50 protein-coding genes, 1 tRNA gene and 3 pseudogenes (2 of these 54 running past the window's edge) are annotated in these 57,671 nt (G+C 67.8%); 36 read left to right on the forward strand and 18 right to left on the reverse strand.

Features of this window, described 5'->3' with window-relative positions; all coding sequences use genetic code 11:
• The 4 genes and pseudogenes from aceA to GAA2_RS02870 form a co-directional block, all read left to right on the forward strand.
• A protein-coding gene (gene aceA / locus GAA2_RS02855) for an isocitrate lyase (protein WP_006436807.1) crosses the window boundary here: on the forward strand, positions 1-620 show its final stretch. Its footprint begins 676 nt before the window's first position; 620 of the gene's 1,296 nt are visible here — the last part of the coding sequence; its start codon lies off the left edge, out of view; its stop codon occupies positions 618-620.
• A 162-nt stretch (positions 621-782) separates the two neighbouring features.
• A complete protein-coding gene (locus tag GAA2_RS02860) occupies positions 783-1,670 on the forward strand; it encodes a 3-hydroxybutyryl-CoA dehydrogenase (protein ID WP_006436806.1) in 888 nt (295 codons plus the stop codon).
• Positions 1,671-1,923: 253 nt separating this feature from the next.
• Positions 1,924-2,706 (forward strand): hypothetical protein, encoded by a 783-nt coding sequence (locus tag GAA2_RS02865; RefSeq protein ID WP_006436805.1) that lies wholly within the window; start codon positions 1,924-1,926, stop codon positions 2,704-2,706.
• 217 nt (positions 2,707-2,923) lie between these two features.
• A pseudogene (locus tag GAA2_RS02870) lies at positions 2,924-3,724 on the forward strand (hypothetical protein).
• A 116-nt stretch (positions 3,725-3,840) separates the two neighbouring features.
• Here GAA2_RS02870 and GAA2_RS02875 read toward each other — a convergent pair.
• The 3 genes and pseudogenes from GAA2_RS02875 to GAA2_RS02885 form a co-directional block, all read right to left on the reverse strand.
• Positions 3,841-4,692 carry a polyphosphate kinase 2 family protein gene (locus GAA2_RS02875; RefSeq protein WP_006436803.1) on the reverse strand — a complete coding sequence of 284 codons (852 nt, stop codon included), beginning with the start codon at positions 4,690-4,692 and terminating at the stop codon, positions 3,841-3,843.
• A pseudogene (locus tag GAA2_RS02880) lies at positions 4,689-5,520 on the reverse strand (SDR family NAD(P)-dependent oxidoreductase). Before GAA2_RS02880 ends, GAA2_RS02875 begins: the two are co-directional and overlap by 4 nt.
• Positions 5,517-6,317, reverse strand: a complete 801-nt coding sequence (locus tag GAA2_RS02885; protein ID WP_174324733.1) for a TetR/AcrR family transcriptional regulator — start codon at positions 6,315-6,317, stop codon at positions 5,517-5,519. Before GAA2_RS02885 ends, GAA2_RS02880 begins: the two are co-directional and overlap by 4 nt.
• A 41-nt stretch (positions 6,318-6,358) precedes the next feature.
• On the opposite strand from GAA2_RS02885, the gene GAA2_RS02890 reads away from it, so the two are divergent.
• The 6 genes from GAA2_RS02890 (at position 6,359) to GAA2_RS02915 (ending at position 11,918) form a co-directional block, all read left to right on the forward strand.
• Entirely contained in the window at positions 6,359-7,699 is a 1,341-nt protein-coding gene (locus GAA2_RS02890; RefSeq protein ID WP_006436800.1) for a DUF445 domain-containing protein, read from the forward strand.
• Between the two features lie 127 nt (positions 7,700-7,826).
• The gene (locus tag GAA2_RS02895) at positions 7,827-8,333 is read left to right on the forward strand and encodes a helix-turn-helix domain-containing protein (RefSeq protein WP_096273010.1); all 507 of its coding nucleotides are present in this window, start codon (positions 7,827-7,829) and stop codon (positions 8,331-8,333) included.
• 85 nt (positions 8,334-8,418) lie between these two features.
• Positions 8,419-9,534, forward strand: a complete 1,116-nt coding sequence (locus tag GAA2_RS02900; protein ID WP_096273012.1) for a heparin-binding hemagglutinin — start codon at positions 8,419-8,421, stop codon at positions 9,532-9,534.
• Between the two features lie 71 nt (positions 9,535-9,605).
• Positions 9,606-9,929, forward strand: coding sequence for a DUF2516 family protein (locus tag GAA2_RS02905; protein WP_006438739.1), 324 nt, complete (start codon positions 9,606-9,608; stop codon positions 9,927-9,929).
• Positions 9,930-9,935: 6 nt separating this feature from the next.
• Positions 9,936-10,817, forward strand: a complete 882-nt coding sequence (locus tag GAA2_RS02910) for a MerR family transcriptional regulator (RefSeq protein ID WP_006438738.1) — start codon at positions 9,936-9,938, stop codon at positions 10,815-10,817.
• A gap of 9 nt (positions 10,818-10,826) precedes the next feature.
• The gene (locus GAA2_RS02915; RefSeq protein WP_024500206.1) at positions 10,827-11,918 is read left to right on the forward strand and encodes an alpha/beta fold hydrolase; all 1,092 of its coding nucleotides are present in this window, start codon (positions 10,827-10,829) and stop codon (positions 11,916-11,918) included.
• Between the two features lie 21 nt (positions 11,919-11,939).
• On the opposite strand, the gene GAA2_RS02920 is transcribed toward GAA2_RS02915, so the two are convergent.
• Complete coding sequence (locus GAA2_RS02920) at positions 11,940-13,049, reverse strand: UDP-N-acetylmuramate dehydrogenase (protein ID WP_006438736.1); 1,110 nt, start codon at positions 13,047-13,049, stop codon at positions 11,940-11,942.
• 38 nt (positions 13,050-13,087) lie between these two features.
• Here GAA2_RS02920 and GAA2_RS02925 point away from each other — a divergent pair, with 38 nt between their 5' ends.
• From GAA2_RS02925 to GAA2_RS02945, 5 genes are read left to right on the forward strand one after another with little or no spacing between them, the layout of a single operon-like run.
• On the forward strand, positions 13,088-13,594 hold the full coding sequence (locus GAA2_RS02925; protein ID WP_006438735.1) for a DUF2505 domain-containing protein: 507 nt from the start codon (positions 13,088-13,090) through the stop codon (positions 13,592-13,594).
• 10 nt (positions 13,595-13,604) lie between these two features.
• Positions 13,605-14,114, forward strand: coding sequence for a DUF2505 domain-containing protein (locus tag GAA2_RS02930; protein ID WP_006438734.1), 510 nt, complete (start codon positions 13,605-13,607; stop codon positions 14,112-14,114).
• A 27-nt stretch (positions 14,115-14,141) separates the two neighbouring features.
• Complete coding sequence (locus GAA2_RS02935; protein WP_006438733.1) at positions 14,142-14,891, forward strand: hypothetical protein; 750 nt, start codon at positions 14,142-14,144, stop codon at positions 14,889-14,891.
• A gap of 51 nt (positions 14,892-14,942) precedes the next feature.
• Complete coding sequence (locus GAA2_RS02940; protein WP_006438732.1) at positions 14,943-15,818, forward strand: carbon-nitrogen hydrolase family protein; 876 nt, start codon at positions 14,943-14,945, stop codon at positions 15,816-15,818.
• The gene (locus GAA2_RS02945) at positions 15,815-16,957 is read left to right on the forward strand and encodes an LmeA family phospholipid-binding protein (RefSeq protein WP_006438731.1); all 1,143 of its coding nucleotides are present in this window, start codon (positions 15,815-15,817) and stop codon (positions 16,955-16,957) included. Before GAA2_RS02940 ends, GAA2_RS02945 begins: the two co-directional genes overlap by 4 nt.
• 12 nt (positions 16,958-16,969) lie before the next feature.
• Here GAA2_RS02945 and GAA2_RS02950 read toward each other — a convergent pair whose 3' ends face one another.
• A complete protein-coding gene (locus tag GAA2_RS02950) occupies positions 16,970-17,563 on the reverse strand; it encodes a GNAT family N-acetyltransferase (RefSeq protein ID WP_006438730.1) in 594 nt (197 codons plus the stop codon).
• A 231-nt stretch (positions 17,564-17,794) separates the two neighbouring features.
• Here GAA2_RS02950 and GAA2_RS02955 point away from each other — a divergent pair, with 231 nt between their 5' ends.
• The 3 genes from GAA2_RS02955 (at position 17,795) to GAA2_RS02965 (ending at position 23,119) form a co-directional block, all read left to right on the forward strand.
• Positions 17,795-19,558 carry an ABC transporter ATP-binding protein gene (locus GAA2_RS02955; protein WP_006438729.1) on the forward strand — a complete coding sequence of 588 codons (1,764 nt, stop codon included), beginning with the start codon at positions 17,795-17,797 and terminating at the stop codon, positions 19,556-19,558.
• Positions 19,551-21,329 carry an ABC transporter ATP-binding protein gene (locus GAA2_RS02960; protein WP_006438728.1) on the forward strand — a complete coding sequence of 593 codons (1,779 nt, stop codon included), beginning with the start codon at positions 19,551-19,553 and terminating at the stop codon, positions 21,327-21,329. The genes GAA2_RS02955 and GAA2_RS02960 overlap by 8 nt, the downstream gene beginning before the upstream one ends.
• Positions 21,330-22,126: 797 nt before the next feature.
• Complete coding sequence (locus GAA2_RS02965) at positions 22,127-23,119, forward strand: alpha/beta hydrolase (protein ID WP_006438726.1); 993 nt, start codon at positions 22,127-22,129, stop codon at positions 23,117-23,119.
• A 40-nt stretch (positions 23,120-23,159) separates the two neighbouring features.
• On the opposite strand, the gene purU is transcribed toward GAA2_RS02965, so the two are convergent.
• Entirely contained in the window at positions 23,160-24,056 is an 897-nt protein-coding gene (gene purU / locus GAA2_RS02970; protein ID WP_006438725.1) for a formyltetrahydrofolate deformylase, read from the reverse strand.
• 27 nt (positions 24,057-24,083) lie between these two features.
• On the opposite strand from purU, the gene deoC reads away from it, so the two are divergent.
• Positions 24,084-24,761 (forward strand): deoxyribose-phosphate aldolase, encoded by a 678-nt coding sequence (gene deoC / locus GAA2_RS02975; protein WP_174324766.1) that lies wholly within the window; start codon positions 24,084-24,086, stop codon positions 24,759-24,761.
• 15 nt (positions 24,762-24,776) lie between these two features.
• Here deoC and GAA2_RS02980 read toward each other — a convergent pair whose 3' ends face one another.
• Entirely contained in the window at positions 24,777-25,778 is a 1,002-nt protein-coding gene (locus tag GAA2_RS02980) for an NAD(P)/FAD-dependent oxidoreductase (protein ID WP_006438723.1), read from the reverse strand.
• Between the two features lie 43 nt (positions 25,779-25,821).
• The gene (locus GAA2_RS02985) at positions 25,822-26,634 is read right to left on the reverse strand and encodes a class I SAM-dependent methyltransferase (protein WP_006438722.1); all 813 of its coding nucleotides are present in this window, start codon (positions 26,632-26,634) and stop codon (positions 25,822-25,824) included.
• Between the two features lie 48 nt (positions 26,635-26,682).
• Between GAA2_RS02985 and GAA2_RS02990 the strand changes: the two genes are divergently transcribed.
• From GAA2_RS02990 to GAA2_RS03000, 3 genes and pseudogenes are all read left to right on the forward strand, one after another.
• Positions 26,683-27,267 carry a helix-turn-helix domain-containing protein gene (locus tag GAA2_RS02990; RefSeq protein ID WP_006438721.1) on the forward strand — a complete coding sequence of 195 codons (585 nt, stop codon included), beginning with the start codon at positions 26,683-26,685 and terminating at the stop codon, positions 27,265-27,267.
• Between the two features lie 52 nt (positions 27,268-27,319).
• On the forward strand, positions 27,320-28,576 hold the full coding sequence (locus GAA2_RS02995; protein ID WP_040005093.1) for an Ig-like domain-containing protein: 1,257 nt from the start codon (positions 27,320-27,322) through the stop codon (positions 28,574-28,576).
• 105 nt (positions 28,577-28,681) lie between these two features.
• A pseudogene (locus GAA2_RS03000) lies at positions 28,682-29,660 on the forward strand (IS481 family transposase).
• A gap of 16 nt (positions 29,661-29,676) precedes the next feature.
• Here GAA2_RS03000 and GAA2_RS03005 read toward each other — a convergent pair.
• Positions 29,677-30,441: an SDR family NAD(P)-dependent oxidoreductase gene (locus GAA2_RS03005; protein WP_191834711.1), complete on the reverse strand. Its 765-nt coding sequence runs from the start codon at positions 30,439-30,441 to the stop codon at positions 29,677-29,679.
• A 75-nt stretch (positions 30,442-30,516) separates the two neighbouring features.
• Here GAA2_RS03005 and GAA2_RS03010 point away from each other — a divergent pair, with 75 nt between their 5' ends.
• On the forward strand, positions 30,517-31,644 hold the full coding sequence (locus tag GAA2_RS03010) for an ROK family transcriptional regulator (protein WP_006435850.1): 1,128 nt from the start codon (positions 30,517-30,519) through the stop codon (positions 31,642-31,644).
• Between the two features lie 70 nt (positions 31,645-31,714).
• Entirely contained in the window at positions 31,715-32,524 is an 810-nt protein-coding gene (locus GAA2_RS03015) for a transglutaminase-like domain-containing protein (RefSeq protein WP_096273018.1), read from the forward strand.
• A 6-nt stretch (positions 32,525-32,530) separates the two neighbouring features.
• Here the strand turns inward: GAA2_RS03015 and otsB are convergent, their stop codons facing one another.
• The 4 genes from otsB to GAA2_RS03035 all read right to left on the reverse strand — a co-directional run bounded on the left by otsB (position 32,531) and on the right by GAA2_RS03035 (position 36,663).
• The gene (gene otsB, locus GAA2_RS03020; RefSeq protein WP_096273020.1) at positions 32,531-33,316 is read right to left on the reverse strand and encodes a trehalose-phosphatase; all 786 of its coding nucleotides are present in this window, start codon (positions 33,314-33,316) and stop codon (positions 32,531-32,533) included.
• On the reverse strand, positions 33,313-34,902 hold the full coding sequence (locus GAA2_RS03025; protein ID WP_006435847.1) for a trehalose-6-phosphate synthase: 1,590 nt from the start codon (positions 34,900-34,902) through the stop codon (positions 33,313-33,315). Before GAA2_RS03025 ends, otsB begins: the two co-directional genes overlap by 4 nt.
• 4 nt (positions 34,903-34,906) lie before the next feature.
• On the reverse strand, positions 34,907-35,068 hold the full coding sequence (locus GAA2_RS03030; RefSeq protein ID WP_005200235.1) for a hypothetical protein: 162 nt from the start codon (positions 35,066-35,068) through the stop codon (positions 34,907-34,909).
• 113 nt (positions 35,069-35,181) lie between these two features.
• Positions 35,182-36,663: a threonine/serine exporter ThrE family protein gene (locus GAA2_RS03035; protein WP_159404513.1), complete on the reverse strand. Its 1,482-nt coding sequence runs from the start codon at positions 36,661-36,663 to the stop codon at positions 35,182-35,184.
• A gap of 196 nt (positions 36,664-36,859) precedes the next feature.
• On the opposite strand from GAA2_RS03035, the gene GAA2_RS03040 reads away from it, so the two are divergent.
• Both GAA2_RS03040 and GAA2_RS03045 read left to right on the forward strand, forming a co-directional pair.
• On the forward strand, positions 36,860-37,246 hold the full coding sequence (locus GAA2_RS03040; protein WP_159404512.1) for a RidA family protein: 387 nt from the start codon (positions 36,860-36,862) through the stop codon (positions 37,244-37,246).
• Positions 37,247-37,297: 51 nt separating this feature from the next.
• Positions 37,298-37,372: transfer RNA gene (locus GAA2_RS03045), tRNA-Thr, on the forward strand.
• 36 nt (positions 37,373-37,408) lie between these two features.
• Here GAA2_RS03045 and GAA2_RS03050 read toward each other — a convergent pair.
• Complete coding sequence (locus GAA2_RS03050; protein WP_159404511.1) at positions 37,409-37,762, reverse strand: Fe-S protein; 354 nt, start codon at positions 37,760-37,762, stop codon at positions 37,409-37,411.
• 72 nt (positions 37,763-37,834) lie between these two features.
• Between GAA2_RS03050 and GAA2_RS03055 the strand changes: the two genes are divergently transcribed.
• Positions 37,835-39,460, forward strand: coding sequence for a carboxylesterase/lipase family protein (locus GAA2_RS03055; RefSeq protein WP_159404510.1), 1,626 nt, complete (start codon positions 37,835-37,837; stop codon positions 39,458-39,460).
• Between the two features lie 5 nt (positions 39,461-39,465).
• On the opposite strand, the gene GAA2_RS03060 is transcribed toward GAA2_RS03055, so the two are convergent.
• Positions 39,466-43,218: a WD40 repeat domain-containing protein gene (locus GAA2_RS03060; protein WP_159404509.1), complete on the reverse strand. Its 3,753-nt coding sequence runs from the start codon at positions 43,216-43,218 to the stop codon at positions 39,466-39,468.
• A 490-nt stretch (positions 43,219-43,708) separates the two neighbouring features.
• On the opposite strand from GAA2_RS03060, the gene GAA2_RS03065 reads away from it, so the two are divergent.
• The 4 genes from GAA2_RS03065 (at position 43,709) to GAA2_RS03080 (ending at position 47,936) form a co-directional block, all read left to right on the forward strand.
• Positions 43,709-44,917, forward strand: coding sequence for a winged helix DNA-binding domain-containing protein (locus tag GAA2_RS03065; RefSeq protein ID WP_159404508.1), 1,209 nt, complete (start codon positions 43,709-43,711; stop codon positions 44,915-44,917).
• 63 nt (positions 44,918-44,980) lie between these two features.
• Positions 44,981-45,667, forward strand: coding sequence for a DUF899 domain-containing protein (locus GAA2_RS03070; protein WP_159404507.1), 687 nt, complete (start codon positions 44,981-44,983; stop codon positions 45,665-45,667).
• A gap of 89 nt (positions 45,668-45,756) precedes the next feature.
• A complete protein-coding gene (locus tag GAA2_RS03075; RefSeq protein ID WP_159404506.1) occupies positions 45,757-46,479 on the forward strand; it encodes a response regulator transcription factor in 723 nt (240 codons plus the stop codon).
• A complete protein-coding gene (locus tag GAA2_RS03080; protein ID WP_191834712.1) occupies positions 46,479-47,936 on the forward strand; it encodes a sensor histidine kinase in 1,458 nt (485 codons plus the stop codon). The genes GAA2_RS03075 and GAA2_RS03080 overlap by 1 nt, the downstream gene beginning before the upstream one ends.
• A gap of 48 nt (positions 47,937-47,984) precedes the next feature.
• Here GAA2_RS03080 and GAA2_RS03085 read toward each other — a convergent pair whose 3' ends face one another.
• Positions 47,985-48,824 carry a hypothetical protein gene (locus tag GAA2_RS03085; protein WP_006435831.1) on the reverse strand — a complete coding sequence of 280 codons (840 nt, stop codon included), beginning with the start codon at positions 48,822-48,824 and terminating at the stop codon, positions 47,985-47,987.
• A gap of 10 nt (positions 48,825-48,834) precedes the next feature.
• A complete protein-coding gene (locus GAA2_RS03090; protein ID WP_159404504.1) occupies positions 48,835-49,833 on the reverse strand; it encodes a DNA adenine methylase in 999 nt (332 codons plus the stop codon).
• Between the two features lie 194 nt (positions 49,834-50,027).
• Here GAA2_RS03090 and GAA2_RS03095 point away from each other — a divergent pair, with 194 nt between their 5' ends.
• Together GAA2_RS03095 and GAA2_RS03100 are read left to right on the forward strand one after the other, a co-directional pair.
• Positions 50,028-50,453, forward strand: a complete 426-nt coding sequence (locus tag GAA2_RS03095; RefSeq protein ID WP_006435829.1) for an HIT family protein — start codon at positions 50,028-50,030, stop codon at positions 50,451-50,453.
• Positions 50,454-50,575: 122 nt separating this feature from the next.
• Positions 50,576-51,946, forward strand: coding sequence for a wax ester/triacylglycerol synthase domain-containing protein (locus GAA2_RS03100; protein WP_024500186.1), 1,371 nt, complete (start codon positions 50,576-50,578; stop codon positions 51,944-51,946).
• A 24-nt stretch (positions 51,947-51,970) separates the two neighbouring features.
• Here GAA2_RS03100 and GAA2_RS03105 read toward each other — a convergent pair whose 3' ends face one another.
• Positions 51,971-54,082: a RecQ family ATP-dependent DNA helicase gene (locus tag GAA2_RS03105; protein WP_024500185.1), complete on the reverse strand. Its 2,112-nt coding sequence runs from the start codon at positions 54,080-54,082 to the stop codon at positions 51,971-51,973.
• Between the two features lie 105 nt (positions 54,083-54,187).
• Between GAA2_RS03105 and GAA2_RS03110 the strand changes: the two genes are divergently transcribed.
• The 3 genes in view from GAA2_RS03110 to purD are tightly spaced (at most 55 nt apart) and all read left to right on the forward strand, a layout consistent with a single transcriptional unit that may run on beyond the window.
• Complete coding sequence (locus GAA2_RS03110) at positions 54,188-55,453, forward strand: glycosyltransferase (RefSeq protein ID WP_024500184.1); 1,266 nt, start codon at positions 54,188-54,190, stop codon at positions 55,451-55,453.
• On the forward strand, positions 55,450-57,498 hold the full coding sequence (locus tag GAA2_RS03115) for an ArnT family glycosyltransferase (protein WP_096273028.1): 2,049 nt from the start codon (positions 55,450-55,452) through the stop codon (positions 57,496-57,498). Before GAA2_RS03110 ends, GAA2_RS03115 begins: the two co-directional genes overlap by 4 nt.
• 55 nt (positions 57,499-57,553) lie before the next feature.
• Positions 57,554-57,671 carry the 5' portion of a phosphoribosylamine--glycine ligase gene (gene purD / locus GAA2_RS03120; protein ID WP_191834713.1) on the forward strand. The gene runs 1,136 nt beyond the window's last position, so 118 of the gene's 1,254 nt are visible here — the first part of the coding sequence; it begins with the start codon at positions 57,554-57,556; its stop codon lies beyond the right edge, outside the window.

The following is a 57,671-nucleotide window of genomic DNA, read 5'->3' on the forward strand; positions in this document are numbered from 1 at the left end:
TCGTCATCGCGCGTACCGACGCCGAGGCCGCGACCCTCATCACCTCCGATGTGGACGACCGCGACAAGCAGTTCGTCACCGGTGAGCGCACCGCCGAGGGCTACTACCACGTGAAGAACGGCATCGAGCCGTGCATCGAGCGTGCGAAGTCCTACGCTCCCTATGCCGACATGATCTGGATGGAGACCGGTACCCCCGATCTCGAGCTGGCCCGCAAGTTCGCCGAGGCAGTCAAGTCGGAGTTCCCCGACCAGCTGCTCTCCTACAACTGCAGCCCGTCGTTCAACTGGAGCAAGCACCTCGACGACAGCACCATCGCCAAGTTCCAGAACGAGCTGGGCGCCATGGGCTTCACCTTCCAGTTCATCACGCTGGCCGGCTTCCACTCGCTCAACTACGGCATGTTCGACCTGGCCTACGGTTACGCCCGCGAGCAGATGACCGCCTTCGTCGACCTGCAGAACCGTGAGTTCAAGGCAGCCGACGAGCGTGGATTCACCGCCGTCAAGCACCAGCGTGAGGTCGGCGCCGGCTACTTCGACAGCATCGCCACCACCGTCGACCCGAACACCTCGACCGCAGCTCTCAAGGGCTCGACCGAAGAGGGCCAGTTCCACTAGGAGCCATTCCGCCTCCCCGGAATCTCGGCGAACCAGTCAGGCGGTCCGCGGCTTTCGCTGCGGACCGCCTGTTGGTCTATCCAGGGCTTGGTTCGTACCCCGGGAGTTACCCATGTTCGTGCGAGATCAGTTGTTACCAGAACTTTCCCGTGAGGATTCGACATGACAAGCGAGAAGGTCTGCCGAGTCGGCGTCGTCGGCGCCGGACAGATGGGTGCGGGTATCGCCGAGGTGTGTGCCCGGGCCCAGGCCGACGTGCTGGTGTACGAATCGACTCGCGACCTCGTCGCGGCGGGCCGTGCCCGCATCCTGAGTTCGCTCGATCGGGGAGTGTCGAGCGGCAAACTGACCGAACGCGAACGCGACCAGGCGGTGGACCGCCTCACGTTCACCTCGGACCTGGGCGATTTCGCCGACCGGCAGCTCGTCTGTGAGGCCGTCGTCGAGGACGAGGCGGTCAAGACCGCGATCTTCACCCAGCTCGACAAGATCGTCGTCGACCCGCATGCGGTGCTCGCGTCGAACACCTCCTCGATCGCGATCATGAAACTGGGCATGGCAACTCAGAACGCCGCCCGCGTGATCGGTCTCCACTTCTTCAATCCCGTACCCGTGCTCCCTCTGGTCGAGCTCGTCACCACGCTGATGACAGCTCCCGAGGTGACCGCACGGGCCGAATCCTTCGCACACGACGTACTCGGCAAACAGGTGATCCGTTCCGCCGATCGGTCGGGCTTCGTCGTCAACGCGCTGCTCGTTCCCTATCTGCTCTCCGCGATCCGCATGGTGGAGAGCGGTTTCTCGACGGTCGAGGCCATCGACAAGGCGATGGTGCTCGGCTGCGCTCATCCGATGGGGCCGCTGAAGCTCGCCGACCTGGTGGGTCTCGACACCGTCAAGGCGATAGCCGACAAGATGTACGAGGAGTTCGAGGAGCCGCTCTACTCGCCGCCGCCACTGCTTCTGCGGATGGTCGAGGCCGGTCGTCTCGGCAAGAAGGCCGGGCACGGTTTCTACGAATACGAGCGGCCCCTCGTCGGGAAAAGGTGACGTGGACCACAGGTGTTAGCAGAATGCTTGCAATTGCTAGCACAGCGTGGATACTGGAGTTCGGAAACACCAATACCGATGGTGCCGCGGTTTCTCATCTCGCGCGGTGACGAGCCGGAAGATCGTGGCGGCTTGCGACACCGACCATCGCGTCGAATCGACGACAACCCGACATGCGCCCGGCAACGACGCCGAGACCAGCGAGACCGCATGTGCTGCAGCGCGATTGGTGACCGACAGAAGGAGTGTCCTCGTGACCACCACCCGCAATTACGCCCCCCTCTATGCCGCAGTCGGCGCCGGCGACTATGCGTTCGCGCAGGTCACCGAGAAGCTCACCGAGCTCCGTGAGCGCACCGAGGCCGCTGCCGAGACCGCGCAGACGCGTCTCGAAGCCCGCTACAGCGAGACCAAGGCCCTGATCACCGATCTGCCCGAAACCGCACAGACCCGCTTCGACGAGGCCAAGACCCGCATCGAGTCGCTCTCGGAGGAAGTCCCGACCGAGATCGAGGAGATCCGCGGCAAGCTGACCGCCGACGAGCTGAAGAAGCTCGCCGACCCGTACGTCGAGAAGGCCACCGACTTCTACAACACGCTCGCCGAGCGTGGCGAGGCCACCCTCGAGCGCCTGCGCAAGAAGCCGGTCGTCCAGGAGAACCTGTCTCGCGTCGAGAAGGTCTACAACGACGCGGTCGACCTCACCGAAGACGCCCTCGGCGTCGTGTCCTCGCAGACCCGCCTCGTGGGTGAGCGCGCCGCCAAGCTGGCCGGCCGCGTGAGCGAAGAGGTCGAGGACGTCGCCGTCGCCATCGAAGAGGCCGGCAGCGACATCAAGGAGCAGGCCGACGACGCGGCCAAGGAGATCGACGGCGCCGCAGGCACTGTCGAGGCCAAGACCCGCACCGCCAAGGCATCGCCGGCCAAGAAGGTCGAGGCTGCCAAGGACGAGTCGGTGCCGCCGGTCAAGAAGGTGCCCGCCAAGAAGTCGCCCGCCAAGAAGGCTCCGGCCAAGAAGGCGACCACCGCGAAGTAAGCAGTCGCACAACTCGATACGACGCCCCCGCTGGGTTCAGCGGGGGCGTCGTCGTGTTCGCGCTCGGTTGTTTGTTTCGCGCTGCGCGGATTCCCTCTCGCTCGGCAGATCCAATAAGCGGGAAGGAAGCTGCAACGGCGGGAGGGAAACGTCCGCGCGGGAAGAGTTCCGCGTGAGCAGGGATCCGATCGGACCGCCGGTGCGTCAAAGGAGAGTGATGCTCTTTCCCGTTGACCACTACGGTCTCGTCCGACGCGGCGCTGCACTCGATGCGGCGTTCTCCGACAACCAGCTCGCCGCCGCCGTCAAAGGCGGCGATCTGCTGCGCCTCATCCCCGGCGTCTTCGTCCGGTCATCTCCGGCCTTCGGCGGACGCGAGGGCGCTCAGCGTCTTCATCGACTCAAATCCATTGCCGTCGCGACCACCGGTACGCCGAGGCGCCGCGCCTGCCGTTGGGCCACGCGTCGGCGGCGGCAGTTCATGGCCTACCGCTTCTCAAGCCGGACATCGAGTACGTCCATGTCATCAATCGAAAGAAGTCGGGCGGTTCGGTCCTCGGGCATCGGCACGTTCATGCGGCGACTGTGGACGACGTCGAACTCGTCGAGGTCGACGGCATGCTGGTGACATCACTCGAGCGCACCGCGGTCGATGTCGCCGCGGCGGGGAGTTTCGCCCAGGCGCTGACAGCGTTCGACCAGGCGCTGCGTGCCGGCGCGGATCGCGACCGGATCGCACAGATCCTTGCGGGTCGTCGGCGACAGGGTATCCGCAACGCGCGGCGTGCGCTGTCGCTGGCGAGCGGATTGTCCGAAAGCGTCGGCGAGTCCTGGAGTCGTGCGCAGATGATCGAGGCGGGTCTGCCGGGAGAAGCGTCGCGAGGACGAACTCAGGGCGCTCGGTGTGATGGTCGTGCGCTGGACCTGGTCGGTTCTCGAGGAGGGCTCACTTCCCGATCTGCTGCGCCCGTGGCTCGGCCGTTTGGATCTGATACCGGGAACAGGGATTCCTGCGTAGCGAATTTGCTTGCGCGCCTTGGATTCCTCGCCGCTTATTGGATCTGAGCAGCGGAAGGGAGGTGGCAGAGCGGGAAGGAAGCGGGCCCGCGGGAGGCGGAACGGGCAGCGAGGGGATCAGTCCGACGCCGCGACTCGTTTCTTCTCGGCCTCGACGTCGAAGTCCGCCTTCGGCCAGTCGAGATCGAGTCCGGCGAGTGCGGTGGTGAGCAACTCGCAGACAGCCAGTCGGGCAAACCATTTGCGGTTCGCCGGGATCACGAACCAGGGCGCCGAGTCCTTGTCGGTGAGGTCGAAGATATCCTGGTAGGCCTCGAGGTAGGCGTCCCAATGGGCGCGTTCGTCGACGTCGCCGGGGTGGTACTTCCAGTACTTGTCCGGCCGGTCGAGGCGCTCGGCGAGGCGGGCCTTCTGCTCGTCCTTGGACACCACCAGACAACATTTGATGATCGTGGTGCCGTTGTCGACCAGTTCGGACTCGAACTGGTTGATGATGTGGTAACGCTTCTCCCACTCCGACTTCGGGGCGAGGTTGTGCACCCGGACGGGTAGCACGTCCTCGTAGTGTGACCGGTCGAAGATCCCGATCCGACCCGCGGGTGGCAGCGCCTTGTTGATCCGCCACAGGAAATCGTGCTGCAACTCTTCCGGGGTCGGCTTACCGAATCCCTTGATGGACAACCCCTGCGGGTCGAGGAGGCCGCCCACGTGCCGGACGATGCCACCCTTGCCCGCGGTGTCCATCCCCTGCAGCACGAGCAACACCGACCGGTGATCACCGGTGCGGCCGTTGGCGTACAACAGCTCCTGCAGAGCGGCCAGCGTCTGACCGCGCTCGGCGAGAAGCTCTGCCCCGGAATCCTTGTCACCGTCGAATCCGGGCGTGGAGTCGGCGTCGAAGGAGGCGATCGGCCCGATCGTCCGGGCGCGGAGTGCCTCCACGGCAGGTGCCGTCCAGCCCTTGCTCATGACAGGTCCTCTCGTGACGGGATTCGATCGTCGACGTCCACCTGGTGTGATGGTGGGAACAGTGGTCCGCCGCCGAACGCAGCACGATGCGAATCCGGCGGTGTCCCATCGTTGTTCACGATGCCGTAGCGGGTGCCCAGTTCGGCGGTGACGAGGGTGTGGCCGTTGTGTGCGGCGAGATCCGGGTCCCGGGCGAGTCGGGAGATGACCCGGCCCACGAACTCCGGGTCCTCGGCTCGCTGCAGCGAGAAACCGGCGAACTCGTCGATGCCGAGCGACAACAGCAACTCGGTGCGGATGAGGCCGAGCCACAACGAGATCGCGGCGACGCCCGTGTCCTTCAGCTCGACGGCCATGTCGGCGGCCATCTTGTCCAGTGCGGTCTTGCTCATCCCGTAGAGCACCGAATGGAGGTGGCCGCGGGACCCGAAGGACGAGATGTTCGTGATCAGACCCCGTCCCGCCTCGGTCATCAGGCGTGCCGCATGAACCGACGAGACGTAGTGCGCGCGTAGGCCCACGCCGATCAGGGTGTCCCAGTCGTCGACCGGGCGTTTCCAGAACGGGTCGGAGAACCCGCCGAATCCCTTGGGCGCTGCCCAGGCGTTGTTGACGAGGAGGTCGAGTTGCCCACTCGAAGGCGATCTCGTCGAAGGCCGCGGCCACCGCGGCGTCGTCGGTGTGATCGCAGCGCAGGGCGAGGGCGCCGTCGGGTCCGGTGCCGTGGCGGGAGGTGACGTACGTGGTCCAGCCGTCGTCGACGAGTGCACGGGCGATGCCGTGACCGACGCCCCGGCTGCCCCCGGTCACCAGCGCCACCCGGCTCACAACCCCCCTCCCGCGTCGGACGGTGCCTCGCGCGCGGGTTCGGTCAGCGGTGGGGGAGCGGCGAGGAAGGCATCCCGCGACCCGTCGACGGAGGCAACGCCCACGATCGCGCTCCACACCATCATCGTCAGGTAGTCGACGACCTGGTCGGCGTCGAGCGTGCGGCTGGTCATCCACCAGTCGACGACGTGCTGGATACCGCCGACGAGGGCGTGCGACCACAGTTCCGCACCCGTGGTGTCCGCGCCCCGGTCGGCCATGCGCATCACGATGCTGCTCATGACCAGCTGCGACACCAGGCGAACCGAGTCGGCCGGAGCGGGCGACGACGTGGGCGAGCTGGCGAGCGCGAAGCGGTACAGATTGGGTTCATCGTCGACCGCGTGGACGTACACGCCGATGATCGTGTGGGTGAGGGTGTACTCGTCGACGTCGTCGGAGATCGCCTCGGTCAGGCGCGGCCAGATCGTCGTCTCGAAGAAGCGCACGGTGGTCGCCACCCCGACGTCGCTCTTGTCGGTGAAGTACCGGTAGAGGACGGTTTTGGACACCCCGATGTGCGCGGCGATCTCGTCCATCCCGACGTCGGCACCCAGCTCGCGGATCGCGGCGATGACGCCGTCGGTGAGCTCGGTGCGGCGTGCGAGCTTGTGCTTCTCCCAGCGCTGCTTGCGGCCGTCGGGTTTGGCGCCGGTGTCGGTGACGGTGGTCAGTACCTGTTCGAGGCCACGCGTCACGTTGGCCGCAGCCGCCATCGCTGCACGCGCGGCAGCTGCGGGATTCGGGCGGTTGGCCATCACGACGCCAGCGTAGTCGGTTGATGGGTGACACTGGTGCCATGGCATCGACAGTCATCGAAGGAGCCGCGGGACAACCCGAGGGTGTGCCGAAGGCGCCGTCCGCCCCTGGATTCGGTGGGGACAACCCGGGCGACGCCGGCAGGCGCAGGGACCTCCGCAAGATGAAGGCGGTCGCGACCGGCTTCCTGATCTTCGCGGCGGTGGTCTACCTCTTCACCCGCTACCTCGAGCACCGGGACGGTACCGACGTCGCCGCATGGGTCGGTTATGTGCAGGCGGCGTCCGAGGCCGGCATGGTCGGCGCGCTGGCCGACTGGTTCGCGGTGACGGCCCTCTTCCGGCATCCGCTCGGCATCCCGATCCCGCACACCGCGCTGATCCGCAAGAAGAAGGACGACATCGGCGACCAGCTCGGCGGCTTCATCGAAGAGAACTTCATGACGCCCGAGGTGGTGGTGTACCGCGCTCAGCAGATCGACCTGCCGCGGCGGTTCTCGACGTGGGTCGCCGACTCGCGCAATGCCCCGCGGATCTCCGGTGAAGCGGCTCGTGCGGTCCAGCTCGCGTCGGAGATGCTGCGCGACGAGGACGTCGAACAGCTCATCCAGGCGGCTCTCAAGTGGGTGGCCGAACCGCAGTGGGCGCCCCCGACCGGCCGGATCCTGGAACAGCTCATCGCCGAGGACCGTCTCGAACCGGTCTTCCAGATGCTGTGCGATCGCGCCCACGAGTGGGCGATCGGCAGCCAGGACCTCATCGACCGCGTGGTCGACCGCGACGGGCCGCAGTGGACGCCGAAGTTCGTCAACACGCTCGTCGGCGACAAGATCCATCGGGAGCTCGTCGACTTCACCTACAAGGTGCGCTCCGACCCCGACCACGAACTGCGTCGGGCCATGCACGAGTTCGTCGAGAAGTTCGCCGACGACCTGCAGCACGATCCCGAGATGATCGCGAAGTTCGAGAACATCAAGATGGAGTTGGTGGGACGTGACGAGGTCACCGGTGCCGCGTCGACCGCATGGAAGACCGGCAAGGCCGTCATCGAGCAGATGCTCGACGACCCCAACAGCACGCTGCGAAATACCTTGTCGGACTCGATCATCCAGTTGGCCACGAGAATTCGCGATGACCGTCCGCTGCAGGAGAAGATGAACGGCTGGGTGGCGCGGGTCGCTCATCACATCGCCGCCAACTATTCGCAGGAGATCATCGCGGTCATCACCGAGACCGTGCGCGGCTGGGACGCCGACGACACGAGCCGCAAGATCGAACTCCAGGTGGGCCGCGATCTGCAGTTCATCCGCATCAACGGCACCGTTGTCGGTGCGCTCGCCGGTCTGGCCATCCACACCACGTCGGTGCTGATCTTCCACTGACACGGGATTAGCTGTGTGCTTGCACGTGCTAGCACCGACGCCGATACTGGGAAAGCGTGCGTGGCCGGGTGCGGCAGTGGGTATCCGGTCGGGGCGCCGCGATGATCGACCCCTGGAACGGAGCGTGATGAAGCGCGAGAAGGACGAGGCTTCCGTCGACGCCGTCGTGGACGGCCGGGCCGAGTCCGGCGACCACGTGTCCGAGGACGGCCCGACGGCGATGGCGGTCGAGGCCGTGGAAGCAGTGGAGGCGGTGGCGACCGCCGCCCAGGACGCGGTGACGAATGTGGCCCAGGACATCGGCGCCTTCATCCGGTCCCAGCGTGTGGCCGCCAAGGTCTCGCTGCGGCAGCTCGCCGAACGCGCCGGCGTCAGCAATCCGTACCTCAGTCAGATCGAACGGGGACTGCGGAAACCGTCCGCCGACGTCCTCGCCCAGATCGCCAAGGGTCTGCGGGTGTCCGCGGAAGTGTTGTACGTCCGCGCAGGAATTCTCGAAGAACGCCCCGCGAGCCCGGTCCGTGATGCTCTGATCGCAGATGACTCGATCAACGAGCGTCAGAAACAGATGTTGCTGGAAATCTACGAATCCTTCCGGAAGGAGAATTCGATCTCCCCGACAGACCATGAGTAGCTGAGTCATCAGCTACTGGTGGGCCCGAAGCATCGCCGAGTCCTGAGAAGCCGAGTTCCGAGAAAACTGAGGCAGGAGTAGCTGAATGAGCGAGAACCCGTTGACGACAGCCGTGGGACAGGTGGCCGCGTTGCTGGCCGAGGTTCGTGAGCGTGGCGAGGCGGCGAGCGAACAGGCCCAGTCGAAGCTTGCGGAGACTGTCGGGACAACTCAGTCGAAGCTTGCGGAGACTGTCGGGACAACTCAGTCGAAGCTTGCGGAGACTGTCGGGACAACTCAGTCGAAGCTTGCGGAGACTGTCGAATCCACTCAGGCGAAGATCGCTGGTTCCCGGGACGAGGCGCAGGCGAGGATCGACGAGGCGCGCGCGACCGCGCTGGCCCTTTTCGAGGAGGCCAAGACGAAGCTGTCGACCCTGCCGGTCGAACTGCCCGCCGAGATCGAGGAACTGCGTGCCCGGTTCTCGCCGGATGAACTGCGCAAGGTCGCCGAGGCCTATCTCGCCGTCGCGGCCGGTCTCCTGACGTCGCTGTCGGAGAGGCGTGACGAGGCCGTCGAGAAGCTCAAGGCGCAGCCGGTCGTCGGGGAGAATCTGCCGAAGCTCGAGAAGGTCTACAGCGACGCGGTCGGTCTCACCGAGGACGCGCTGGGAACGATCTCCGAGCAGACGCGCGCCGTCGGCGAACGGGCGCTCCGGCTGGCCGGGTTGGCCGACGACGGCGGACCCGACGGGACGATTCGCGACGCCAGCGCGGACGCGCCGGTGCGCGCGGTTGCCGCGCCGGCCCCGGCGACGAAGGCGCCCGCCGAGACAGCACCGGCGGAGAAAGCGGCGGCGAAGAAGGTCCCGGCCAAGAAGGCTCCGGTCAAGAAGGCGCCGGCGGAGAAGGCGGCCGCGGCGAAGGCGCCGGTTAAGAAGGCGCCGGCGAAGAAGGCCGCAGCCAAGAAGGCACCGGCGAAGAAGGCTCCGGCCAAGACCGCACCGGCGAAGAAGGCCGCGGCGGTGAAGGGTGCCGCCGAACGCGCCGCGGCCAAGAAGGCGCCGGCCCGTAAGGCCACCCCCACCAAGGCGGCCACGAAGAAGACGCCTGCGGCGAAGAAGGCGGCCACGGCGAAAAAGACCGCAGCCAAGAAGGCGCCCGCCAAGAAAGCGCCCGCCAAGAAAGCGCCTGCCAAGAAAGCTGCTCCCAGCGCCGACTGACCCGTGCGCGCACATTCCGGCCGCGCGCGCCGTCGTAGGCTGCTGCGGCAATCGAGGCGCACGGGACTAGAGTGTTCGGCGTGGACTTCTTCGGCGTGTTGGCCTATGGCCAGAGTCTGATCATGTTGGCCCTGACCGTGGTAGCGGGGGTCGCGGCGGTCGTCGCGCTGATCCACGCGGCCATTCAGCGTCCCGACGCGTTCCCGGCGGTCGACCGGCAGAGCAAGGTGATCTGGGTGGCGATCCTGGCCGGCGCCTCCCTGTTCATCTGGTTCTTCGGGGCGGTGAGCTTTCTGGGCATCATCGGCGTGGTCGCGATGCTCGTGTACCTGGTCGATGTGCGCAAGCGTGTCGACGACATTCAGGGCAAGTCCTGGTTCAGCAAAAAGGCCTGATGCATCGTGGCGGAGTATCGGATCAATGACCTCGCCGAGGCGTCGGGGGTCAGCGTTCGCAACATCCGGGTCTATCAGGATCGCGGACTGCTTCCGCCGCCCAGCATCCGCGGCCGTGCAGGCTGGTATTCCGACCAGCATCTGGTCCGGCTGAACCTCATCTCCCGCATGCTCGAACGCGGGTACACCTTCGCGACCATCAGCGAGCTTTTGCACGCGGCCCACCACGGCATGCGTGTCGAGCAGATCCTGCGGGGATCGCCGAAGGGCGGTCGGTTCCGCAACTTCAAACGCGCGGCGACCATCACCATCACCGAGTTGCGCAAAACCCTCAACGCCTCGGATCGCTCCATCGCCCTCAGCCAGAAACTGGGTCTGCTCGCCAAGGACGGCGCGCACTACGCCATCCGGAACCCCGAGTTGCTCGAGGGCGCGGAGATCCTGGTGAAGAGCGGCATCGACATCGACGTCCTCCTCGACCGCTGGGTGCGGGTCCAGGAAGACCTCGAGGACGTCGCGACCAGCTTCGTCTCGATCATCACCGACAAGTACTTCGACGAGAACCTTCCTGACCTGGGTGAAGCCGGCGTGAGCGAGATGGCCGACCTCATCCAGACCGTTCGTCCGATGGCGCACGAGATCGTCGAGACGACCTTCCGCAAGGCGCTCGACGAACAGATCTCCAAGGCCATCGGGCAGGCGGCGACCTACTTCGACGCGGCGACCGCGGACGACGAACCGGACACCGCGACGCCGGGTTCCACCGGTGACCAGCCGGGCCTCGGCTATGAGACAACCGATATTGGTACATTGAACTCCGACACGGGGACGCTGAACGCGGCGTCCCCGCCCGGGGTCTCCATCGCGGACGATCCCGACCGAGGTTGAGGGGTGCCGGTGAACACGAAGTCGTTGAAGAGGGTCGGTGGAATCGCGGCCGCGATCGGTGCGGCAGCAGTCGGAGTCGGTGTCGGCACTGTCCTCGCCGGGATCGCCCGTGACGCGCTGCGCGCCGAACTCGCGGTCGACGACGGTCCCGACGACCTGCTCACCGCACCCGACTCCCCGCCCCGGCGGCTGCCGGTCCGCAGCTCCGACGGCACCCTCCTCAACGCGGAGGTCTACGGGGTCGACGACGCGGACGACGAGGGCGACGTCATCGTGATGGTCCACGGATGGACCTGCAACACCGCCTACTGGTACCCCCAGATCAATCACCTCACCTCGTCCGAGGGCGGCAGGCGACGGGTCGTCGTCTACGACCAGCGTGGCCACGGACTCAGTGAACGTGGTCGCCGCCGTCCGACCGTGGCGATGCTCGGACAAGATCTCGACGCCGTGCTCGAGGCGACCGTTCCGGCTGGGCGTCGCGCAATCCTGGTGGGGCACAGCATGGGTGGGATGACCATTATGTCGTGGGCGGACCAGTATCGCGAGAAGGTCGGCACGCGTGTCTCCGCCGTGGTGCTCGTCTCGACCGCTGCCAACGCGGTCATGGAGAACCACGCCCTCGTGCCGGTCGATCTGCCAGCGTATGCGCGGCCCTTCGCGCCTCTGGTGTCCAAAGCGATCACCTCGGTGCCGGTGCCGATCCCCAAAACCTCGTACGGCGTTCGGTTTTCGCACTACATCGCCCTGGGGCCCAACGCACGTAAGGCGCATGTCGACTTCGTCGACGAGATGATCGGCGCGTGCCCGCCGCGCGCACGCGCCGGCTGGGGATCGGCGATGGGCAAACTCGATGTGACGGCCGGGCTGGCCGCTCTCTCGGTGCCCACCACCGTCGTCGTCGGGACCGAGGACCGGCTGACCCCGCGCAAGCACGCCGAGCAGATGGCAGAGGTGCTGCGGCGCAACGGTTCCCTCCGGGAACTCGTCGTCTACGAGGGCGTCGGGCACATGTCGAGTATCGAGGCCGCCGAGCGGTTCAACGAGATGCTCGACGAACTGGTCACCGAGGTCTCGCGTACCGAGCAGCGGGTCAGCTGAGCCCGCACTCCCGGACCGTCGTCACAGCGCGCAGTTCACGAAGACCGGTTCCGGTCGAAGAGTGACACCGAAGGCGTCGAACACACCATCGCGGACCTCGCGCGCCAGCGTCAGTAGCTGCTCGGTGGTGGCCGAACCGCGATTGGTCAGTGCCAGAGTGTGTTTCGTCGACAGGCGAACCGCGGCATCCGCCCCCGGGTAACCGCGGACGAAGCCCGCCCGCTCGATCAGCCAGCCCGCCGACAACTTGATCGCGGTGGGGGAGCCGTCGGGCGTGCTCGGTTGCGGACCGGCCGGATAGGACGGGATCGCGACGTCGTCGCCGACCCGTCCCGCGATCCGTTCGAGCACGGCCGGGGCTTCCTCCCCGGGGATGATCGGATTGGTGAAGAACGATCCCGCGCTCCAGGTGTCGAAGTCGTCGGGGTCGAGGACCATCCCCTTGCCACGACGTAGACCGAGAACCGCCTCGCGCGCGGTCACGGCGTCGACTCGTTCGCCGGGTTCCACGCCCACCTTCGTCGCCAGCTCGCGATAGCGGATCGGCTGACTCGCGCGGTCGTCGTTGAGCCAGAACGACACCGCGACGACCACGAAGTCGTGGCGGTGCTTGAGATTGCTGGTGCGGTAGCCGAGCCCGAGTTCGGTGGGCGAGACCCAGCGCAGGGTGCCGGACCGGCGGTCGAGAACCTGGACCGACCGCAGGATGTCGGCGACCTCGACGCCGTAGGCCCCGACGTTCTGAACCGGGGTCGCACCGGCGGCGCCCGGAATCCCCGACAAGCACTCCAGCCCGCCGAAACCCGCCTCAACGGTCGCGGCGACCAGATCGTCCCAGCCCACCCCCGCGTCGGCGACCACATGGGGACGGCCCGACTCGCGGCCCGATCCGAACTCGATGCCGCTGCTCGCGAGCACCACGGCGGTGCCGTCGAAGCCGGCGTCGCCGATCACGAGATTGGACCCGCCACCGATGACGAGCACGGGTTCGGACTGCTCGTCGAGCTCCAGGATGGTCTTGACGATGCTGCGCGTGTCGGAGCAGCGCACGATCTCACGGGCGGGGCCGCCGAGACGCAGGGTGGTCAGCTCGGCGAGGGGCGCGCTCAGCGGCGTCTGCGTGTCGGTCACGCGTTAAACGTTAACCGGCGAACGGTAGCGTTCTCTCCATGGCGAGCAAGCTGCAGCACTTGGACTCCTACCCGTTCTCCACCGAACGGCTCTGGGCGATCTTCACCACAGAGCAGTACTGGCACGATCTGGTGGAGCGGATGAACGCCGGTCACGGCCACGTGGAGAAGGTGACCATCGCGGGCGACACCGTGACGGTCGAGATGAACCAGGGCATTCCTGCGGAGAAGCTCCCGTCGGCGGTCACCAAGATCATGCCCGGCGACCTCCGGATTCCGCGGAGGAACACATATCGGCTGGTCGGAGACCGAATCGTGGCCGAGATGCACGCAACGGTCGAGGGCGCGCCGGTGCCGGTGAACGTGTACGGGACCATCACCACGTCGGGCGATCCGGCGACCAGCGACTGCGAGGCCGAGGTGTCGGTGAACCTGCCGATGTTCGGTGGGAAGATCGAGAAGGCCGTGGTCAGCGAGCTGGTCGGCCTGCTGGAGCACGAGCGTGGCCACACCGTCGATTGGGATTCGGAAAATCGGCTGACGTAGCCTGGTCGTCATGGCACGACGGCTCAGCTACTCCGCTCGCTACACCCATCCCGCGGAGAAGCTCTACCAAGCGCAGAGCATCAAGCAGTACTGGGACGACATGATGGCGGGATTCCAGATGATCTCGCCGCACTGCGAGGTCGCCTCCTTCTCCGCCGACGAGACCGGCGTCCGGGTCGTCCTGAAGCAGCACATCGGACGCGACCAGCTGCCCCCGCTCGCGCAGACGGTGATGATGAAAGACATGGTCATCACGCGTGAGGAGACCCTCGGTCCGTTCGATCCGGACAACACCAAGGGCACCTACAACGCGTCCATCCCCGCCGGTCCCGGCAGCCTCAACGGCTGGCAGGAACTGTTCCCGACCGAGGAGGGCTGCACGATCCGCCGGACCAGCGAGGCGAAGGTCTTCGTCCCGTTCGTCAACGGCAAGCTCGAGCAGATGATCCTCATCAACCTCGTCGATCTGTTCCGCGCCGAGGCCGAATACGCCAAGGACTGGATCGACAAGAACTTGTGAGTCGTCTGGCCGCTCCGATCGGCCGGGGTGACGCGCGGGACCACCAACATCAACCGCCTGCGTCGGGTGGATCGGTGGATGGCGCATGAACCGGCAGTGATCGCGGCGCTGGATGTCGACCGTCCGCTGGTCGTCGACCTCGGGTACGGAGCACGCCCCGACGCGACCGTCGAGATGGCGGGTCGGCTGCGCCGCGTCGCCCCGGATCTGCAGATGGTGGGACTCGAGATCGACCCGGCACGTGTCGTCGAACCGCGCGACGGTGTCCGGTTCGCCGTCGGCGGTTTCGAGATGGCGGGTCTGCGTCCCCGCGTGGTGCGCGCCTTCAACGTCCTGCGGCAATACGACGAGGCCGAGGTCGAGGCGGCGTGGTCGAGGCTGCGTGCGGCCCTGTCGCCGGGTGGCGTGATCGTGGAGGGAACCTGCGACGAGATCGGCCGGCGGTGCGCCTGGGTGCTGCTCGACCACGCAGGCCCGGTGAGCTTGACGCTCTGCTGGGCGCCCGAACACTCCGATCGCCCGTCCGACCTCGCCGAACGACTGCCCAAGTCGCTCATCCACCGCAACGTGCCGGGCGAGAAGATCCATGAACTGCTGACGCTCGCGGACCAGTGCTGGGACATCGCCGCCCCAATGGCTCCGTACGGACCGCGGGTGCGCTGGCGCCATGCGCAGGACCTGCTGCGTGAGCGTGGCGTGGACTGCGTGGTCACGCGCCGCCGGATGTCGGACAACGTGCTGACCGTTCCGTGGTCAGTGGTCGCCCCGTCGGAGTAACCCCGAGGGAACCTGTCGGCACAGCGGGTGTCGGGCATTACTGTGGCGGCTATGCGTGTGGCGATGGCCCAGATCAGCTCGACCGACGATCCGAGCGAGAACCTGGCGACCCTGCGTGCGGCGACGCAGGAGGCGGCATCGCGCGGGGCGCGGCTGGTGGTGTTCCCGGAGGCGACGATGTGCCGGTTCGGCGTGCCGCTGAAGCCGGTGGCGGAGGAAATCGACGGGTCGTGGGCACGCGGGGTGTCGGAGGTCGCGGCGTCGGCCGGTGTGACCGTGGTGGCCGGGATGTTCACCCCTTCGGATGACGGTCGCGTGTTCAACACGGTCCTCGTCGCGCATCCCGACGGGTCGCGCCTCGGCTACGACAAACTGCACCTCTACGACGCCTTCGGTTTTCACGAGTCCAAGACCGTCGCGCCCGGTGCGGAGCCGGTGACCTTCGAGGTCGACGGGGTCACCGTGGGAGTTGCGACCTGCTACGACATCAGGTTTCCCGCCCTGTTCACGACCCTGGCACGACGCGGCGCACAGGTCATCGTGGTGCCCACGTCCTGGGGTGCCGGGCCCGGCAAGATCCACCAGTGGGAGGTGCTCGCCACGGCTCGCGCGCTGGATTCCACGACCTTCGTCGTCGCGGTGGGACAGGCCCTTCCGCCGGATGAGGCGGTCGCCGGATCCGGGGTCCCGACCGGGATCGGACACAGCCAAATCACAGACCCCTTCGGTACGGTGGTCGCCGCGTACCCGGAGACGGTCTGTGTCGATGTTCACGACCTCGACCTGGAACTGGTCGAGAAGGCTCGTATGCAACTGGCGGTCCTAGCCAACGAGCGAGCTTTGCCGGTCGGCGATGCGGTGCACAGCGAGTTGACACCCGCCGGCGAACGGCTCCGAGAGTCCGACGACCGAGGACGGAACCCATGAGCGACGACAACAAGACTCCCGGTGATGACCCCCGAGACGCGGGCACACCCTCCGGAGACGAACCGGTGACCACCGGCGACGAGTGGCGTCCGGTGTCCGGTGACGGTCCGGCCGAGTCGAACGCCGGGCCGGTCGTCCCCGAGACGGGGGAGACCGAACAGTTCCCGACGACACCGGTCGCCCCGGGGGCACACGCGTATTCGAACGTCCCGCCGTCCGAGGCGGATACCACCGGCCTGGGTGGCGGACCGGGCACGCCGGGCACCGCGCGGTTCCCGCCCGGTGAGACCCCCTACGGGGATGAGTCGAGTGCACCCCTAGAGACGCCTGGCAGCGGCCCGGTGATCACCTCGCCGCGGAAGAATCGCAGCACCGGGAAGATCGTGGCGCTGAGCCTCGTCGCCGTGCTGCTCCTGGCCGTGATCGGCGCGGTCGGCAGCGAACTCTATCTGCGCAACAAGGTCACGAACTGCCTCGAGGACTCGTTCAGCGGCCTCACCGGTGTAGCCACCTCGGTGTCCCTGAGTCGCAAACCGATCATCATGCAGGGCACCGGCGACATCCCGTACGTGCAGGTCGACACCAAGGACGGCTCCGACGCCAACGGAGTACGTCTGCACATGCGCGCCGACGGCATCTCCGGCGACAACACCAGTACCGACATCCGCACCCTCAACGGCCACGGCTTCATCCCGTACGAGCGGATCGTCGAGCTCAGCAAGGAGAGTGCGCCTCCGGGTGCCGGTGGCCAGAGCACCGGCAACGGTGCGAGCCCGGTCGGTTCGGTCGAGGAGATCACCGGCAACGCGGCCGAGGGCACCTTCGAGGTACAGGCCGGGTTCCCGGTCATGTTCTTCTCCGTGCCGGTCTCGGCGACCATCAAGCCGGTCCTCCAGGACGGCCGGGTCGACTTCCAGGTCGTCAAGGCCAGCGCGCTGGTGTTCGGCATCCCGCCGGACTTCGCACAGCAGATCGTCGACCAGGTCACCACGTCGGCGCTCGGACCGTTCTTCGACGAGGTCCAGGTCGATCAGTTGACGGTCACCGACACCGGGCTCGAGTTCGCGATCAGCGGTTCCGACGTCCAGCTCACCAACGAGATGACCGGAAACCAGGAGTCGGGCGGCTGCTCGGCCTGACCGGGCCGTCGGTCACCGCTCGGCGTCCGCGGGGGGATCGACACGGTGGACCCACACCGTGGGCCCGTCGGTGAGCGTGTATTCGGCGCGGACAACCGACTTCCACCGCCGGGTGTAGACCGCGGACATCACGGGGTCGGCCGTACCCGCGGTCACCGGCAGGCCCTGCCGTCGCCCCTTCTCCACGATGGCGTCGACGAGGCGGGACAGTACCCCGCTGCGCCGGTGATCCGGGTGGACGAGGCCGAAGATGATGCCGATCGACTCGTCGGCGACGGAGGCCTCGGCATTCGCGCGCCTGAATTCGGTGAAACGTTCGACGAATCCGTCCAGGGTCCGGACGTAGTACCGATTCCGCTCTTTGAGATCGGCGTCGACGATGCCGTTCGCCCGGCCCGGCTCCGAAATCGCGGCGAGCGCGATCAATCTCCCCGATTCATCGAAAACTCCGTACATGCCCGCAAGATTCTCGGCGAACAGGACCTCGCCGTACCACCGGTAGGCGTGGGCCGGAGCCTCCTCGCCGAGAACCCATCGATAGGCCGGAACCTCGCGGAGTCCGGTTTCGAGCAGGTCCAGTGCGTCTTCCCGATCGGACTCCGTCAACAGCCGAGCTCCGTTCACAGATGCCAGGATGCCTTTCGTCACCGCTACATATCAGCACAGCGACACCACGCCGGCACGCTTCCGCCGCGTCCGGGCGGTGCGGCTGAAATCGATCTGTAGACTTCACAACCGCCTGACGACCTCTACGGTGTGAGGCAGCATTATGTCGGCGCCGACATCCGACGCCGATTCTCGTCCTGTTCCGTTTCCAGTTCGGAGTGGTCTCGCCCGATGCCCGTCACCCCATCGTTCAACAGAGATGAGGTGCGCGCGCTTCTCGGTCTCGTGGGCACCGCGCTCAGGTCGTCACCGTGGGCGGTGGCCGGTTTCGTGGTCTTTCAGCTCGCGAGCGTGTTCACCTCGCTCGCGCAGCCGGCCCTCAACGCCGCGATCATCGATGACGGAATCCTGCGCGGCGACGTGGGGACGATCAAGTTCGTGGGCCTCATCATGGTCGCGGTCGCGGTGGTCAATCTCGTGGTCGCCATCGGCGCGACCTACTTCGCTTCCCATGTGTCGGCGGTGGCCGCACGCGATCTGCGCAGTCGGCTCAACGGCCGTATCGGAGCCCTCACGAACCAGCAGGTTGCCCGCCTGGGACTGTCCAGCCTGTTGACCAGGTCCACCGGGGACGTGGGGCAGATCCAAGGCTTCCTGTTCATCGGTCTCACGATCGTCGTGACCGCGCCGCTCATGCTGTTCGGTGCACTGGTCCTGTCGCTCTCGCAGGCGTGGCAGATGGCTCCGGTGATCCTCGTCGCCGGTCTGCTCCTGGTCGCGCTGATCGGCACGCTGGTGCGGCGCCTCCTCCCGTGGGCCGCCCTCATGCAACGCCGTCTCGACGTCGTGAACCGGGTACTCCGGGAGCAGCTGCGTGGGATCGCGGTGATCCGGACCTTCCGTCGTGAGGACCGTGAGCGTGCCCGATTCGCCGCGGAGAACGACGAACTCACCCACGTGGCACTGCGGCTGGGACGAACGCAGGTTCTGATGCTCCCGACCGTCACGGCCGTGTCCAACCTCGCGGCGGTGGCAGTGGCCGCGCTGGGCGCCGTCTACGTCGACCGTGGTCAGATGCAGATCGGCCAGATCACGGCCGCCGTCGGCTATCTCGGCCAGATCCTGCTGGCCGTGTCGATGCTGACGGTGATCGCCGGTGTCATCCCGCGAGCGGTCACCAGCGCAGGCCGTATCGGCGAGGTGCTCGACACCGAGGTGCTCGAATCCGGTGACGCCGACCCCGCCACGCCATCCCCGGCACCCGCCCTGGTCTTCGAATCGGTGTCCGTCGGGTACCCGGGCGCCGAAGCACCCGCAATCGACGGGATCTCGTTGACCTGCGCGGCCGGTTCGGTGACCGGTGTTCTCGGCGGGACCGGGAGCGGCAAGTCGACGCTGCTCTCGCTGCCCTTGCGTTTCGCCGACCCCGATGCGGGCGTGGTGCGCTGGGACGGAGCGGACGTGACCGGCTTGGCCCCGGCGTGGGTACGCGCGCGTTCGGCGTTCACCGGGCAGGGCGCCGCGCTGGTCACCGGCACGATTGCCGAGAACCTGCGGCTCGGGCGTCCGGACGCCACCGACGCCGAACTGTGGGAGGCGCTCGAGGTGGCAGCGGCCGACGACTTCGTCGCCGCCCGGCAGGGTGGATTGGCCGCTTCGGTCGCGCAGGAAGGACGCAACTTCTCCGGGGGTCAGCGTCAGCGACTGGCGTTGGCCCGCGCTGTCCTGCGACGTCCGTCGCTGTACGTGCTGGACGACCCGTTCAGTGCGCTTGACGTCGACACCGAGCAGCGAATCATCGCCAATCTGCGGCTCGCCCATCCGGAGTCGACCATCTTGATCGCGGCGCAACGGGTTTCGTCGGTGCGGCACGCCGATGTCATCGGGGTGCTCGAGGACGGCCGTCTGGTCGCGGTCGGGACGGACGAGACGCTGCGCACCGACAGCGAGATCTACCGCGAGATCGCCCACGCGCAGGCGGTGACCAATGCCTGACGGCAGCAGGCGCGACGGCTCGTTGCGGTGGCTGATGCGACAGTTGCATCTGAGCCGCGGTCGGGCGGCCACGATTTCTCTCTTCGCGATCACGGCCTCGCTGGGAGGAGTCGTCGGGCCGATCCTCTTCGGCGCGATCACAAACGTGATCGTCGACGGAACGACCGGGGCCGGGATGGACTGGAACCGACTCTGGTCGCTGCTCGGCGCGCAGGCCGTGATCTATGTGGTCGTCGCCTGCCTGACCTTCACGCAGGGACAGTTGTTGACCATCGCGGTGCAGCGATCCGTGGCGGGGCTGCGCACTCGCATCGAGGACAAGGTCCACCGGCTCCCGTTGCGCTACTTCGAGTCCAACAATCGCGGAGTGCTGGTCAGCAAGCTCACCGCACACACCGACAACTCCGCCACCGTCATCGCGCCCGTGCTGGTGACGGTCCCCACGAACGTGCTGACCCTGGTCGTGGTGACGATCGTGCTGTTCGTCATCTCGCCGCTGCTGGCCGTGGTCGCACTCGCCGCCGCGCCGGTGTCGGCGGCCGCTTCGGTCGTGATCGCGCGCAAGGTCCGACCGTTCCTGGAGACCAGGTGGACCACCACGGCAGCGCTCACCGGACACATCGAGGAGGAACTCAGCGCCCGTCGCATGTTGCAGGCGTACAACGCCGAGCCCCTCGCCAGACGCCGCTTCGACGACCTCAACGAGAGGTTGTTCGGTTCGACGCGTTCAGCACAGTGGACCGCCGGCACCCTCGCACCGGTGCTCGGCGCGATCAATGCCGTCGTCTTCCTGATCCTGGCGGTCCTCGGCGGCATCATGGTCGTCGATGGAACCCTGAGTCTCGGCGCAGCTCAGGTGGCCGTGATCTTCGCGCAGCAGCTGTCGTCCGCGGTGCGCGAACTGGCCGGATTCGTGACCAAGGTGCAGTCGGGCACGGTGTCGGCGAGCAAAGTGCGCGAAGTGCTCGACGAGCCGGAGGACGCCGCGCCCGAAACCGACGAGCCAGAGCCTTCGGCGCGGCATCGCCGGCCCCCGGAGATCGTCTTCGACGACGTCGGCTTCGCATACGACGAGGGCTCGCCGGTTCTGGACTCGGTGAGCTTCCGCATGGCTCCGGGCACGACCACGGCGATCGTGGGGTCGACCGGGGCCGGCAAGACGACCCTCACGAACCTGCTGCAGGCCTTCTACCGCCCGACCTCCGGTTCGATACTGATCGACGGCGAGGACTCCGCAGAGCTCGGTCCGCATCGTGTTCGCAACGGGATGGCGGTGGTGACGCAGGACCCGTGGCTGTTCACCGGAACCGTCCGCGAGAACATCGCATACGGCACGTCAGGTGACGACGCGGTGGCCAAGGCGGTTCACGACGGCCACCTGGATCAGATCCTGGCGGCCCTGCCGCGGGGTATCGACACCGAGATCGGCCAGGAGTCGGAGAACCTCAGCGCGGGTGAGAAGCAGCTCGTGACCGTTGCTCGTGCCATCGCGGCATCTCCACGGATACTCATCCTCGACGAGGCGACCAGCGCCGCCGATCCGCGCACCGAATTGCTCGTCCAGCGGGCGCTGCAACGCCTGCGCGCCGGTACGACGACCCTGCTGATCACCCACCGGATGGCGACCGCCGCGCTTGCCGATCAGATCGTCGTCCTCGAGGGCGGCACGATCGTCGAGGCCGGAACCCACGACGAATTGGCAGCCGCCGGCGGCGTCTACGCGCGCCGCTGCGGCGTCGACCTGGAATCCCGGGCCGAGATGAATCGGTAGAGGTCAACGACCATCATCCGGGCGTAATGGTCTCATTTTCGGAACCCATTCATTGATGCGTTCCACTCGATTCGAACGCTTGACCCACTTTGAAGGATCGTGGAACGGAAATTCGCGGATCGGGAAAGTTACGGTTCGGAAGGTTATGGCCGCGGTCAGTCGAATTCGTGGTAAAGGGCGCACGTCGCCAATGGCACACAATTGTGGATTTCGACCGGAAACGTTGCAGCGACGTTGCTAACCGCCGTTCTACCGCCAGGTTTACGGACATGCGTCCAACTAAAATCGATTGTTCGATTAAAGAGGGGCTGTTGACCTGCGCTTTCCGTCGGGATGGATGGCGGAGAAAAGAATATTCGTGACAAGAACCGCGAAGTAATGAAGACATTGCCGAGGCGGATATGTAATCTCTGTCTCAAGCCGTCGCACTGGTGGGAGCAGGCGGTCATATTCCAATCATCTCACCACGGATGGAGGAGAATCATGGCTGATTCAATTGGAGACTCGATCAACGACAGCATCACCGAAACGATCACGGGCGCGATCCTCGAAGCGTTCACCGGTTCGCTCGACGGCGGCACCGAGCCGACGACGTAGATCGACAGACTTTCGAATCGCCTCACAGCCTCGGCTGTGGGGCGATTCGCGTTGGGTGGTCGAAGCGCCGGCGTCGCAGAAGCGTCCGGGGGACCGAATGATCCGCGGTGCGTGTCCGCCGGGCGGCCCGACGCGATACGGTCCATCTGACACGACCCATGCTCGCCCGAGGCCGATCGGGATTCGACGAGGAGGAATGCATGAACCAGCGACTGCGTAGAGGCGGCGCCGCGATCGCGGTCGCGCTGGGCATCGGGCTCACGCTGTCGGCCACCGGTACGACAGGCGTTGCGGCGGCGGCACCGAGTCTCGTGACCGCGGGTTCGCCCACCGAAAGGGTCACCGACATCGTCGTGCACTCCGATGCGATGAACAAAGACATCCCGCTGACGGTCATCAAACCCGCCGACGCGTCCAAGCCGCGTGGGGTTCTCTACCTGCTGAACGGCGCCGGCGGCGGCGAGGATGGTGCCAACTGGCTGGCGAAGACCGACATCGTCGAGTTCACAAAGAACAAGAACCTCTACGTCGTCATCCCCAATCAGGGCCAGTTCAGCTACTACACCGACTGGGAGAAGCCCGACCCCGAGCTCGGCGTCCACAAGTGGTCGACCTTCCTCGGCAAGGAATTGCCGCCCGTCTTCGACGCGCACTTCAACACCTCCGGACGCAACGCGATCGGCGGCATCTCCTCATCCGGTACGTCGGTGCTGAATCTCGCGATCGAGCATCCGGATCTGTACGAGGCCGTCGGCTCCTACAGCGGTTGCCCGACCACCGCGGACCCGTTCGGGCAGAACAGCATCCGTCTCGTGGTCGAGGTGCGTGGCGGCGGCGACGCCAGGAACATGTGGGGGCCGTACAACGGGCCCGGATGGCGCAAGCACGATCCCGTCATCAACGCCCACAAGCTGCGTGGCACCAAGCTCTACATCTCCAACGCGACCGGGCTGCCCGGTCCGTATGACAGCCCGGCGTACGTCAAGAAGCAGGACACCCTCGCCGACCAGATCGTGGTCGGTGGCGTCATCGAGGGCAGCACCATGGCCTGCACCCTGCAGCTGGTGAACCGCCTGCGGCAGTTGAACATCCCCGCGACGGTCGACCTGCCGTCCGTCGGCACCCATTCCTGGGGATACTGGCAGGACCAGCTTCACCGCTCCTGGTCGTTCTACGAACGCGCGCTTCGCTGACCCTTCGAGGCTCGCTTCGCTCGCACCTCAGGGGGCGAGGTTAGTTGAAGATCACCGTCTTTCGGCCGTGCACCAGGACCCGGTCCTCGAGGTGCCAGCGCAGTCCGCGGGACAGTACGAGCGTCTCGATGTCGCGTCCCTGACGCACCATGTCGGTCACCGAGTCGCTGTGATCGACACGGATCACGTCCTGTTCGATGATCGGACCCGCGTCGAGGTCTGCGGTGACGTAATGGCATGTCGCGCCGATCAGTTTGACGCCCCGGGCGAAAGCCTGGTGATACGGGCGGGCGCCGATGAAGCTCGGCAGGAAGCTGTGGTGGATGTTGATCGCGCGGCCGGCCCAGGCATCGCACAGCTGCGGCGGCAGGATCTGCATGAACCGGGCCAGGACCACCGCGTCCGGCTGGTAACCGTCGACGATCCGGGCGAGTTCGGCGAAGGCCTCCGCTTTTCGCTCTCCCCCGAACGGGACGTGATGGAACGGGATTTCGAAACGGGTCGCCAACTCCTCGAGTTGGGGATGATTGCCGACGACGGCCCTGATGGTCGCCGGCAACTCGCCTCGATGTGCACGTCCGAGAAGGTCGATGAGACAGTGGGTTTCCTTGCTTACCAGGAGAACCACGGACTTGGCCTCACGTGTGTCGGTGAGGCGCCACTCGGTCTCGGGGCCGAGCTCGGCGGCGACCTCCGCGGCGAAGCGTGCGCGTAGTTCCTCGGCACTGAACGAGACCGTGTCGGCACGGATGGCCTGGCGGGTGAAGAACCAGCCGGTGTCGGGGTCGGAGTGGTACCCGGCCTCGGTGATCCAGCCGCCGATCTCGGTCAGGAAGGTCGAGATCCGGGCGACGATGCCCGTGCGGTCGGGGCAGCCGAGCGTCAGCACGTAGCGGTGCTCGGTCTGGTCGGTGGGGGTCGTCTGTCCGCTCGTCACGACCCTCAGTGTGCCAAGCTCGTCGATGTGACGAACACGGACCTGCGGCGTAGCGACGTCGCCGCCATCATCGACCACACGCTTCTCAAGCCCGAGGCCACCCGCGCCGACGCGGAGGCCGCCGTTGCCGAGGCCGCCCGCCTGGGTGTGTTCGCGGTGTGCCTGTCGCCGTCGATGCTGCCGATCGACACGGGCTCCCAGCGGACCTGTGTGGTTGCCGGCTTCCCGTCGGGAAAGCACCACTCGCTGGTCAAGGCCGCCGAGGCGCGTCTCGCGGTGGACTCCGGGGCGGATGAGGTCGACATGGTGATCGATGTCGGCGCCGCGGTCGACGGCCGGTTCGACGAGGTCTTCGCCGATGTGCTGACCGTGCGTGAGGCGGTGGGGGATTCGACGCTGCTGAAGGTGATCATCGAGTCCGCGGTCCTGCTGCAGCTCGCCGGCCCGGACACGGTGACCGAGGTGTGCCGCCGTGCCGAGCGGGCGGGTGCGGGCATGGTGAAGACCTCGACCGGTTTCCACCCCGCCGGTGGGGCGAGCGTCGAGGCGGTCCGCCTCATGCGTGCCGCGGTCGGCGACCGTGTCGGGGTCAAGGCGAGCGGAGGCATCCGGACGGCGGAATTCGCCGCCGAGCTCATCGCCGCCGGCGCGACCCGGTTGGGCCTGTCCTCGTCCGCGACCGTGCTCGACGGCTTCCCGGAGTGATCGGCGCGGGGCGGGTCACGCGACTGGCGCGAGTTTCTGTTGCACGTCGGCCATCACCAGATCGGCGTTGATCGCCGCGCCGGCCGAGACCCCTTCACCCATCGCGACGGTCACCACCGCGTTGAGCGTGGTGTTGTTGCCGGCCGCCCAGACACCGGGAATCGCGGTCGCACCCATCGGGCCGGTCTCGACGACCGCGCCCATCGGGGTCTGCGCAAGCGTGCCGCCGAGCCGTTCGTAGAGATCTCCGCGCACCACGAACCTCGGTGCGACGACGACGGCGTCAGCGTCGAGGACGGTGCCGTCGGACAACTCGACACCGTCGAGGCGGGCGATCGCGTCACCGGTGTCCGTCACGTCGTCGCGGATCCGTAGGCGTTCGACGGCCGTGTCGATCACCGTGATCCCGGCCGCGCCGAGGTTCGCGCGCTCCTGCTCACCCAGCGCCTCGGCGCTGTGGGCGACGACGGTGACGGCGTCGCTGAGCTGTCCGAACAGGAGAGCCTGGTGGGCGGACATCGGGCTCGTCGCCAGCACCACGATTCGGGACCCGCGCACCTCGTAGCCGTGGCAGTAGGGGCAGTGGAGGGCATCGTGTCCCAACAGTTCGGCGACGCCGGGGATGTCGGGGAGTTCGTCGACGAGACCGGTCGCCAACAAGAGGCGTCGCGCCCGTACGGTGTCGCCCGACTCGAGGGCCAGGACGAACCGATCGCCGTCCCGGCGGGCGTCGACGACCGTGTCGGGGCGGATCTCGCCGCCGTACCCGCGGACCTCGGCACGTCCTCGCGCCAGGAGTTCGAGCGGCGGGATGCCCTCCTGGCCGAGAACGTTGTGGGCACCGTCGGCCGGGGCGTTGCGGGGTTCACCGCCGTCGATGACGACGACGGAACGCAGCGAACGGGCGAGTGTGGTCGCCGCGCTCAGTCCTGCGGATCCGCCGCCGATGATCGCGACGTCGTGATCAACAGTGGCGGAGCCGGTTTCGGTGGAGGTCGAGTCGGTGGTGGAGTTCATGAGTCCTCGCTCGGGTGTCGGTGGTCAGGTGCCGTAAGGGTGTTCAGGCGGCCGGCCTTGCGACCCACAACAGGCGTCCGGCTCTCAGCGTGAGGTCGGCGCGCTTGTGCAGAGATGCGGGGTCGGCGGGGGCGATGAGGCAATCGAGTGATGCCAGATCCGAGCCGGAGAGGTCGTCGGCCAGTCGATGCCGGAACTGGCTGAACCAGTGAACCGCGTACCGGGCGACGCTCTCGCTCGGCCCGGTACGTGCCACGTGGATCGTGTCCCGGTGCAGCACGTCGTAGCCCGCGGCGCCGAGGGTGTCGGTCCAGTCCACGATGGCCTCCCATCCGGCGCCGGAAGCGGCGGCGTGGCATCGGGCCTCGAGTGTGCCCAGCGCGGTGTCGGCGTCGGGAGCGAACCGGGGCAGGCCCGCCATCTCCACGATCGCGACGACGCCGTCCGGGGCCAGGGCGGCGGCCGCCTGACGCAACAGTGCGGCGGGGTCGGCGACGTGATGCAGCGACATGGCGGCCCAGATCACGTCCGGGGAGTCCAGCGGCGGAAGTCCGTCGTCGAGGTCGGCGACCAGGGTGGTGGTTCTCGACTCGAATCCGCCGGCGCGGGCCCGTTCGTCCACGCGGGCGATCATCTCCGGAGAGCTGTCGACCGCGACGACCTCCGCCCCGGCGAAGTCCCGGGCCAGAGCCTCGGTCCCGGTGCCGGTCCCGGCGCCGAGGTCGACGATCCGCTGCGGAGTCCGGCCGAGGGATCGGGTGATCGCCGCTGCCGCGTCGTCGAGGTAACCGCCGACGAGTTCGGCGTCGAGGTCGAGGGCCGACGCGAGATGTGCGTGCTCATGGGAATGGGTCATGGGATCGACGGTAGCGCGACCATGCGCTAGAGGCATACCATCTTGCCTATGACGCAAGAACTCGACGCGGTCGTCCGCCAGCGCATCCGTGGCCTGCGGCTGGCCAAGGGCTGGACCCTCGACGCCCTGGCTGCGCGGTGCTACCTCTCCCCGTCGACGCTGAGCCGTATCGAGACCGGACATCGGCGGGTCGCGCTGGACCAGCTGGTCCCGATCGCCCGAGCGCTGGGTACGACGCTGGATCAGCTCGTGGAGCCCGCCGACGACACGGACGTCGTGATCCGCCCGCAGCCGCACACAGTCGAGGGGATGACGATGTGGCTGCTCTCGCGCGAGAACAGCCCCCAGGGGGTGACCGTCGCGAAGATGCGCTTCGAACGTGAAGAACCGCTCGACGACCTGAGGGTTCACCCCGGTCGGGAATGGTTCACGGTGCTCTCGGGCACGGTGCGGCTTCGGCTCGGCGACCGCACGATCATCGTCCCGGAAGGTGATGCCGCGGAGTTCTCGACCATGATCCCGCACGCGATCTGTGCCCACGACGGTCCGGTGGAGGTGCTCTCGATCATGGATCACGCGGGCGAACGCGCCCACATGCCGTCCGTGGCAACGGTCGCCGAGGAGCCGGCCTGAGCCACGCGGCTCACCCGGTCGATCACGTGCGGTCGGTAGTGTTGAGCGCGTGATGACTTCTCAGGCCCCGGTGAACCGACGTGCTGTGCTCGCCGCGGCCGGGGTCGGAGTACTCGGGGTCGCGATCGCGGCGTGTACGGGTTCCGACGCCGGCTCGGGCGGCGACAAGCCGGCCGAACCCAAGGCCCGGCTGACCTTCACCCCGCCGCTCGACGGTGAGGCGCCCAGCCCGATCGCCGAGATCTCCGTGCAGGCCGCGGACGGCACGCTCAACCCCGATGTGAAGCTGACGAATCCGCGCGGGCGAGTGGTGAACGGCCGGCTGTCGGAGGACCGGACGAGCTACACCATCGCCGAGCCCCTGGGCTATGGCACCGAATACACCTGGAGCGGAACAGCTCTCGGAACCGACGGCAAGACCGTGCCGGTGGCGGGGAGCTTCACCACGCTCGAGCCGTCGAGTCAGCTGAACGTCGTGGTCAACATCGGCGACGGTCAGGAGGTCGGCATCGCGGCGCCGATCATCCTGAAGTTCAACGGGACCGTCGAGGACAAGGAAGAGGTGGAGCGGGCCCTCACCGTCACCACCACGCCGCCCACCGAGGGGTCGTGGGCCTGGCTCGGCGAGGACAACGGATCTCGCGTGCACTGGCGTCCCCGCGAGTACTGGGCCCCCGGCACCAAGGTGCACATGGACGCGAAGCTGTACGGCCTCGACCACGGCGGCGGCGCCTATGGAGCGGCCGACGTGACCAGTGATTTCTCGATCGGGCGCGCACAGGTGGTGCAGGCCGTGGAGTCCTCGCACCGCATCGTCGTGATCCGGGACGGCGCCGAACTGATGTCCCTGCCCTGCAGCTACGGCGGTGGCGACCTCGACCGCAACGTCACCCGGTCGGGGATCCATGTGGTCACCGAGAAGTACGACGAGTTCTTCATGAGCAACCCGGCGGCCGGCTACTTCAACATCCGGGAACGCTGGGCCGTGCGCATCTCCAACAACGGCGAGTTCATCCACGCCAACCCCGCGACGGTCAACGTCCAGGGCACGGCCAACGTCACCAACGGCTGCATCAACCTGTCCGAGGCCGACGCCGAGCGGTATTTCAACACCGCCGTCTACGGTGACCCCGTGGAGGTCTCGGGAACGCGCATCCAGTTGTCGGAGGCCGACGGTGACATCTACGACTGGATCTTCGACTGGGAGACGTGGCAGGGCATGTCGGCGATCAAGGGTGAGGTGACGGAGTCGTCGGTGCCGGCGACGCCGAGCGGCGCCCCGACCACCAACGTTCCCGCTCCGCGCTAGCTGTAATGACCAGGGACGTTGTGGACGGTGTGGCGCCAGTGAATAGGTGAGGACCTCCGGTATCGGTGTGGTTACCACAACACACGCCGCTACCAAGAGGTCCTCATGTCCCACGCTAATGCCTTACTGACCCCAAAGGGGCGTCTGAAACTCGCTTCGGTGATCATCGATGAGGGCTGGTCGATCCGCCGAGCCGCCGAACGGTTCCAGTGCTCGCCCACCACAGCCAAGAAATGGGCCGACCGCTATCGGGACGGCGGGCCCGCGGCGATGGCTGATCGATCCAGCCGACCCCACCGCAGCCCCAATCGGACCCCCACACGCTGCGAACGGCGAATCATCAACCTGCGCTTCACCCGCCGCTGGGGACCACACCGCATCGCCTACCACCTCCAACTGCCCTGCAGCACCGTCGGAGCGGTGTTACGCCGGTATCAGATGCCGCTGCTACGGCATCTCGACCACAACACGGGCCTGGTCGTCCGCCGGCCTCGACCACGCCGTTACGAGCATCCAGAGCCCGGCGACATGATCCACGTCGATATCAAGAAACTCGGCCGGATCCCCAACGGCGGCGGACACCGCAAACTCGGACGCACGATCGGTAACCGCAACAACAAGAAGAACGGTCGCGGCTACGCCTTCGTTCATCACGCCGTTGATGACCACACCCGACTGGCCTACTCCGAGATCCTCGGCGACGAACGTAAAGAGACCGCCGCCGGATTCTGGTCGCGTGCGAACGACCTACTTCAACAGTCACGGAGTCACCGTCAAACAGGTACTCACCGACAACGGATCCTGCTACCGCTCACACCTTTTCAAGCAAACCCTGGGTCCCGAGATCACGCACAAACGTACCCGTCCGTACCGACCACAAACCAATGGCAAAGTCGAACGATTCAACCGGACGCTGAACCAGGAATGGGCCTACGCCCAGACCTACCTGTCAGACGAGGCCCGCGCCCAGACCTACCAGGACTGGGTTCATCACTACAATCACCACAGACCCCACACAGGCATCGACGGCAAATCACCCATCGAGCGACTCGCCGTCCACAACCTCCCTGGGAAGAACAGCTAGCCCCCCGGAGCGAACGCTAGCCCGTCTTGATGTTGCGCCGCGCCGACGCCTGGTCACGCGGCTTGAGCACGATCTGGTCGAGGTTCACGTGCGGCGGGCGGGAAGCCACGAAGCCGATGACCTCGGCGGTCAGCGGGGTGAGGCCCTCGTAGACGGCGTCGGCGCGTTCCTGATCGCCGGCGAATCGCACGAGCGAGAAGTCGGTCTCGACCATGCCCGGCGCGATCTCGGTGAGACGCACCGGCTTGCCGAGGAGTTCGCCGCGTAGGGTGCGGTGGGTGATCGCCTGAGCGTGTTTGGCCGAGGTGTAGCCGGCACCGTTGTCGTAGGCCTCCAGCGCGGCGACGGAGGTGATGGCGACGATCAGTCCGTCCCCGGACGCGATGAGCGCGGGGATGAGGGCCTTGGTGATCCGCAGGCTGCCCAGGACGTTGGTCTCCCACATCCAGCGCCAGTCGTCGAGGTTCGCGGTGGAAACCGGGTCGAGGCCCTTGGCGCCACCGGCGTTGTTCACGAGTACGTGCACGCGGTCGAGGTCCTCGACGAAGGCCGCCACCGAATCCTCGTCGGTGACGTCGAGCTGCTTGCCGGTGCCGCCGATCTCGGCGGCGAGTGCCTCGACGCGGTCGACGCGCCGCGCGCCGAGCACCACGTGGTAGCCCTGCTTCGCGAGTTGACGAGCGGTGGCGGCGCCGATCCCCGAACTCGCGCCGGTGACGACGGCGATCGGTCGCTCATCAGAGGTCTGTGCGGTGGCGTCGGTGCTGGTGTCAGGGCTCATGCGCCCACCTTACGACGCACTGCGACATCCCCGCCGACGCGTCGGTGTGCGCTCGCGCACTGCTACATTCGTCCCATGCGTGGGGGAGTGATCCCGGCGGCGCTGCAACTGACGTCCACTCCGGCGGCCGCGGTCTTGCATGCGATCCGGGTCAGCGGGCCGGTGACCCGGGATCAGCTCGCCGCGACGACGGGCCTGTCCGCGGCGACGATCAACCGCCAGGTCCATGCGCTGGCGGCACACGGCCTGATCGCCGAGCGACCCGATCTTGCGGGTCCGAAAACCATTGGCCGCCCGAAGAATCCGCTCACCATCGACCGGGACTCGCTGTGCGTCGCGGGGATGCACATCGGTGCCCGGCGCACCGTGCTGGTCATCGCCGATCTCGGTGGGCGCACGCTGCACAGTCATGTCGTACTCACCCCGTCCGGTGACCAGCAGGAGGCGATCGGGCAACTGTGCGCGCAGCTCGCCGAGCTCGCCGGCCGGTTCAGCGGACGACGTCTGCTGTGGGGCGGGGTGGCCGTCGGCGGCGCGGTCGACGTCGAGACGGGTGTGGTGGATCACCGTGTTCTCCGGTGGCATCAGCTCCCGGTGGGCGCAACCCTTGCGGCCCGCCTCGACACCCCGGTGTCGGTGTGTGAACACGTGGAGGCGATGGCCGCCGCGGAACTGTTGCTGGCCGGACCGCGGGACGGGTCCGGGACCGGCCTGTTCTTCTACGCCCGCGAGACCGCAGGTATGGCAATGACTCTCGAAGGCCGCGTACACATCCCTGAACGAGGCGCCGGGACCATTGCGCACCTACCCGTGTCCGCGCCGGTGCTGGCTCCCGGACTCACCCGCGTCCGGCTGCAGAACGTCATCGGTGACGACGCGGCGCTGGCCGCCGCGCAGCGCCTCGGCATCGATCCGGATTCGTCCCGCATCGTCGACGAACGCGCGCGGGTCCTCGGGGAGGCGGTCGCGTTGATCCGTGACGTGATCAACCCGGACACGATCGTCGTCGCCGGTGACGCGTTCTCGGCGCACCCGCGGGGCCTCGCGCCGGTACAGGCGGCCTTCGACGAGGCATCGACCATCGAGTGGTCGCTGGAGATCGCGCCGTCGAGATTCGGTGTGCACGTTCAGGAGAGCGCCGCGGTCGTGGTGGCGCTGAGTGTCATCTACGCCGATCCGATCGCCGCCGTCGCCACACTCTGAACCGCCGTCGGTTCGCGGACACCGACCGCCACGTGTGCCGAGCCGGGGGTGATCACCTACGGTGGGGGGCATGACCCTGCCCCGCGATGTGTCCGCCCGGCTCGAGGTGCGCATCGACGACCCGACCGAACTCGAGATGCAGATCACGGTCGCGAAGCTGCCCGGCCTGCAGTTGCAGGAGGAACTCAAGATCGAGCTGGACGGCGAGGCCGTCGCCGCGGAGGAGCTCGTCGCCGACCACGGGTCGCGGATCCACCGGATGCAGCTCGACCGCGGACTGCTGACGATCGACTACACCGCCGAGATCCTCACTCCCGCGGACCCGCTCCCGGTGGAGAGCACCGACCGGTCGCGGTACCTGCGGCCCAGTCGGTATGCGGAGTGCGACAAGTTCTTCGGGTTCGTCGCCGGGCAGTTCGACCTGTCGCTGCCCGAGGGGGAACTCCTGGATCAGGTGGTGACCTTCGTCCAGAAACGGCTCAGCTACATTCCCGGGACGAGCGACCCCATCGACGGTGCCGTCGACACCCTGCTCGCCGGGGCCGGGGTGTGCCGGGACTACGCACACCTTGTCGTCGCACTCCTCAGAGCGCTGAACATCCCGGCCCGGCTCGTCGCCGTGTACGCGCCGGGATGCTCCCCGATGGATTTCCACGCCGTCGCGGAGGCGATCATCGACGGTCGATGGGTGGTCGTCGACGCCACGCGGCTCGCCCCCCGGCAGTCGTTCGTCCGCATCGCCACCGGACGCGACGCCGCGGACACCGCCTTCCTCGACAACCACCGCGGCACGATCACCCTCAACTCCTATGCGGTGACCGCCACGGTCCGCGGTGAGCTGCCCTACGACGACGCGACGACCCGCATCACCATCGGCTGAACCGGATCAAGCGCCGAGAACGCCTCGCCGCGCGGTGGCCACGTGATCGAGAACGGCGGCGACGTCGTCGGTGTCCCCGATCCGGAATCCGGCGGCCGTATCCCCGTCGCCGACCTTGATACCGATGTCACCGGCGTCGGGACGCAGGTGCGCGAACGCCTTCTCATCGGTCACGTCGTCGCCCAGGTAGATGACGACGTCGCAGTCGAGACGCTCCCGCAGGGTGTCGAGTGCATGTCCCTTGCTGGTTTCGATGACCGCGAGTTCGAGCACGCTCTTGCCCTCGGTGGGATGTACGCCGTCCCAGGCGCCGGGGCCGGATCGTGCGCATTCGAGTGCAGTCACGGCGTCATCCGGGTCCGCGTTGCGGACGTGCAGCACGGTGCTCGCGGGTTTGGTCTCGACCGTCGAGCCGGGGAATCGTGCTGCGATGCCGCGCAATTCGTCGATGAGCCGGACGAGCAGTGCGCGTGCCTCGTCGGTCACCTCGACCGCGAAACCGGTGTCGAACTCGCTGCCGTGACTCCCGACCAGCGTCACCGGTGCCGACAGGCCGGACAGCGCTGCGAGGACGGCGAGCTCACGACCGGAGATGACCGCGACCTCGGTGTCGGCGAGCGCAGCGGCCGCCTCCAGGGCGATGACCGACGCGGGATCGGGTACCGCGTCCTCCGGACGCGACACGATCGGCGACACGCATCCGTCGTAGTCGGAAGCGACGAGCAGCCGCCGTGCGCGCGCCGCCTCCTCGAGGGCCTCGCGTAGCGCCGCGGGAATCCCGGTGTCGCTCATACGTTGTCGACGACCCCGTCCGACGCCTCGGCGGCCTCGGCGTCCGAGTCCACCAGGTGTACACCGCGGTTCGGTTCCAGTTCGGTCTCCGAGTTCTCGCCGAGAGTACCCAGGAAGCTGCGGGCCCATTTGTCGACGTCGTGGGCGAGTACCTGTCGGCGCAGCGCCCGCATGCGGCGTCGTCCCTCGTGTTCGCTCTGGTTCACCGCTGCCTCGATGGCGTCCTTCACTCCGTCGAGGTCATACGGGTTGGCCTGGTACGCCGACCGCAATTCGGCTGCGGCACCGGTGAACTCGCTGAGCACCAGGGCGCCGCCGAGGTCACTGCGGCAGGCCACGTACTCCTTGGCCACGAGGTTCATGCCGTCGCGCAGGGGTGTCACCAGCATTACATCGGCGGCCACGAAGAAGGCGATGAGCTCATCGCGCGGCACCGGTCGGTGGAGATACTGGACGACCGGCCGGCTCACCGTGCTGCTGTGGTTGCCGTTGATGTTGCCGACCAGTTGCTCGATTCCCGCGCGCATCCGCTTGTAGCTCTCGACGCGTTCCCGACTGGGGGTGGCGAGCTGGATCATCACCGTTTCGGACGGGTCGAGCCGTTCCTCGTCCAGCAACTCCGAGATCGCCTTGAGGCGGACGTCGATGCCCTTGGTGTAGTCGAGTCGGTCGACGCCGAGCATGATCGTTCTGGGGTTGCCCAGTTCCTTGCGGATCTCGGCGGCCCGATCACGGATCTTCTTGGTCTTCGCCAGTGCGGCGAGTTCGCCGGAGTCGATCGAGATCGGGAACGCACCCACGCGCACGGTGCGGAAGCCGGCCTGGACGACGCCGAAGCGCGACCGGACACCGACGGTGCCCTTGCTGGTGGCCTGGCCGGCCAGCCGGCGCGCGAGGAAGAGGAAGTTCTGAGCTCCACCGGGCAGGTGGAAACCGATCAGGTCGGCGCCCAGGAGGCCCTCGACGATCTCGGTGCGCCACGGCATCTGCATGAACAGTTCCACCGGCGGGAACGGGATGTGTAGGAAGAAGCCGATCTTCACGTCGGGCCGCAGCATGCGCAGCATCTTCGGGACGAGCTGCAGCTGATAGTCCTGCACCCACACGACCGCACCCTCGCCGGCCGCCTTCGACGCGGCCTCGGCGAACCGCCGGTTGACCTCGACATAGGTGTTCCACCACTCGCGGTGGTACTCGGGTTTGACGATGACGTCGTGGTAGAGCGGCCACAGTGCGCCGTTGGAGAAGCCCTCGTAGTACTCGGCGATCTCCCGGGTGGACAGCGGCACCGCGTGGATGTCGATGCCCTCGATGTCCGGGGGATTGTCGTCGGAATCGGGGATACCCGACCATCCGACCCACGCACCGGTGTTGGCTCGCAGAATCGGTTCGAGAGCGGTCACCAGGCCGCCGGGACTCCGCTTCCAGTTGACCGTGCCGTCGGGCAGGACCTCCTTGTCGACGGGCAGACGGTTGGCGACGACGACGAACTCTGCGCCGTCGTGCGGAGCAACCCGGTTGGGCCCCTCCCCGTACTCGCGGTCTCGGGCGGCGTCGTGCCCGGTTCCAGCCGGTCGCGGCGTCACCTGATCAGGCGTTCTCGCCCGGCGCGATCCCCAGCATGGCGAGCAGCATCCGGCATTCGTCGGCGTCGGTGGCGTAGGCGGCCACGACGCGACGCGCCGAATTGGCGGTCTCGTCGGCTACCGGTTCCAGTTCTTCGTCGGCGATGTCGGTGGTCTTCGCGGGCATGTGAGTCCCCTCGTAGTGCGTGCGGTGTCGCGGTGTGGCCTGGGGCCGTACGGGCTCGAGCGGCCGGTGGGTGGCGCGCCCGATTCGCCATTCTACCCGGGGGATGAGGGTGCTCAGAACCGCCGCGGTGGTGGGGGCCACCGGCGGTTCTGGCGGATCGCCCGCCCCTCGCGGGCCTCGCGCTGGGCGAGGAGGCGGCGCCGCAGGCTCCAGTCGGGCCGCGGGGGCAGCTGTGGCCGGCGCAGCGACCGGGCGACGAACTCGCCGAGGGTGACGCCCGCGGCGAGGGCGCATCCGATGGCGAGGGCGTTCGCGATCCAGGTGAAACCGCTGAGCGTCTGTTCGCTGAGGATGCCGTACAGGCCGCGGTAGACGGCCAGACCCGGCAGGAGCGGGGTGATGCCGGCGACCGCGACGACCAGCGGCGGCGTCAGCGCGCGGCGGGCCATCAGGCCGCCGACGAGTCCGACGAATGCAGCGGCGAGACCGTTGGCGATCACGTCGCCGATGGAGGTGAAGGTCGCCGAGGCCGCGACCGCGGTACCGATGAGGCCGCCGAGGAAGGCGACCCCGAGCGCGCGTGTCTCGGCATAGCTGGCCAGTGCGTAGGCGCAGGCCGCGAAGGCGCCCGCAGCCACCCGAATCGGCAGTTCCACCGCTTCGAAGCTGGTGGTCGTGGTGATCGTCGGCAGGAAGATGCCGCCCGCCTCGAGCAGCCGGATGGCCACACCGACACCGGCGATGATGCCGCCGGTCATGAGGAGGAGTTCGAAGAACCGGGCGACGCCGGTGATCGGGGCGCCGGTGATGGCGTCCTGCACCGAACCGACGAGCGACAGCCCCGAGAGCAGGACGACGATGCCGGCGGCGATGACCTGTGACGGTGTTATCTCCACACCGAGCCGGTCGGCCGCGCCGAAGACGAGGGCCGCCGGGACCACGGCGATGAATCCGCCGACGAGCTGCTGAAAGAAGACGGGCGTACCGATCCGGTTGAGGTTCCGGTTGATCACCACGATCGCGACCGTGGTGAGGAACGCCAGGGCGGCGACCAGGTACTGGCCGCCGAGCAGGACGGAGATCCCCGACGCCATCGCGCCCCACGCGACCGTCGCGACCCAGTGCGGGTACGGATGTGGCGCGGTGATGATCTCGTCGACCATCCGGTGCGCGGTCGACGGGGTGATGCCGGAGTCGCGGATGCGCCGGACGAGCCGGTCCACCTGGGCGAGCCGGGTGAAGTCCATCGAGCGGTAGTAGACCTGCTCCATCGTGGTGATCGGCGGGAGGGTGGCGCCTCGCCGGGCGCTGACGACGATCGTGTTGTACGTCACGTCGACGTCGACGTCGTCGAGGCCGTAAACGCCTGCGACGAACTTGATCTGGGTCTGGGTGTCGATTGCGCCGGTGCCCGAGTCGAGCAGGACGGCGCCGATCTTGGTGGCGAGGTCGAGCACCTCGGTGATCGCCGCGACGTCGAACGGTTCGATCGGTTTGCGCGGCGACACCATGATGCTGCCGGGTTCGATCGTGTCGATCGTCGCCTGCCGGGTACCGGTGAGCCGACGAAGCGCGCGGCCGAGGAACTCGCGCACCCATGCCTCCTTGGATCGGTCGGACCTTCGCGGTCGGTCGGAGTCGACGATGGTCGACGACTGCCGTTCCGATCTTGACACCGAATCGATCTCGTCGGCGAACCACCAGCACACGGCGGTACCGACACTGCGGTACCCGGACACGGCGGATCTCATGCGGGGCCGCCAGTTCGCCGGCGCACTCTAGGATCGTGGCATGTCCTCAGTGCAGATCAACGGTCCCCGTAACGGTCACACCCGAAGTGCGACAGTGGCCCCCGGTAGTCTCGTCTTCACCGCGGGTGCCGCACCCATCGACGAGGACGGCGCCACCGTCGCCCCCGGCGACGTCAGCGAACAGGCCCGGCAGTGCATGGCGAACCTGGAGACCGCACTCGCCGAGGCAGGCGCGTCGCTGACCGACGTCGCGAAGGTCACCGTCTTCGTCGCCGAACACCTGCAAGCCGATCTGGTGGTCGCGTGGGATGCGGTGACCGCGGCTTTCGGCGACCACAAGCCGGCCGGCAGCCTGCTGGGTGTCTCGGTACTGGCCTACGACGACCAGTTGGTGGAGATCGAGGCGGTCGCCGCGATCCCGGCCTGACCGGGTCCGATGGGGCGGGCACGGGCGCGGTGGATATACTCGCGCACGCACGCCTCCTTAGCTCAGTGGTAGAGCACTCGCCTTGTAAGCGAGCGGTCGTCAGTTCAATCCTGACAGGGGGCTCCACGAGGTGGCGGGCTCGAACGCCCGCCACCTCTCGTGTCACCAGATGACGGCGAGACCGGCTGCGAGCAGCGACAACGCGCCCACGGCCCAGAACAGTGCACGCGGCACCGGTTCACCGGTGCGCTTCTGTCGCGCGCTGCCGATGCCGAGGATCGCACCGAGGGCGACGAGGATGACCAGCTTGATGCCGATCTTCGGGTAATTCAGGTCGATCCCGGCGGGCCACGGCGCGGCGAGCGCGAGTCCGGTGATGAACGACAGCAGTACGCCGTAGTCCATGACGCGGGTGAACCGGAACTCACGGGTGACCGCCTGGGAGACCCAGGTTCCGAAGGTCACCGCGAAGCCGACGATGTGCAGCAGAATTACGACGTTGCGTAGTACATCCATGGTCTGCACTTTACCCAGCCGAGGTGCGCATTCCGGCCACCCGTGGTTCCTCTTGCAGGGCACGATGTACAGATGGAGCACGACGAACCCGGTATCTCCGCCGTAGCCGAGACGACGTCGGCGTCCCCGGTCGCGGATCCGCTTGCTCGTACCGCACTGGGTACCTACCGCGGGGTCGCCACCGACCGCGCCGACGTCTGGCGCGGTATCCGATATGCGCGGCCCCCTCTGGACGACCTGAGATGGCGTCGTGCCCGGCCGCTGATCCCCGACGGCGACGCCGACGCCGTCATCGACGCCCAGATGTTCGGCGCCGTGTGCCCGCAGGAACTCAACCCGGCCGTCCGGCTCGGCCCGGACGTCGTGATGGACGAGGACTGTCTGTTCCTCAACGTGTGGACACCGCCGGGGGCGTCGGAACATGCGCACGACGCCGTCGCACTGCCGGTCATGGTCTGGCTGCACGGCGGAGCGTACGTGCTGGGTTCCGGTAGCCAGCCGTACTACGACGGCGCGGCGCTCGCCGCCACCGGCGACGTGGTGATCGTGACCCTGAACTACCGGCTCGGCGTGCTCGGGTTCGCCGACCTGTCGTCGATCGATCCCCGCTTCGAGTCGAACGTCGGCCTCAGCGACGTACTCACGGCGCTGGCCTGGGTGCGCGACCACATCTCCGCATTCGGCGGCGATCCGGACAAGGTGACCCTGTTCGGTGAGTCGGCGGGCGCCGGGCTCGTCACCGCGCTGTTGACGATGCCCGCGGCGGAGGGACTGTTCGGCCGCGCGATCGCGCAGAGTTCGCCGGTGACGTCGATGTACGGTGCCGGCCGGGCCGCCCGCGTCGCGCAGATGCTGCTCGAGACCGCCGGTGTCGAGGACCCGGGCGACACGGCGGGGGTGGTGGAACGGCTCGAATCCCTCGACGGCGCAAGGTGTTCGACGCTGACCACGGAACTGTTCGCCAAGGTTCCCACCGAATCGCCCGGCACCATCGCCTTCGCCCCGGTGGTCGACGGCGACCTGCTGCCCGAACATCCCCTCGACGTCTACCGTGATGGTCGGGCGCTGCCCGTACCTCTGATCATCGGGACCAACCGTGACGAGGCGAACCTCTTCAAATACATGAAGTCGCCGCTCATGCCGATCACGACCGAGGAGATCGAGCGGATGTTCGCCGGCATGCGCGAGGAGTACCCCGAGGTGGTGTTGCCCGAACGCGCACAGGTGCTTTCGGCGTACTCGGGTCTGCGTCCCAAGGTCACCGGTCTCGGGGTGGCGCGCGACGTCGCGTTCCGCATGCCCACGCTGTGGCTCGCGGACGCCCATGCACACCGGGCGCCCGTCTATGTCTACCGATATGACTGGACCACCCGGATGTTCCGGTTGTTGGGTCTCGGCGCCGCCCATGCCACCGAGGTGCCCTATGTATGGGGGAATCTCGGTTCGGGTCCGCGGGACATCACGTTCCTGCTCGGCGGACGCAGACACGGAGAAGCCGTGTCGGAGAGACTCATGCGCCGGTGGACGTCGTTCGCGCACGGTCGCGCACCCGACGCCGGCCCGCTCGGTGACGACTGGCCGACCTACGACACCGGTCGACGACCGGTGTTGCGCATCGACGCCGAGGACCGGGTGGTCCAGAATCTCGACGGCGACCTGTGGGAGGCGTGGGGCGAGGAAGTGCTCGGCTTCCGCTGACCACCTCAGTCGCAGTCGCCCCGGATGTCGGCGTGGGGCAGATAGGTCTCCCGCTGCGCCTCGGTCATGGGAGTCGTGCTGTCGCATACCCATTCGCGGGCCTCGGGCACGGCCAGCGTGTGCACGTAGACGTTGCCGGTGGTGTCGCCGCCGGCGATGATCTCGTCGTCCGCCGGGAGCCGGACCGGGACCTGCCAGGTCGTGGTGGTGTCGGTGGAGTTGAGCAGCGACCCCACCGACTGCCGATCACTCAGCGTGCCGTCGTCGGCGAGCGCGAAGCTGATCAGCTCGTGCGTGGCGGTGCCCACCGCGATCCGGTTGGGCGACATGGACAGCGTGTTGGCGTACATGTCCTCGTGCCGGTCGATCAGTTCGGCCTCACCGTCGGTGTCCGTTGCCGGCAGCCGCCAGGTGGACAGATCGCGGGCGGCCACGACCAGGACCTCGCCGTCGTCGTCGAAGGCCGCTTGCGTGACGGGTGCGTCGTCGGCGATCACCGTCACCGGGTTGGTGTCCCGAGTGGTCAGGTCGTAGAGGTACACGCGCTTGTCGTCGGAGGTCACCGCCAGGCGGGTGCCGTCGGGGCTGAAGGCGACGCTGCGGATGAGGTCGGCCGGACCGCGCAGGGGAGCGCCGATGCGGGTCGGCGAGGTGGGGTCGCTGGTGTCCCACAGGGCGATCGTGGTGTCGGTGTCGCCGGTCGCGAGGACGTTGCCGGTGGGCGCGAACCCGACCGGGAACGAGTAGCGCGTCGCGACCGGCAGTCTGGCTGCGGCACGGGGTGCGTCCGGGTTGCCGATGTCCCACAGTTCGACGAGACCGCCGTTGTTGTTGGCCGTCGCCGCGAGGGTTCCGCGTTCGTTCACCGAGACGCGCGGGTGATCGTTGACCCGCCGCTGGACGGGAGTGCGGGAACGCAGGGACATCTCCGCGCCGTCCAGGGTCCAGACGTTGAGGGTGGTGTCCGAGCCGACGGTCGCGAGGATGCGCTGCGCCGGGTCGGTGGCCACCCCGCTGATCGTGCCGCCCCGGTCGGGGACCGAACGGTCGGGCAACGACCAGACGTCGATAGTGCCGTCGGACCGTCCGGACACGAGGCGGTCACCGGTCGGGTCGAAGGCGGCCGAGAAGGTGCGCACGGAACCCTGCTCGGAGGCGGTCTGCAGCGCCCACTGGGCCGTGGGCGAACTGCGATTCGTCGTGTTCCACACCCGGACCGTGCCGTCGGCGCGTGCCGAGGCGACCTGCGAACCCGTCGGATCGAAAGCGACCGACCAGGAGCCGGCGGTGGCAGTCGGGAGTGCCGTGCTCAGCGGCCGGGGGGACAGCGGCTGTGTCACGTCCCAGAGTTGGGCGTTCGGGCTGTCGCCGGTGACGGCCAGTGAGCGACTGTCCGGGCTGAAGGCGACGGCGTGCGTGATGCTGGGGAACCCGGTGATGGGTCCGCCGACGGGCGCGGGCCGCTCGCCGGTGGTCCACAGACGCACGACGCGGTCGTCCCCGCCGCTGGCGAGCAGCCGTCCGTCGGGGCTGAAGGACAGCGTTCGCGCGGCGGCACGGTGACCCCGGATCACCGCGGTCTCGCGCAGTGTCCCGGTCGGCGACACCGCGAACACCGTGATGGAACCGTCGTCGGACGAGGCGGCGAGTGTGCGGCCGTCGGCGGAGAAGCGGGCCATGTAGACGGTGCCGCGGCGCAGCGGCACCGTCACCCGCAGCACCGGCCGGGCGGGATCGGAGAGGTCCCAGATCCGGACCGAACCGTCACCGCTGGAGGTGGCCAGGAGCGGTCGCGTTGGGTGGAAGCCGGTGGAGGTGACGTAGTTGCCGAACCCGTGCAGGGTGGCCACCGCGCGGTACCGCGGAGTGCTGTCGGTGCTCTCCCACACCCGGACCGTGCGGTCGCCGCTCGCCGAGGCGAGGTAGCGGCCCGACCGGTCGAACGCCAGGTCGTACACGGGGCCGGTGTGACCGGTGATCTGTGTGGCGAGCGGGCTGGTGGCCGCGCCGCGCAGGCGCCCGGCCACCGTCGGATCGTCGGGGTAGAGCTGATGCGCGACGAGGAGGAGCCGCGCCGCCAACGACGGATTCGAGTACTCCATGCTGTCGATGTGGGACAGCAGGGCCGCGCGTTCCGCGGCGTTTCGCTGTTGTCGCAGGTCGTGTGCCTGTCGGAAGCCGATGACCGCAGTGATCGACGCCGCGATCGCAAGGACCGCGATCACCGAGACCGCACCCACCTGCAGCAGTCGGCGCCGACGCTGCGCCGCGACCGCGGAGTCGAGGAACTCGTCGTTGTCCCTGCTCAACAGGTGGACGTAGTTGCTGCGCAGGGCTTCGCGGTGACGCTTGGCGTCGTCGAGTCGCGAACCGGTGTAGAGGAACGAGCGGCTCCGGCCGTTGTCCACCCACGACTGGGTGTCGGCGTCGAGCTGCTGCCACCACACGTGGGTGTCGGAGTCGTCGGCGATCCACGCCGCCAGGCGCGGCCACGCGGTCAGCACCACGTCGTGCACCAGCATCACCGACTCGGCGGACACGGTCAGCAGCCGGGCCTGCGCGAACTCGTCGATGACGGTCGAGACCTCGGGTGGGAAGCGGCTGCTGACGGTCGAGGTCGACAGCGGCACCCGCAGCGCGATCCCGGCCGGACCCACATGTACGAGCGACAACAGGACCGCGCGGGCGAGGTCGCGGTGTTCGGGGGCGATGGCCTCCCACGCGGCTTCCGCGGTGTCGGCGACCGCGCGGGCGATGCCACCGGTCGCGCGATAGCCGGAGAGGGTCATGCGGTTGCCGGACCGTCGTGCCCAGGTCGCCTGGAGGACGTGGGCCAGCAGAGGCAGCCTCCCGGCGCGGTCGCCGACCGTCGACGCCTCGTACAGGTCGGTGATCATCACATCGGCCAGGCCTGCCTCGATACGTCCACCGGCCAGCCGGACCGGGGCGGTGATGACCTCGCGGAGCTGGGTGCGCGTCATCTCCGAGACGATCACGCAGCGGTTCTGCCACGCGTCGGCGAGGAACGGGTGTTCCACGCACTGGCTGAAGAAGTCCGCGCGGACCCCCACCACCACGACGGTGTCGGCCGCGAGTTCCTCGACCTCGCGCATCGTGGCCGATCGCAGCTCGTCCGCAAGGGAGAAGACGTTCTCGAACTGGTCGATGACGATGACCGCGTCGGTCTCACCGTCGACCGGCGGCGCGATGGTGAGCCCGTCCGGGGTGACCTCCGCGAGACGTGGTGTCGAGATCCGCGGGTCACGGGCCAGTCCGGCACGCAGCAGCGACGACTTGCCCGAGCCCGACACACCCGTGACGACGACGAGCCGGGAAGAGGGCGACAGCATCGAGGGCCCGGACCCGGCGGTGATGATCGTGTCCACGAGGATGCCGACGAGGTCGTCGCGGCCGAAGTACAGCTCGCTGTCGGCGGCGGTGAGCGTGGCCAGTCCGGCATAGGGTCGGGCGTGGCGGGCCGGCGGCGCCGGGGTTTCGGGAGCCTCCTGATTCAGGTGACGGTGCCATAGTTCTCGCCACTGGGGAATCGTGAGGGCATCGGCGACGCCCGCGGCCACCGCCCGGGACGTCAGCCAGACCAGGAGTGGTTCGACGGTCGCGAAGTCGCGGGGCAGATGCCGCCCGTTGCGCCAGTCGCTGATGCGCTGCGCGGAGACCTTGGCCCGGGCCGCCGATGCCCGAAGGGTGGGGCGACCCGCTTGCACGAACAGGCGCGCGAGCGCTTCACCGAAATCCACTCACCCGACTCCACGCTCCGACTGCACGATTGATCGACCGACCCATTCTGCGACAGGCGGGACGGGGGCGCCAGCGTCGGAGGACGTGGCGACGGACACGTCGGCCACGAGCGACCAGGTCATCTGACCTGAACACGTCCGGATCCGGATTCGTCCGTGTCCGGTCCGGATAGTCCGTTCGCGTCCTGACCTGGATATTCGCGCCCGATTCCGGACGGCGGCTGTACTCGGCTCGCGCGGTGGGGTCTCCTTGGTGAGCGTTCCCGACCGGGGGTCGGGAGCGTAAGGATGCGTCGGTCGCAGGACACACGGAGGTGTTCTCAGGCACTGCCCGTCGGGGGCTGTGTGTCGTCCGGCCCACGCAACCGGGCGGGTGCCGGGGTACCGGGTCGATGGGGGTCGGCCGGTCTCCGGCACCCGCTTCCCCTCTTCTTCCCGGCTCCCTCTTTTCATCTGCTTCCTCGGCTCGGCAGATCACTAGGATCGCGGCATGCCAGTGCGACCCCGCATCACCGACGCCCAGCGCCGTTCCCGTCTGATGCGTCGCATGCATCTCGACGCCGCGTCGCGAGCGCCGTCCGCCGTCGACGCCGCGAGGACGATGGTCGGCCTCCACTCGACCACGCCGTCGACGGTGTATCTGTCCGCCTGGGCGCGCGTCGACGGTCTCGCCCGCGCCGACATCGACACTGCGCTGTACGGGGACCGGACCCTCGTCAGACATCTCGCGATGCGCCGAACACTCTTCGCCTTCCCCCGAGATCTCCTGGCCGAGTCGATCGGTGCGCTCGGTCCCCGCATCTCTGCCTCCGAGCGCACCAATATGCTCCGCGATCTCCGGCGCACTCCCGAGGTCGACGACCCGGAGGGCTGGATCGAGACCGCGCGGGACGCGGTCCTCGCCGAGCTCGCCGGCGGCGAGTCCCTGACGTCGACCGAACTCCGCGGCCGACTGCCCGCCCTGGACGGGTCGATCATCTTCGGCGAGGGCAAGTCGTGGGCCGGCAAGAGTCATTTCGGGCCGCGGGTGCTCAACATGCTCGACGCCTCGGGCGACATCGTCCGTGGACCCAACCGCCTCGACTGGCATCTGTCCCGGCCGGCGTGGACGTCGATGAAGGTGTGGCTCGGCGAGACCCCGGACGTGCCGAGTGTGCACGACGGGCACAAAGCCCTCATCGAACGCTGGCTGCGCACGTACGGCCCGGGCACCGAGACCGACATCGTGTGGTGGCTGGGTTCCACCAAGACCGCGGTGCGTGCCGCGCTCGCCGACCTCGGCACCGTAGAGGTCGACCTGGATGGCGGCGTCGGTCATGTGTTGCCCGACGACCTTCCCGGCGACAGTGACAGCGACAACGGGGACGGGGACGACGAGGACTGCGAACCGCAGGCGGTGCTGCTGCCCGAACTCGATCCCACGACGATGGGCTTCAAGGAGCGCGATTTCTATCTCGGCGATCACGGACCCGCGGTCTTCGACTCGGTGGGCAACGGCGGCCAGACCGCGTGGTGGGACGGGCGGATCGTCGGCGGCTGGTATCGCCGGGATGACAACTCGATCGCGATCCACCCGCTCGAACCCCTGCCGGCCGAGGCCCGGAGGAAACTCGACGCGCGGGCCGCGGAGCTGGCGGCGTGGCTCGGCGAGGCACCCATGAAGATCGGGTACGCCGCGCCGTACATGCGACAGCGATGAGTTGAGCTCCGCGCCGCGGTCTGCCTCTGCGGGACCATCCGCATCGATCGAAAGGGCACCGCGATGAGCGATCAACTTCCACCCGTGGCCGACCACGACACCTGGACCGCCGCGCTGGCCGAACTGCGCGCCAGGGAGAAGGCGGCCACCCGTGAACTGGACGCGATCGCCGCGCAGCGCCGTCGCCTGCCGATGGTCGAGATGCCGGACTACACCCTGACCGGACCCGACGGGCCGATCCGTCTCGTCGACGTCTTCGACGGGAGGTCGCAGCTGATCGTCTACAACCACATGTGGAATCCCGGCGCGACCTACCAGTGCCCCGGATGCACCGGGTACACGGCGCAGTTCAGCCGACTGGACTTCCTCGCCGACTACGACGCCCGGTTCGTGATCATCACCCACGGCCCGATCGAGGAAGCTTTGGCCTACAAGAAGCGCGTCGGCAACCGCATGGACTGGTACTCCTCGGCAGGGACGACCTTCTCCGCCGACGTCGACGCCGCGCCGGGTGAGGGTTTCGCGATCAACGTCTTCCTACGAGACGGCGACACGGTGTACCGCACCTGGCACACCGCGGGTCGTGGGACCGAACAGCTCGGGTTCACCTTCGGTCTTCTCGACGTGCTGCCGTGGGGGCGCCAGGAGGAGTGGCAGGACTCGCCCGCCGGGTGGCCCCAGGTTCCCACCTACTCCCGATGGCGCGACTCCGAGGCCATCGCTGCTGCCTACGGCGACCCCACGGCTTGAGGATCGCCGATAAGCCGCAGGTCGAGGCTCACAGGAACCTCCCAGTGTCCGGCCAGTGAGGCCCCAGGCGACTTTGGAACAGTAGACGTGTGACCAGACCGGCCGAGAACGACGCCGCGCGCGGCGCGAAGGTCCTCGTCGTCGACGACGAGGAGAACATCCGTCAGCTGCTGTCGGTGTCGCTGAAGTTCCAGGGATACGACGTCGAGACCGCCGCCGACGGACCGGCGGCGATCGACCGATGTCGCAGCAGGAAACCCGACATCCTGATCCTCGACGTCATGATGCCGGGCATGGACGGTTTCGGTCTGTTGCGTCGTCTCCGCGCGGACGGGATAGAGGCCCCCGCCTTGTTCCTGTCGGCTCGGGACTCGGTCGAGGACAAGGTCAACGGGCTGACGATCGGCGGCGACGACTACGTCACCAAGCCGTTCAGCCTCGAGGAGGTCGTCGCCCGATTGCAGGTGCTCCTGCGGCGCAGCGGATTCGGCGAGGAGCAGCAGGCCTCGTCGCGGATCACCTTCGCCGACCTCGAGCTCGACGACGAGACCCACGAGGTCTTCAAGGCGGGCAAACCGGTCCAGCTCTCGCCGACCGAGTTCACCCTGCTGCGGTATTTCATGGTCAACGCGGGGACGGTGCTGTCCAAACCCCGCATCCTCGATCATGTCTGGAACTACGACTTCGGCGGTGAGGTGAACGTCGTCGAGTCCTATGTCTCTTACCTGCGTCGCAAACTCGACAACGGCGAGAAGCGTCTCATCCACACCCTGCGCGGTGTCGGCTATGTGATGCGCGAGCCGCGCGGCTGATGTCCGCACCCGTTCCGACGCCGCAGCCGCGCAAGCGCGGTGTGCCACTGCGGTTCTCCCTGGTCGCACTCACGCTCGCCCTGGTGGTCGTCGGGCTGTTGGCCTCCGGGGTGGCGGTCACCTCGTCGATGCGCCAGGACCTCATCTCCCGCGCCGACGAAGGACTGGTCAACGCCACCCGCACCTGGGCTGAGCCACGATCTCCGGCCGACGAACCGCGCTCCGGCCCGCCGGGGCCGCGTCGTCCGCCGTCGCCGTACTACGTGGAGTCGATTCTCCGAGGGCCGGGCGGTATCTCGGCGGTCAGCGTCTACAACCAGTTCGACCACGCCCCGGATCTCGACCGGCTCACCGGCGACAACGCCGGTCCGGTGACCGTCGGATCGGTGGATCCGCACGGTCCCCAGTGGCGGGTGATCAAGCGCAGCAACCGGTTCGGTACGTCGATCGTGGCCACCCCGATGTCGGACATCGATGCCACCGTGAGCCGGCTGATCTGGCTGCAGTTCGCCATCGGCGCCGTGGTCGTGGTGCTCATCGGCGTGCTCAGTTATCTGTTGGTGCGGACCAGTCTTCGTCCCCTGCGCAGGGTCGAGGAGACAGCTCAGGCGATCGCCGCGGGCGACCTCACGCGCCGAGTTCCGCCGGCCGCACCCAACACCGAGGTCGGCAGTCTGTCGGATTCGCTGAACACGATGCTCGGCCAGATCCAGCAGGCCTTCGTCACCACTGCTGCCTTCGAGCGGCAGGCCCGTGCCTCCGAAGAGGAGATGCGACGCTTCATCGCCGACGCCAGCCACGAGCTGCGCACGCCGCTGACCTCCATCAAGGGATTCGCCGAACTCTATTCGCAGGGCGGTGTTCCCGATGTCACCGATGCCATGCGGCGCATCGACGACGAGGCGGGCCGGATGAACCTGCTCGTCGAGGACCTGCTGATGCTGGCTCGTCTCGACGCGCAGCGTCCCCTCGCCACGGCACCGGTCGACCTGTTGAGCCTGGCCGCTGACGCCGTGCAGTCCGCACGGGTGGCCGCCCCGGATCGGGACATCCGGCTCGAGGTGACGACCGGCGACCAGCCGCCCGTCGTATCCGGCGACGCGCCGAAGCTTTTGCAGGTGCTGCGCAACCTCATCGGCAACGCGGTCAACCACACCCCGGACGACGCGTCGATCACGGTCGGGGTGGCGGTCGAGGCAGATCCTGACGGCGGATCGGAGGTGGTGCTGACGGTCGCCGACACCGGACCGGGACTGGTCCCGGAAGACGCCGACCACGTCTTCGAGCGGTTCTACCGCGGTGACCAGTCACGCCACCGGGGTTCGGGCGGCGGAAGCGGCCTGGGCCTGTCCATCGTCGCCGCCCTCGTGGAGGCGCACGGGGGTCGGGTCGGCGTCGAATCGACGCCGGGTGAGGGCGCGACCTTCTGGGTGCGGCTGCCGCTCCTCGCAGAATGATCTGCTCCCTGAGTAGCCCCGGAGCTTGCGGAGGGGCGTATCGAAGGGTCAGATGAGGCGCCGCAACCGGGCGAACTCGGCGACATCGGCGCGGAAGCGGTCGAGCGTGACGAGGGTGTACATGCCGTCGATCTGGCGGGTCGCCCACAGCTGATGGATGCGTCGGAGGTCGGACTGTCGTGACTTCCAGCCGATTCCGTCGATCACCGCCAGGACCAGCTGCGTCGGGAGGCGCACCTCGGCCATCTCCTCGATCTCGCGGACGGCGTCGGTGAGCTTCGATCCGGTGGAGTCGAAACCCTTTGCGGCCACGACGATGTCGGCAGAGTTCGGATCGCCGACGATCAGGTCGGCCGGTGCGGTGCGTCCGTTGCGTCCGGCGAACCGGGAGCGCGTCGTGTAATCCAGACCGAGGTCGCGGGCGATGTCCTCGATCTCGTCCTCGATCCGCCGGCCCGACGCCCCGGCGCGGGTCGCGGTCGCGCGGGTTCCCGCGCGGGCCACGAGGATGTCGGCGAAGGTGTAGGTGCGTTCCATCTGGGTCCGCAACATCCGCACCAGATCGAACTCCGCGTCGAGCCAGGTCACCAGTTCGACGGGCTGGGTGCGCGCCAGTCCGTGCCAGCCGCTGGTGTCGAAACGATCGCGCAACGCATTCTTGAGCTTCTCCTGCGACAGCCCGACCGCCAGCCCGAGCACCGGGACGTCGTTGGGGTTGTCGCGCACCCAGGCGGCGAGTCCGGTGATGTCGGTGTCGAGGAGCCCGCCGAGACGTCCGGTGGCCTCGACGATCCGCTCGGCCTCCGGCGTGGCGGCGGTGGGGTCGACGTGAGAGGTCAACCGTCCCAACGATTTCAGATAATCGTCGAAGTCAACTGCAGTGCTCATGTGCTCGGCGTCAGTCCCGTCCGATGAACAGGAACTCGCTGACGTCTCGACGAGTCGCCGCGGCGTGCGTGCCGAAGCTGTACTTGTGATCGATCGCGATCACCTCGACCGACGGCTTGACCTTGCCCAGCAGATCGACGATCCGGTCCTTGCCCGGCAACGCATTCGACGAATAGGAGAGCACGATCGCGCCCGCGTCCTCGAAGTGTTCGAACGTGCGCAGCAGGGCATCCTCGATGGTTCGCTTGTAGGCGAACGGCGTGAAGCGCTTGGGCAGCTTCTTGGTCTTGGTGTTCTCCATGATGGTCATCCCGCGCCAGTACGCGGAGAGCCCTTCGAGGAAGTGATAACGCTTGATGTAGTCGTTGTCGTCGGCGGGCGGCGCATACGGAGGGTCGAGGTAGACGAGGTCCGGTGGCGCCGACCACGGCAGGTCGAGGTCGAAGATGTCGCCCTGGACACTTCGACTGCTGCAGCCGTTGCTGAACACGGTGGCGTTGTAGTCGGCGGCGGCACGTAGCCGGAAGTGGTCGCGCAGCGACATCGTGAGATCGCGGCGTCCGTCCGCGTACCGCGTGGAGTCGGTGAACGTGAAGACCCCGCGGGGTTGCTTGCGTGCGGCGGAGAGGACCAGCGCGGACACGGCGAGGTCGCGACGGTAGCCGCGCAGCGCGTCGATGTGCGACCACGCCGAGTCCAGGAACTCGCGGTCCTCGGCGGTGAAGTACAGACCGTCGAAGGTGCGGGAGATGTAGTCGCGGTCGTCGGCGGCCGGCCCGCAGATCTGCTCCACGAGTTCCGGTTCGAGGCGGACACTCGAGTTCGCCACCGAGGCACGCGTGATGATGTGCGGGAAGTGCAGGAAGTCGTTGCTGAGGACCTCGAAGCCCTGCGCCTTCAACAGGTAGGACACGACGCCCGAGCCGGAGAAGGCGTCGACGGCCGTCGACCCGCCGATCTCGGCGAAGGTGCGTTCGAGGTGGGGGAGCAGCCGGTACTTCGACCCCATGTACCGCAGCCGCGGGAACCGTTGTGCGCGGGCGAGGACGTCACTGGATCCGACTGCGCTGGATCGAACGCGGCGTCCCGGTCGGGAGGATTCTGGCCCACTCACACCGAAAAGAATGTCATGGACCCCCGACAGGCCCGTGGACAACACGGCTGCGCCCCGTCGCCGGACCCCACAACATCTAGACTCGGGCCATGGCATCGGTCTTCAGCATGATCATCAACGGCGACATCCCTGGTCGTTTCGTCTGGAAGGACGGCGAAGCCGTCGCATTCCTGACCATCGAACCCGTCACCCCCGGCCACGTCCTGGTGGTGCCCCGCAACGAGGTCGACCACTGGGAACAGATCGACGGCTCGCTGTTCGCCCATCTCAGCGGGGTCGCCCAGAAGGTCGGCCAGGCCGTCAAGAACGCCTTCGACGCGCCGCGAATCGGTCTGCTCATCGCCGGTCTCGAGGTTCCCCACGTGCACATCCACGTCTTTCAGGGACTGTCGCTGGAGACCTTCGACCTCGCCAACGCGAACAAGAACGCCAGCCCCGAGGACCTCGACGCCGCGGCCGAGAAGATCCGCGCGAGCCTGCGCTCGCTGGGCTACGGCGAGTACGTCGCCGACTGACCCTTCGATACGCCCCTCCGCACGCTCCGGGGCTACTCAGGGAGCAAGGCACAAAGTCCTCTGCTGCGCCGAAACGGTACGGAGGCGGCGGGGGCTGAGTACGGTCGATGCCGGAGGCAGTCATGACCGAGTACATGCGCAACAGCGACGCTTTCACCTGGTCGATGGAGTCCGACCCGCGTCTGCGATCGACGGTGGTGACGCTCATCCTGTTGGACCGCCCGCCCGACTGGGATGCGATGCGCAGTCGGTTCGAGACCATCAGTGCGGAACTGCCGATGTTCCGCGAGCGCGTCGTGTACTCGCCGCTGTCGGCGCCGCCGCGGTGGGTTCCGTATCCGGATTTCGACCTCGACTTCCACATGCGCCGGGTCCGGGCCCCCGCGCCGGGCACCTTCGACACCGTGCTCGAGATGGCGCGGCTCGCGGCCATGGAGGACTTCGATCGTGCTCGCCCGTTGTGGAAGGCGACGCTGGTCGATGGGCTTGCCGACGGCGGCGCCGCGGTCGTCTGCAAGTTCCATCACGCTCTCACCGATGGTGTCGGCGCGATCGAGATCGCGATGCGGCTGTTCGACCTGACCGAGGAACCGGAACAGCCGACTGCCGCACCCCACGCCCCGGCGTCGTCGTCGAACGAGGAAACGTGGTGGCGGGACTACGTGGATTCGTTGCGATTCGATGCCGAACGCGCGTCGAACACCGTCACCGACCTGGTCAGATCCGCACCGTCGTTGGCGTACAACGCCATTCGTCATCCCGTCGCGACGGCCGGCGCGGCGGTCGAGACCGCCGCATCGGTGTACCGCACGGTTCGTCCGGTCAACGAGACGGGATCGCCGCTGATGACCGACCGGTCATTGGTCCGGCATCTCGCCGTCCACGAGGTTCCGCTGCGGCAACTACGCGACGCCGGGCATCGTGGCGGTGGTTCACTCAACGACGCCTTCGTCGCCGGCGTCCTCGGCGGGCTCCGTCTGTACCACGAGAAGCACGGCGCCGAGGTCGGCGACCTCCACCTGTGCATGCCGGTGAGTCTGCGGACCGAGGAGGACGCCCCCGGTGGCAACCGGATCACCCTGATGAGATTCGATGTGCCTGGCGCCGAAGTCGATCCGGCACGGCGGATCGCGCAGATCCACCGCCGGACCGCACGTGTCCGCAACGAGCGCTCGCTGCCGTACACCCAGCTCATCGCCGGTGCGATGAACTTGATGCCGCGCTGGTACATCGGGTCGGTCCTGCGCCACGTCGACTTCCTGTGCAGCGACGTTCCCGGTATCCCGGTGCCGGTCTACGTCGGTGGCGCTCGGCTGCGAGCTCAGTACGCCTTCGGCCCCACCATCGGGGCAGCGGTCAACGTCACCCTCCTCACCTACGTCGACACCTGCGAACTGGGCATCGACGTGGACACCGGTGCAATCGAGGACGTCGACATCTTCCACGCATGCCTCGCGGACGGATTCGACGAGGTGCTCGCGCTGGGCCGGTGACCAGGGGACCGTCGGACCCGCGACTCACACCGTCCGGTGGATCAGCAACGGCAGCACCGCGTTTGCACCGGCCTCGCGGAGCGCTGCGGCGGCCAGGGTGATCGGCCAACCGGAGCTGTTGGCATCCACGACGAGCATCACGTTCTGGCCGGCGACCTCGGGCGGATCGCCGAGGTGATCGCGCCAATACGCGGCTTCGACCGCGCCGGTCGCATCGGCCGGCGGATCGCCCAGACGGACGGGGAAGGTCCCGCCGCCGCGTTTCCCGACCGTGCGCAGGTGTTCGGCCAGCGTCTCGGCCAGGTTCGTGCCGGTCAGGCGCAGTGACACGATGACATCGGCGCGGACCCCCGTCTCGCGCACCCACGCCGCCAGCGTCGCGACCGCTGCGTCGCCGAGTTCGCCGAGTGCGCGTTCGTCGCCGCTGCGGGCGGCGGCCAGTACCTCCGCCCATTCGGGCGCATCGGCGTGGGCCAGGACGCGGCCTGGCTGGGCGAGGAGGTCGGCGGGAATCCTTCCGCGACGGCCGAATTCGCCGCCCGGCCACATCTTCCTCGGATCGAGGGTCGAGGCCTTGCGGCGCAGCGTCGACGTGACGGTGCGGACGACCTCGGTGTCCGCGGTGTCGGGTAGTCCCTCACTCAGCGCACCTCGGCACACCGAACAGCGGCCACAGTCGGCGGCCTGCGGGTCGTCGAGCGATTCGGTCAGCAGGCGCATCAGGCAGGTGCGTCCGGCGATGTAGGCGCGCATGATGTCGGCCTCGCGGCGGCGGACGGCGAGCACGCCGTCGTAGTGGGCGGCGTCGTAGGTCCAGGGTTTGCCGGTGGCGACCCAGCCGTCCGGGGTGCGATCGGTGACGCCGTCGACGGCGAGTTGCTTGAGCATCAACTCGATTCGCGTGCGGCGGAAGCGCGTGGCCGCCTCGAGTTGGATGACCGACTGCGGTTCGTCGGCGGCCTCAAGGACGGCCAGGAGGTCACGCATCTTGTCGGGATCGGGGATCGTGGCGGTGGCGAAGTGTTCCCAGATCCGGTCGTCGGTCTGCGACGCCAGGAGCATCACCACGGCGTCGTCCAGCGCGCGCCCGGCACGGCCGACCTGCTGGTAGTAGGAGACCGGCGACGGCGGTGAACCGACGTGCACGACGAAGCCGAGGTCGGGTTTGTCGTAGCCCATCCCCAGGGCAGAGGTCGCCACCAGTGCCTTGACCTTGTTGTGCAGCAATGCATCTTCGAGTTCGTGCCGGCGGCCGGCATCGAGCTGTCCGGTGTAGGCCGCGACCTCTACCGAGTCCCCGTGCACCGCCCGGATGGCTTCGACGAGCCGGTCGGCGTCGGCGACGGTGAGGACGTAGACGATGCCCGAACCCGGGAGATGGGGGAGGGCCTGCGCCACCCAGCCGTACCGCTGCACGGGCGAGAGCCCGTCGAGAACGTTGAGGTGCAACGACTTTCGGGCGAGTGGTCCGCGGAGGACGAGCGTCGGTGCGTCGGAACCGGAGTCGAGCTGCGTGGCGACGTCCTCGGTGACGCGGGCGTTGGCGGTGGCGGTGGTCGCCAGGACCGGCGTCGTCGGGTTGACCGAGCGCAGCACGTCGGCCACGCGGCGGTAGTCGGGCCGGAAGTCGTGACCCCAGTCCGAGACCGCGTGCGCCTCGTCGATCACCAGCAGCCCGAGGTTGCCGGCCAGGGCGTCGAGCACACGACGTCCGAAACCGGGATTCGCGAGGCGTTCCGGGGAGACGAGCAGGACGTCGAGCTCGCCCGCCCGCAGTTGTGCCTCGATCGCCGACCACTCGTCGACGTTCGACGAGTTCAGCGTCGCCGCGGAAAGACCGCCGCGAGCCGCCGCGGCTACCTGATCGCGCATGAGTGACAGCAGCGGGGACACGATGAGCGTCGGTCCGCCGCCGCCGGCACGGATGATCGCGGTGGCCGACCAGTAGACGGCCGATTTACCCCATCCGGTCGCCTGGACCACCAGGACCCGCGCGCCGGGAGTGCCGGGCTCACCGCCGGCCAGCGCGGTCACCGCTCGCAGCTGGTCCTCGCGCAGCCGGGCGCCCTCACCGGCCAGGCTGGTGATCACGCGGTTGGCGGCGGTCAGCTGGTCTGGGGCGAGGGTTGCAGCCATGAGCCCAATGTAGTGGCGACACCCGACAGCAGGGATCGTCGGTTCACAGGAACCTGACAGCAGGGTTCCAGACGGGTTCGAGGGTGCGAGCCGATCGTCATCCCCATGATCCTCCAAGCACCGCCGGGCGCAACGGCGCCGGTGTACACCCTCGCCGACAGTTCGGTGTCGACCCCGGTCCTCGACATCGTCGTTCCCGTCCACGACGAACAGGCCGACGTCGCATCCTCGGTGCGCCGGCTCGCCGCCCATCTGCAGCAGCACGTGCCGTATCCGGCTCGCATCACCGTTGCCGACAACGCCAGCACCGACGACACCCTCGCGATCGCCGTCGGCCTCGTCGACGAACTCGAGGGCGTCCGCGTCGTCCATCTCGACGAGAAGGGTCGTGGTCGTGCGCTGAACGCGGTGTGGCAGCGCAGCGACGCCGAGATCGTCGCGTACTGCGACGTGGATCTCTCCACCGACCTCAATGCGCTGATGCCGCTCATCGCCCCGCTCGTGTCGAAACACTCGGACATCGCGATCGGCACCCGGTTGAACCGGTCATCGCGAGTCGTGCGGGGACCGAAGCGAGAGTTCATCTCCCGCTCGTACAACCTCATCCTCCGAACGGCGATGGGCGCCAGGTTCTCCGATGCACAGTGCGGATTCAAAGCCATGCGCACCGACATCGCCCGCGAGCTGCTGCCGTTCGTCGTCGACACCGGCTGGTTCTTCGACACCGAACTCCTCGTCCTCGCCGAACAGATCGGGCTGCGCATCGCCGAGGTCCCGGTCGACTGGGTCGACGACCCGGACAGCACCGTCGACATCGTGCCCACCGCAATCGCCGACCTGAAGGGCTGTGCGCGAGTCGGTCTCGCGCTCGCGATGGGACGGTTGCCGATCGCCGCACTGCGCGCCTCCATCGGTCGCGACCGGGCCGCCGGACCCCAGATCGACGGTGTGCCCAAGGGTCTGGTCGGCCAGCTCGCGCGGTTCTGCGTAGTCGGGGTGGCCTCGACGATCGCCTTCGCGGTGCTGTTCCTGGCGCTGCATTCGTTCCTGGGAGCGCAGGTCTCGAACCTGGTCGCCCTCGCGATCACCGCTGTGCTCAACACCGCGGCCAACCGTCGGTTCAGCTTCGGGGTCCGCGGTCGTGACAGTGCCCTGCGACACCAGCTCTTCGGGCTCGGGGTGTTCCTGTTCGGCTGGCTGGTCACCGCAGGCTCGTTGCTGTTGCTGCACACTGTCGCGCCGGAGGCGACCAAACACATCGAACTGATCGTCTTGGTGATCGCGAACCTGGTGGCCACGCTCACCCGGTTCGTCGGTCTCCGCTGGGTGTTCCGCAAGGCGCCCGGACATGGGGCGGAGGTGGCCGCGTGACGACCTCGACCATCGGCCCGCCGGTGAACCACGCCGAGCCGAACCGGACGTCCGGTAGCTCGAAGAAGATTCTGCGGGAACGCCTCTCGCTGGCCGCACTGCTGATCGGTACCGGAGTCCTCTATCTCTGGAACCTCTCGATCAACGGTTGGGCGAACTCCTTCTACTCGGCGGCGATCCAGGCCGGTTCGGAGTCCTGGAAGGCCTGGTTCTTCGGTTCGTCCGACCTGGCGAACTCGATCACCGTCGACAAACCTCCCGCCTCGCTGTGGATTCCGGGCATCAGTGCGCGGATCTTCGGCGTCAACTCGTGGTCCATCCTGGTGCCCGAGGCCCTGATGGGCGTGGCATCGGTCGCCCTGTTGTACCTGATCACACGGAAGTACTTCGGTCACCGGGCCGGAATCCTCGCCGGCGCGGTGCTGGCACTGACTCCGGTTGCGGCGCTGATGTTCCGCTTCGACAATCCCGAGGCGCTGCTGATCCTGCTGATGATCGCGGCCGTCTGGTCGCTGATGAAGGCGGTCGACGACGGTCGCTGGCGGTGGCTGATCCTCACGGGCGTGTTCGTCGGATTCGGATTCCTCACCAAGCAGTTGCAGGTGACCCTCATCGTGCCCGCGCTGTCGGTCACCTATCTCGCCTTCGGTCCCGGTGGCTGGCCTCGTCGCCTGGGCCAGTTGTTCGCCGCCCTAGGCGCGATGATCGTCAGTGCCGGCTGGTGGATTCTCGCCGTCGAGCTCTGGCCCGCGTCGTCGCGGCCGTACATCGGTGGGTCACAGAACAACTCGATCCTCGAACTGACGCTGGGTTACAACGGTCTCGGCAGGCTCAACGGTGACGAGACCGGGGCGGTGGTTCCCGGTCGTGGTCACGGCATGGGCGCACTGGAGGGCATGGGCGGCCCCGGCGGCGGGCCCGGTGGTGGCCGCGGCGGCGCATGGGGCGAGACCGGCTGGCTGCGGATGTTCGAACCCGCGCAGGGCGGTCAGATCGCGTGGCTGATCCCGGCGGGTCTCGTGCTCGCGATGGTGGCTCTCGTGCTCATCGGCAAGGCCCGGCGCACCGATCCGCGCCGCGCGTATCTCTCGGTCTGGGGTCTGTGGCTGCTGGTCACGATGGGTGTCTTCAGCTTCATGGCCGGCATCTTCCACCAGTACTACACGGCGGCTCTGGCGCCGGCGGTGGCAGCGGTCGTCGCGGCCGGCGGTGCCGTCTGCTGGTCGCATCGGGACCGCCTGTGGGTGCGCCTCGCACTGGGTGTCTCGGTGGCGATCACCGCGATCTGGGGCTTCGTACTGCTCGACCGGACGCCCGACTTGGTTCCGTGGCTGCGGTACGCGGTCCTCATCGTCGGACTCCTGGCCGCGGTCGCCATGGTGTTCGCCCGGATACGGGGTGTCGCCGCGGCAGCGTTGAGCGGCGCGGTCATCGCGGGTCTGGCCGGGCCGGTCGCGTACACCATCGACACGGTCACGGCCGAGAAGAGCGGGTCGATCATCACCGCCGGTCCGGCGGTCGCGGGCGGGTTCGGCCCGGGTGGTCGCGGTGGCCCGGGCATGCCCGGCGGAGGGTTCATGGAGTTCGGCCCGGGCGGTCCGGGCCAGGGCTTCCCCGGTGGCGGCCCGGGCATGCCCGGCGCCCGCGGCGGCGACGGGCCGGGTGGACTCCTGCGCGGTTCCAGACCGACGCAGGCCGTCGTCGACAAGCTCGTCGCCGACGCCGACGACTACACGTGGGTCGCCGCCGCGGTCGGCTCGCAGTCCGCCTCGGGCTACCAGCTCGAGACCGGCCACTCGGTGATGCCGATCGGCGGGTTCAACGGCAGCGATCCGTCGCCGACTCTCGCCGAGTTCCAGAAGCTGGTCGCCGCCAGGGAGATCCACTACTTCATCGCCGGCGGTGGGCCGGGCGCCGGCGCTCCCGGGATGGCCGGCGGCTCGTCGCAGCCGTCGTCGCAGATCAGCGCGTGGGTTCAGGACAACTTCACTGCAGTCACCGTCGACGGCACCACGATGTACGACCTGACCCAGCCGGCGAGCTGAGCAGTCCATGGTGCGTTTTCGCGGCGGCATACGCCGACGGTTTAGAGTCATGGTCGTGCGCGTACTCGTGATCGGCTCGGGCGGCCGCGAACATGCCCTTCTCATCGGCCTCAAGAACGATCCGTCGGTCACCGACCTGCATGTCGCTCCCGGCAACGCCGGCACCTCGGCGA

The organism is Gordonia ajococcus (assembly GCF_012974285.1).
GTDB lineage: Bacteria > Actinomycetota > Actinomycetes > Mycobacteriales > Mycobacteriaceae > Gordonia > Gordonia amicalis.

Bases quoted from the DNA above. Each gene is read 5' to 3' on its own strand.
- GAA2_RS02955 (WP_006438729.1), top strand. From the start codon at position 17,795: ATGCCCGTCACCCCATCGTTCAACAGAGATGAGGTGCGCGCGCTTCTC.
- GAA2_RS03095 (WP_006435829.1), top strand. From the start codon at position 50,028: ATGGCATCGGTCTTCAGCATGATCATCAACGGCGACATCCCTGGTCGT.
- GAA2_RS02985 (WP_006438722.1), bottom strand. From the start codon at position 26,634: ATGACCCATTCCCATGAGCACGCACATCTCGCGTCGGCCCTCGACCTC.
- GAA2_RS03050 (WP_159404511.1), bottom strand. From the start codon at position 37,762: ATGGATGTACTACGCAACGTCGTAATTCTGCTGCACATCGTCGGCTTC.
- GAA2_RS03065 (WP_159404508.1), top strand. From the start codon at position 43,709: ATGCCAGTGCGACCCCGCATCACCGACGCCCAGCGCCGTTCCCGTCTG.
- GAA2_RS03100 (WP_024500186.1), top strand. From the start codon at position 50,576: ATGACCGAGTACATGCGCAACAGCGACGCTTTCACCTGGTCGATGGAG.
- GAA2_RS02925 (WP_006438735.1), top strand. From the start codon at position 13,088: ATGGCGAGCAAGCTGCAGCACTTGGACTCCTACCCGTTCTCCACCGAA.
- GAA2_RS02885 (WP_174324733.1), bottom strand. From the start codon at position 6,317: ATGGCCAACCGCCCGAATCCCGCAGCTGCCGCGCGTGCAGCGATGGCG.
- GAA2_RS02965 (WP_006438726.1), top strand. From the start codon at position 22,127: ATGAACCAGCGACTGCGTAGAGGCGGCGCCGCGATCGCGGTCGCGCTG.
- GAA2_RS03040 (WP_159404512.1), top strand. From the start codon at position 36,860: ATGTCCTCAGTGCAGATCAACGGTCCCCGTAACGGTCACACCCGAAGT.
- GAA2_RS02900 (WP_096273012.1), top strand. From the start codon at position 8,419: ATGAGCGAGAACCCGTTGACGACAGCCGTGGGACAGGTGGCCGCGTTG.
- otsB (WP_096273020.1), bottom strand. From the start codon at position 33,316: ATGAGCGACACCGGGATTCCCGCGGCGCTACGCGAGGCCCTCGAGGAG.
- GAA2_RS02980 (WP_006438723.1), bottom strand. From the start codon at position 25,778: ATGAACTCCACCACCGACTCGACCTCCACCGAAACCGGCTCCGCCACT.
- GAA2_RS02860 (WP_006436806.1), top strand. From the start codon at position 783: ATGACAAGCGAGAAGGTCTGCCGAGTCGGCGTCGTCGGCGCCGGACAG.
- GAA2_RS03085 (WP_006435831.1), bottom strand. From the start codon at position 48,824: ATGAGCACTGCAGTTGACTTCGACGATTATCTGAAATCGTTGGGACGG.
- GAA2_RS03015 (WP_096273018.1), top strand. From the start codon at position 31,715: ATGACCCTGCCCCGCGATGTGTCCGCCCGGCTCGAGGTGCGCATCGAC.
- GAA2_RS03005 (WP_191834711.1), bottom strand. From the start codon at position 30,441: ATGAGCCCTGACACCAGCACCGACGCCACCGCACAGACCTCTGATGAG.
- GAA2_RS02890 (WP_006436800.1), top strand. From the start codon at position 6,359: ATGGCATCGACAGTCATCGAAGGAGCCGCGGGACAACCCGAGGGTGTG.
- GAA2_RS03055 (WP_159404510.1), top strand. From the start codon at position 37,835: ATGGAGCACGACGAACCCGGTATCTCCGCCGTAGCCGAGACGACGTCG.
- GAA2_RS03090 (WP_159404504.1), bottom strand. From the start codon at position 49,833: ATGGGGTCGAAGTACCGGCTGCTCCCCCACCTCGAACGCACCTTCGCC.
- GAA2_RS03010 (WP_006435850.1), top strand. From the start codon at position 30,517: ATGCGTGGGGGAGTGATCCCGGCGGCGCTGCAACTGACGTCCACTCCG.
- GAA2_RS02995 (WP_040005093.1), top strand. From the start codon at position 27,320: ATGACTTCTCAGGCCCCGGTGAACCGACGTGCTGTGCTCGCCGCGGCC.
- GAA2_RS02940 (WP_006438732.1), top strand. From the start codon at position 14,943: ATGCGTGTGGCGATGGCCCAGATCAGCTCGACCGACGATCCGAGCGAG.
- GAA2_RS02960 (WP_006438728.1), top strand. From the start codon at position 19,551: ATGCCTGACGGCAGCAGGCGCGACGGCTCGTTGCGGTGGCTGATGCGA.
- GAA2_RS02875 (WP_006436803.1), bottom strand. From the start codon at position 4,692: ATGAGCAAGGGCTGGACGGCACCTGCCGTGGAGGCACTCCGCGCCCGG.
- GAA2_RS03070 (WP_159404507.1), top strand. From the start codon at position 44,981: ATGAGCGATCAACTTCCACCCGTGGCCGACCACGACACCTGGACCGCC.
- GAA2_RS02895 (WP_096273010.1), top strand. From the start codon at position 7,827: ATGAAGCGCGAGAAGGACGAGGCTTCCGTCGACGCCGTCGTGGACGGC.
- GAA2_RS03105 (WP_024500185.1), bottom strand. From the start codon at position 54,082: ATGGCTGCAACCCTCGCCCCAGACCAGCTGACCGCCGCCAACCGCGTG.
- GAA2_RS02945 (WP_006438731.1), top strand. From the start codon at position 15,815: ATGAGCGACGACAACAAGACTCCCGGTGATGACCCCCGAGACGCGGGC.
- GAA2_RS02930 (WP_006438734.1), top strand. From the start codon at position 13,605: ATGGCACGACGGCTCAGCTACTCCGCTCGCTACACCCATCCCGCGGAG.
- GAA2_RS03080 (WP_191834712.1), top strand. From the start codon at position 46,479: ATGTCCGCACCCGTTCCGACGCCGCAGCCGCGCAAGCGCGGTGTGCCA.
- GAA2_RS02990 (WP_006438721.1), top strand. From the start codon at position 26,683: ATGACGCAAGAACTCGACGCGGTCGTCCGCCAGCGCATCCGTGGCCTG.
- GAA2_RS03110 (WP_024500184.1), top strand. From the start codon at position 54,188: ATGATCCTCCAAGCACCGCCGGGCGCAACGGCGCCGGTGTACACCCTC.
- GAA2_RS03030 (WP_005200235.1), bottom strand. From the start codon at position 35,068: ATGCCCGCGAAGACCACCGACATCGCCGACGAAGAACTGGAACCGGTA.